General features: G+C 57.6%; 56 protein-coding genes and 3 pseudogenes (2 of these 59 running past the window's edge). 29 read left to right on the top strand and 30 right to left on the bottom strand.

Annotation, left to right across the window (positions count from 1 at the left end; translation table 11 throughout):
- On the top strand, positions 1-521 hold the 3' portion of the coding sequence (locus AB4N91_RS14870; RefSeq protein ID WP_077750378.1) for a TetR/AcrR family transcriptional regulator. It extends 154 nt beyond the left edge of the window; 521 of the gene's 675 nt are visible here — the last part of the coding sequence; its start codon lies beyond the left edge, outside the window; it ends in the stop codon at positions 519-521.
- Between the two features lie 661 nt (positions 522-1,182).
- Here the strand turns inward: AB4N91_RS14870 and AB4N91_RS14865 are convergent.
- Both AB4N91_RS14865 and AB4N91_RS14860 read right to left on the bottom strand, forming a co-directional pair.
- A complete protein-coding gene (locus AB4N91_RS14865; protein WP_010459214.1) occupies positions 1,183-1,875 on the bottom strand; it encodes an RES family NAD+ phosphorylase in 693 nt (230 codons plus the stop codon).
- Complete coding sequence (locus AB4N91_RS14860; RefSeq protein WP_077750379.1) at positions 1,869-2,273, bottom strand: antitoxin Xre-like helix-turn-helix domain-containing protein; 405 nt, start codon at positions 2,271-2,273, stop codon at positions 1,869-1,871. The genes AB4N91_RS14865 and AB4N91_RS14860 overlap by 7 nt, the downstream gene beginning before the upstream one ends.
- Positions 2,274-2,468: 195 nt before the next feature.
- Between AB4N91_RS14860 and AB4N91_RS14855 the strand changes: the two genes are divergently transcribed.
- Together AB4N91_RS14855 and AB4N91_RS14850 are read left to right on the top strand one after the other, a co-directional pair.
- A complete protein-coding gene (locus AB4N91_RS14855; RefSeq protein ID WP_145309503.1) occupies positions 2,469-2,939 on the top strand; it encodes an anti-virulence regulator CigR family protein in 471 nt (156 codons plus the stop codon).
- 171 nt (positions 2,940-3,110) lie between these two features.
- Complete coding sequence (locus AB4N91_RS14850) at positions 3,111-3,620, top strand: hypothetical protein (RefSeq protein WP_282410807.1); 510 nt, start codon at positions 3,111-3,113, stop codon at positions 3,618-3,620.
- A gap of 183 nt (positions 3,621-3,803) precedes the next feature.
- Here AB4N91_RS14850 and AB4N91_RS14845 read toward each other — a convergent pair whose 3' ends face one another.
- Positions 3,804-4,238, bottom strand: a complete 435-nt coding sequence (locus tag AB4N91_RS14845; RefSeq protein ID WP_169857298.1) for a GFA family protein — start codon at positions 4,236-4,238, stop codon at positions 3,804-3,806.
- A 46-nt stretch (positions 4,239-4,284) separates the two neighbouring features.
- On the bottom strand, positions 4,285-5,226 hold the full coding sequence (locus AB4N91_RS14840; protein ID WP_010459222.1) for a carbon-nitrogen hydrolase family protein: 942 nt from the start codon (positions 5,224-5,226) through the stop codon (positions 4,285-4,287).
- Positions 5,227-5,330: 104 nt separating this feature from the next.
- Here AB4N91_RS14840 and AB4N91_RS14835 point away from each other — a divergent pair, with 104 nt between their 5' ends.
- Entirely contained in the window at positions 5,331-6,020 is a 690-nt protein-coding gene (locus tag AB4N91_RS14835) for a winged helix-turn-helix transcriptional regulator (RefSeq protein WP_010459223.1), read from the top strand.
- Between the two features lie 109 nt (positions 6,021-6,129).
- Here the strand turns inward: AB4N91_RS14835 and AB4N91_RS14830 are convergent, their stop codons facing one another.
- From AB4N91_RS14830 to AB4N91_RS14805, 6 genes and pseudogenes are all read right to left on the bottom strand, one after another.
- Positions 6,130-6,417, bottom strand: a complete 288-nt coding sequence (locus AB4N91_RS14830; RefSeq protein WP_145309497.1) for a cyd operon YbgE family protein — start codon at positions 6,415-6,417, stop codon at positions 6,130-6,132.
- Entirely contained in the window at positions 6,414-6,536 is a 123-nt protein-coding gene (cydX, locus tag AB4N91_RS14825; RefSeq protein WP_010459227.1) for a cytochrome bd-I oxidase subunit CydX, read from the bottom strand. Before cydX ends, AB4N91_RS14830 begins: the two co-directional genes overlap by 4 nt.
- 22 nt (positions 6,537-6,558) lie before the next feature.
- Positions 6,559-7,695 carry a cytochrome d ubiquinol oxidase subunit II gene (gene cydB, locus AB4N91_RS14820; RefSeq protein ID WP_102594898.1) on the bottom strand — a complete coding sequence of 379 codons (1,137 nt, stop codon included), beginning with the start codon at positions 7,693-7,695 and terminating at the stop codon, positions 6,559-6,561.
- A pseudogene (locus AB4N91_RS14815) lies at positions 7,688-9,242 on the bottom strand (cytochrome ubiquinol oxidase subunit I). Before AB4N91_RS14815 ends, cydB begins: the two are co-directional and overlap by 8 nt.
- Before the next feature lie 14 nt (positions 9,243-9,256).
- Positions 9,257-9,433 (bottom strand): cytochrome oxidase putative small subunit CydP, encoded by a 177-nt coding sequence (cydP, locus tag AB4N91_RS14810; protein WP_191650592.1) that lies wholly within the window; start codon positions 9,431-9,433, stop codon positions 9,257-9,259.
- Positions 9,434-9,605: 172 nt separating this feature from the next.
- Complete coding sequence (locus AB4N91_RS14805) at positions 9,606-10,931, bottom strand: sigma-54 interaction domain-containing protein (RefSeq protein ID WP_042932153.1); 1,326 nt, start codon at positions 10,929-10,931, stop codon at positions 9,606-9,608.
- Positions 10,932-11,168: 237 nt separating this feature from the next.
- Between AB4N91_RS14805 and AB4N91_RS14800 the strand changes: the two genes are divergently transcribed.
- From AB4N91_RS14800 to AB4N91_RS14775, 6 genes are all read left to right on the top strand, one after another.
- Entirely contained in the window at positions 11,169-12,047 is an 879-nt protein-coding gene (locus AB4N91_RS14800; RefSeq protein WP_145309493.1) for an MBL fold metallo-hydrolase, read from the top strand.
- Positions 12,048-12,099: 52 nt separating this feature from the next.
- Positions 12,100-13,770 (top strand): bifunctional protein tyrosine phosphatase family protein/NAD(P)/FAD-dependent oxidoreductase, encoded by a 1,671-nt coding sequence (locus AB4N91_RS14795; RefSeq protein ID WP_460112618.1) that lies wholly within the window; start codon positions 12,100-12,102, stop codon positions 13,768-13,770.
- A gap of 28 nt (positions 13,771-13,798) precedes the next feature.
- Entirely contained in the window at positions 13,799-14,599 is an 801-nt protein-coding gene (locus AB4N91_RS14790) for a sulfite exporter TauE/SafE family protein (protein WP_077750455.1), read from the top strand.
- A gap of 112 nt (positions 14,600-14,711) precedes the next feature.
- Positions 14,712-15,152, top strand: a complete 441-nt coding sequence (locus tag AB4N91_RS14785) for a YeeE/YedE family protein (RefSeq protein WP_010459244.1) — start codon at positions 14,712-14,714, stop codon at positions 15,150-15,152.
- The gene (locus AB4N91_RS14780; RefSeq protein ID WP_010459246.1) at positions 15,149-15,568 is read left to right on the top strand and encodes a DUF6691 family protein; all 420 of its coding nucleotides are present in this window, start codon (positions 15,149-15,151) and stop codon (positions 15,566-15,568) included. The genes AB4N91_RS14785 and AB4N91_RS14780 overlap by 4 nt, the downstream gene beginning before the upstream one ends.
- Before the next feature lie 13 nt (positions 15,569-15,581).
- Positions 15,582-15,794 (top strand): YgaP family membrane protein, encoded by a 213-nt coding sequence (locus tag AB4N91_RS14775; protein WP_010459248.1) that lies wholly within the window; start codon positions 15,582-15,584, stop codon positions 15,792-15,794.
- 34 nt (positions 15,795-15,828) lie between these two features.
- Here AB4N91_RS14775 and AB4N91_RS14770 read toward each other — a convergent pair whose 3' ends face one another.
- Positions 15,829-16,497, bottom strand: a complete 669-nt coding sequence (locus AB4N91_RS14770) for an FMN-dependent NADH-azoreductase (protein ID WP_010459250.1) — start codon at positions 16,495-16,497, stop codon at positions 15,829-15,831.
- Positions 16,498-16,600: 103 nt separating this feature from the next.
- Between AB4N91_RS14770 and AB4N91_RS14765 the strand changes: the two genes are divergently transcribed.
- Together AB4N91_RS14765 and AB4N91_RS14760 are read left to right on the top strand one after the other, a co-directional pair.
- Positions 16,601-17,455 carry a LysR substrate-binding domain-containing protein gene (locus AB4N91_RS14765; protein WP_460112617.1) on the top strand — a complete coding sequence of 285 codons (855 nt, stop codon included), beginning with the start codon at positions 16,601-16,603 and terminating at the stop codon, positions 17,453-17,455.
- 160 nt (positions 17,456-17,615) lie between these two features.
- Entirely contained in the window at positions 17,616-17,945 is a 330-nt protein-coding gene (locus AB4N91_RS14760) for a DHCW motif cupin fold protein (protein ID WP_010459253.1), read from the top strand.
- Between the two features lie 177 nt (positions 17,946-18,122).
- Here AB4N91_RS14760 and AB4N91_RS14755 read toward each other — a convergent pair whose 3' ends face one another.
- Positions 18,123-18,602: a hypothetical protein gene (locus AB4N91_RS14755; protein WP_010459256.1), complete on the bottom strand. Its 480-nt coding sequence runs from the start codon at positions 18,600-18,602 to the stop codon at positions 18,123-18,125.
- Between the two features lie 492 nt (positions 18,603-19,094).
- Here AB4N91_RS14755 and AB4N91_RS14750 point away from each other — a divergent pair, with 492 nt between their 5' ends.
- Positions 19,095-19,988: a transporter substrate-binding domain-containing protein gene (locus tag AB4N91_RS14750; protein ID WP_169857290.1), complete on the top strand. Its 894-nt coding sequence runs from the start codon at positions 19,095-19,097 to the stop codon at positions 19,986-19,988.
- Positions 19,989-20,011: 23 nt separating this feature from the next.
- Here the strand turns inward: AB4N91_RS14750 and AB4N91_RS14745 are convergent, their stop codons facing one another.
- Positions 20,012-20,929 carry a LysR family transcriptional regulator gene (locus tag AB4N91_RS14745; protein ID WP_460112615.1) on the bottom strand — a complete coding sequence of 306 codons (918 nt, stop codon included), beginning with the start codon at positions 20,927-20,929 and terminating at the stop codon, positions 20,012-20,014.
- Positions 20,930-21,054: 125 nt separating this feature from the next.
- Between AB4N91_RS14745 and AB4N91_RS14740 the strand changes: the two genes are divergently transcribed.
- From AB4N91_RS14740 to AB4N91_RS14715, 6 genes are all read left to right on the top strand, one after another.
- The gene (locus AB4N91_RS14740) at positions 21,055-21,813 is read left to right on the top strand and encodes a 5-oxoprolinase subunit PxpA (protein WP_010459262.1); all 759 of its coding nucleotides are present in this window, start codon (positions 21,055-21,057) and stop codon (positions 21,811-21,813) included.
- Between the two features lie 92 nt (positions 21,814-21,905).
- Positions 21,906-22,151 (top strand): acetyl-CoA carboxylase, encoded by a 246-nt coding sequence (locus AB4N91_RS14735; RefSeq protein WP_077749837.1) that lies wholly within the window; start codon positions 21,906-21,908, stop codon positions 22,149-22,151.
- A gap of 10 nt (positions 22,152-22,161) precedes the next feature.
- Positions 22,162-23,535: an acetyl-CoA carboxylase biotin carboxylase subunit gene (locus AB4N91_RS14730; RefSeq protein WP_083377048.1), complete on the top strand. Its 1,374-nt coding sequence runs from the start codon at positions 22,162-22,164 to the stop codon at positions 23,533-23,535.
- Complete coding sequence (locus AB4N91_RS14725) at positions 23,532-24,404, top strand: 5-oxoprolinase subunit B family protein (protein ID WP_460112614.1); 873 nt, start codon at positions 23,532-23,534, stop codon at positions 24,402-24,404. Before AB4N91_RS14730 ends, AB4N91_RS14725 begins: the two co-directional genes overlap by 4 nt.
- A complete protein-coding gene (locus AB4N91_RS14720; protein ID WP_083377046.1) occupies positions 24,401-25,375 on the top strand; it encodes a 5-oxoprolinase subunit C family protein in 975 nt (324 codons plus the stop codon). The genes AB4N91_RS14725 and AB4N91_RS14720 overlap by 4 nt, the downstream gene beginning before the upstream one ends.
- 111 nt (positions 25,376-25,486) lie before the next feature.
- Positions 25,487-26,803, top strand: coding sequence for a purine-cytosine permease family protein (locus AB4N91_RS14715; RefSeq protein WP_077749840.1), 1,317 nt, complete (start codon positions 25,487-25,489; stop codon positions 26,801-26,803).
- 112 nt (positions 26,804-26,915) lie between these two features.
- Here the strand turns inward: AB4N91_RS14715 and AB4N91_RS14710 are convergent, their stop codons facing one another.
- Positions 26,916-27,401: a DUF6130 family protein gene (locus AB4N91_RS14710; RefSeq protein ID WP_083377044.1), complete on the bottom strand. Its 486-nt coding sequence runs from the start codon at positions 27,399-27,401 to the stop codon at positions 26,916-26,918.
- 331 nt (positions 27,402-27,732) lie between these two features.
- Here AB4N91_RS14710 and AB4N91_RS14705 point away from each other — a divergent pair, with 331 nt between their 5' ends.
- Entirely contained in the window at positions 27,733-28,008 is a 276-nt protein-coding gene (locus AB4N91_RS14705; RefSeq protein ID WP_221109186.1) for an META domain-containing protein, read from the top strand.
- 97 nt (positions 28,009-28,105) lie between these two features.
- Here the strand turns inward: AB4N91_RS14705 and AB4N91_RS14700 are convergent, their stop codons facing one another.
- From AB4N91_RS14700 to sseB, 10 genes are all read right to left on the bottom strand, one after another.
- Complete coding sequence (locus AB4N91_RS14700; RefSeq protein ID WP_460112613.1) at positions 28,106-28,432, bottom strand: hypothetical protein; 327 nt, start codon at positions 28,430-28,432, stop codon at positions 28,106-28,108.
- Positions 28,433-28,634: 202 nt separating this feature from the next.
- Positions 28,635-31,217 (bottom strand): bifunctional diguanylate cyclase/phosphodiesterase, encoded by a 2,583-nt coding sequence (locus tag AB4N91_RS14695; RefSeq protein ID WP_154911643.1) that lies wholly within the window; start codon positions 31,215-31,217, stop codon positions 28,635-28,637.
- A 280-nt stretch (positions 31,218-31,497) separates the two neighbouring features.
- Entirely contained in the window at positions 31,498-32,952 is a 1,455-nt protein-coding gene (locus tag AB4N91_RS14690) for a TrkH family potassium uptake protein (RefSeq protein WP_010459284.1), read from the bottom strand.
- A 262-nt stretch (positions 32,953-33,214) separates the two neighbouring features.
- Positions 33,215-33,349, bottom strand: a complete 135-nt coding sequence (locus AB4N91_RS14685; RefSeq protein ID WP_256578040.1) for a hypothetical protein — start codon at positions 33,347-33,349, stop codon at positions 33,215-33,217.
- A 49-nt stretch (positions 33,350-33,398) separates the two neighbouring features.
- Positions 33,399-34,121 (bottom strand): nuclease-related domain-containing protein, encoded by a 723-nt coding sequence (locus tag AB4N91_RS14680; protein WP_154911655.1) that lies wholly within the window; start codon positions 34,119-34,121, stop codon positions 33,399-33,401.
- A 171-nt stretch (positions 34,122-34,292) separates the two neighbouring features.
- A complete protein-coding gene (locus AB4N91_RS14675; protein ID WP_077749846.1) occupies positions 34,293-34,565 on the bottom strand; it encodes a hypothetical protein in 273 nt (90 codons plus the stop codon).
- A gap of 588 nt (positions 34,566-35,153) precedes the next feature.
- The gene (locus AB4N91_RS14670; protein ID WP_009048737.1) at positions 35,154-35,471 is read right to left on the bottom strand and encodes a DUF7677 family protein; all 318 of its coding nucleotides are present in this window, start codon (positions 35,469-35,471) and stop codon (positions 35,154-35,156) included.
- Between the two features lie 181 nt (positions 35,472-35,652).
- Positions 35,653-36,075 carry a hypothetical protein gene (locus AB4N91_RS14665; protein ID WP_154911644.1) on the bottom strand — a complete coding sequence of 141 codons (423 nt, stop codon included), beginning with the start codon at positions 36,073-36,075 and terminating at the stop codon, positions 35,653-35,655.
- A gap of 196 nt (positions 36,076-36,271) precedes the next feature.
- Entirely contained in the window at positions 36,272-36,820 is a 549-nt protein-coding gene (locus tag AB4N91_RS14660; RefSeq protein ID WP_458725422.1) for a hypothetical protein, read from the bottom strand.
- Between the two features lie 75 nt (positions 36,821-36,895).
- Positions 36,896-37,696 carry an enhanced serine sensitivity protein SseB gene (sseB, locus tag AB4N91_RS14655; RefSeq protein ID WP_154912508.1) on the bottom strand — a complete coding sequence of 267 codons (801 nt, stop codon included), beginning with the start codon at positions 37,694-37,696 and terminating at the stop codon, positions 36,896-36,898.
- Positions 37,697-38,038: 342 nt separating this feature from the next.
- Between sseB and AB4N91_RS14650 the strand changes: the two genes are divergently transcribed.
- The 3 genes from AB4N91_RS14650 (at position 38,039) to AB4N91_RS14640 (ending at position 40,075) form a co-directional block, all read left to right on the top strand.
- Complete coding sequence (locus AB4N91_RS14650) at positions 38,039-38,839, top strand: GNAT family N-acetyltransferase (RefSeq protein WP_154912509.1); 801 nt, start codon at positions 38,039-38,041, stop codon at positions 38,837-38,839.
- Positions 38,840-38,913: 74 nt separating this feature from the next.
- A complete protein-coding gene (locus AB4N91_RS14645) occupies positions 38,914-39,609 on the top strand; it encodes a DUF1963 domain-containing protein (protein ID WP_102595551.1) in 696 nt (231 codons plus the stop codon).
- 223 nt (positions 39,610-39,832) lie between these two features.
- Positions 39,833-40,075: a hypothetical protein gene (locus tag AB4N91_RS14640; protein WP_010459294.1), complete on the top strand. Its 243-nt coding sequence runs from the start codon at positions 39,833-39,835 to the stop codon at positions 40,073-40,075.
- A 309-nt stretch (positions 40,076-40,384) separates the two neighbouring features.
- On the opposite strand, the gene AB4N91_RS14635 is transcribed toward AB4N91_RS14640, so the two are convergent.
- On the bottom strand, positions 40,385-42,352 hold the full coding sequence (locus tag AB4N91_RS14635; protein WP_154912511.1) for an alkyl/aryl-sulfatase: 1,968 nt from the start codon (positions 42,350-42,352) through the stop codon (positions 40,385-40,387).
- 414 nt (positions 42,353-42,766) lie between these two features.
- On the opposite strand from AB4N91_RS14635, the gene AB4N91_RS14630 reads away from it, so the two are divergent.
- Complete coding sequence (locus AB4N91_RS14630) at positions 42,767-44,125, top strand: MATE family efflux transporter (protein WP_042932146.1); 1,359 nt, start codon at positions 42,767-42,769, stop codon at positions 44,123-44,125.
- A gap of 70 nt (positions 44,126-44,195) precedes the next feature.
- On the opposite strand, the gene AB4N91_RS14625 is transcribed toward AB4N91_RS14630, so the two are convergent.
- Positions 44,196-45,122 carry a universal stress protein gene (locus AB4N91_RS14625; RefSeq protein ID WP_077749851.1) on the bottom strand — a complete coding sequence of 309 codons (927 nt, stop codon included), beginning with the start codon at positions 45,120-45,122 and terminating at the stop codon, positions 44,196-44,198.
- A gap of 273 nt (positions 45,123-45,395) precedes the next feature.
- Here AB4N91_RS14625 and AB4N91_RS14620 point away from each other — a divergent pair, with 273 nt between their 5' ends.
- Positions 45,396-46,637 (top strand): MgtC/SapB family protein, encoded by a 1,242-nt coding sequence (locus AB4N91_RS14620; RefSeq protein ID WP_154912512.1) that lies wholly within the window; start codon positions 45,396-45,398, stop codon positions 46,635-46,637.
- Positions 46,638-46,652: 15 nt separating this feature from the next.
- Here the strand turns inward: AB4N91_RS14620 and AB4N91_RS14615 are convergent, their stop codons facing one another.
- Positions 46,653-47,552: a diguanylate cyclase domain-containing protein gene (locus AB4N91_RS14615; protein ID WP_460112612.1), complete on the bottom strand. Its 900-nt coding sequence runs from the start codon at positions 47,550-47,552 to the stop codon at positions 46,653-46,655.
- A 211-nt stretch (positions 47,553-47,763) separates the two neighbouring features.
- Between AB4N91_RS14615 and AB4N91_RS14610 the strand changes: the two genes are divergently transcribed.
- A complete protein-coding gene (locus AB4N91_RS14610) occupies positions 47,764-48,687 on the top strand; it encodes a universal stress protein (RefSeq protein ID WP_010459306.1) in 924 nt (307 codons plus the stop codon).
- Between the two features lie 53 nt (positions 48,688-48,740).
- Here AB4N91_RS14610 and AB4N91_RS14605 read toward each other — a convergent pair whose 3' ends face one another.
- Entirely contained in the window at positions 48,741-49,304 is a 564-nt protein-coding gene (locus AB4N91_RS14605) for a GNAT family N-acetyltransferase (protein WP_077749854.1), read from the bottom strand.
- 228 nt (positions 49,305-49,532) lie between these two features.
- On the opposite strand from AB4N91_RS14605, the pseudogene AB4N91_RS14600 reads away from it, so the two are divergent.
- A pseudogene (locus AB4N91_RS14600) lies at positions 49,533-50,438 on the top strand (universal stress protein); the annotation flags it as partial.
- Here the strand turns inward: AB4N91_RS14600 and AB4N91_RS14595 are convergent.
- Positions 50,438-51,418, bottom strand: a pseudogene (locus tag AB4N91_RS14595) (zinc-dependent alcohol dehydrogenase family protein); the annotation flags it as partial. The pseudogenes AB4N91_RS14600 and AB4N91_RS14595 sit on opposite strands and share 1 nt — an antisense overlap.
- A gap of 23 nt (positions 51,419-51,441) precedes the next feature.
- Positions 51,442-52,185 carry a fumarate/nitrate reduction transcriptional regulator Fnr gene (gene fnr, locus AB4N91_RS14590; RefSeq protein ID WP_083377033.1) on the bottom strand — a complete coding sequence of 248 codons (744 nt, stop codon included), beginning with the start codon at positions 52,183-52,185 and terminating at the stop codon, positions 51,442-51,444.
- A gap of 251 nt (positions 52,186-52,436) precedes the next feature.
- Between fnr and AB4N91_RS14585 the strand changes: the two genes are divergently transcribed.
- Together AB4N91_RS14585 and AB4N91_RS14580 are read left to right on the top strand one after the other, a co-directional pair.
- On the top strand, positions 52,437-54,809 hold the full coding sequence (locus tag AB4N91_RS14585; RefSeq protein ID WP_154912514.1) for a phosphoketolase family protein: 2,373 nt from the start codon (positions 52,437-52,439) through the stop codon (positions 54,807-54,809).
- 52 nt (positions 54,810-54,861) lie between these two features.
- A protein-coding gene (locus tag AB4N91_RS14580; RefSeq protein ID WP_200668294.1) for a universal stress protein crosses the window boundary here: on the top strand, positions 54,862-55,557 show its 5' portion. The gene runs 189 nt beyond the window's last position; only the first 696 of its 885 coding nucleotides appear in the window; it begins with the start codon at positions 54,862-54,864; its stop codon lies beyond the right edge, outside the window.

Here is a 55,557-nt window from a genome sequence, read left to right as displayed (position 1 = left end):
TGGTGTCGCGCGCCACGGCGTATCGCTACTTTCCCTCGACGGAGGCGTTGATCAGCGAGACGGCGGCAGACCGAGACATGACGCCGCTGGAGCAGATCTGGCGGCCGGGGGACGATCCGGTAAAGGGCATCGGTCTGGCGGCGAACGCGTTGAACAAACTGTTGATCGACGACGAGATTGGTCTGCACGTGATGGAACGTTCGTTCATGACGGTGTGGCTCGAAAACGAATCCCGTGAGGCACTGCGACCAGGCCGACGCATGAGCTACATCGAGCCGATTGTCGACTCGCTGAAGGACGTGCTCTCACCTCGGGCGCGAAAGCGATTGAAGCAGGCGCTGTCGATCGTCATGGGCACCGAGGCGTTGATCGCCGTGCGCGATATCAGCCGCGCGAGCGTCGCAGAATCACTCGACGCCGCCGCCTGGGCGGCTCGGGCGCTGGTGCGTCAGGCACTGGCGGAGGATGAAGAGGCACGACGAAAACGCAACGCTTCGAGCGCGCGGTCTTCGGCTCCTTGACACCGCATATCCCTAAACTGCCTGTGATCCGGGCTGATACCGATCAAGCGTAAAGACGGCGGCGTCTCGCTGGTCAATAGAAAACCGCAACCATAATTCGCCACAGCCTCCAAGGACGGTACTTTGAATCACATCAACACCTGCGCGTCTCAAACATCCACACATCGTGTCGCCCTTGGTTTGGTTTTCGGTATTGGCAAGCGTGCTCATCGCCGGCTGTTCCAGTCCGCCTCCACCGGTCACCCCGGTCTACCGCGATCTCTGCCTGGAGGCTGGCCCTGTCAACAGCGCGGTCTACGATACGTGTGTGCAAGATCGGGATCGACAAAGCCTTGGCATACAAAGCACTTTTCGAAGATATCGGGCCCTCTTTCCGACACAGACACCCGAAGCACCGATGCTTTCATCGCTCGGGCACACGCCGCCTTGGCACCGACCGGGCCATACCCTGTCGAGTTGAGCGCAGGCAAAGAACCCGCGTGGCACGCCGACGAGCTCACGGGAGATAACCTGCATCGGGAAATCCGGATCACGCCAAAACGGTGCGTGGAGTGATGTAAACTTGGGGGCAAATCGGTGGTAACGCCCGGCCAATACGACAATGGGCAGGCCCGTGCAACGCTGCTTCAGCGTAATTCGATCAGACGATCAGGCGATCGTTTCAAGCCTCGCTGATCTTGCTGACACTGGTGACCTGACCATTCCAGACCATCTCGTAATGCGCAGTTTGAATGATTGATAGAACCGGCTTGGGCGTCATCAGCGCCCAGCAATAACTGCCTTGCATCCGCACCGAGTGGTAACGAATCCCTGGACAGCGCGCCTCTTTGACGGACCTGCCCAAGCGCCGCGAGTGCGTGTAGTCGTCAGGGTCATAAACCGGATCAGTCAGCGCAATGGCAGCAGCGTCTTTCATTGCCACATCCACGAAGGCGCAGGACAACCCCCGGAACACAAACCGCTCATAATTGAGGCTCGGCACATTTGACCAATAAAGACTCTGGTGATGCCGAACCTCGGCCAATGCCGTGTCCATGGAGTCCGCCAGGTACAACACCCCAAAACGGCCATCGCTGAACCGCGAACCCGCCGGGTTGACGTGAGTAAATGGCGCCGTCGCATAAGAGCAGCCAGGGATGCCGAACGGAATCTGATCCCGCGCAATCAACTCAAGATGACCCACTTCATTTTTCAGCCGGGGATTGGTCAGCGCCTGAATCTGATACAGCACCTCAAACTCGTCCGCATCCGCCACGTCATCAAACATCGCAATCGGTGGAAACTTCGAATTGACCAGTCGATAAGCCTGCAGCTGTTCGCCAGCCAGTTCTGCCAGTTCGCTCACCGTCACCATTGCGCGCCACGCAGCACGTCAATGCGCTTGAAGGTTTCATACAAGGAAATCATGTCGCCCTGAGCCATGATCTCCAGCGGACTGCGCCCATTGAAAAACTCGTTGTGGTTGGCCATCGACGGGAAGCCGTAGACGTTGTCCGGGTTGTCGAAGACCAGGCGCAATGCGGCGTGGATGTTGAGCACGAAGCTGATGCGCTGCATCTGGTCCGAATCGAGCGTCACGGACCATGCGGGATCGCGCTGCCGGGCGCGGGTGTAGGTGCTGCGGGAAATGCGCAGGATGCGACAGGCCTGATCGCTGGAGGCGCTCCACTTTTCGAGGATGCCGACGGCAGCGCGCAGGCCTGTTACGCATTGGGCTTTGGTAAAGGCTTGTTCCTGGAGGGGGACTGCCATATTCAATAGCTCTTTCTGAATCTGTAGATTCGAAGATAGGTTTAATGAATCTATAGAGCAAGTCTGCTTCGACCAATGGACATTGAAGTCATTGTTATCGGTTAAATACTTTTGGCGACGGGAAGGGAACCAATCTCCTCAATAACGACTAAATTTTAACGAGGGATATTTCCCCCTTACTGAAGGAACGACCCAATGTTCACATCACGCTCATTGATTGCCGCTGTTACAAGTCTTGCACTGGTCTGCGGCTCGGCAACGGCACTGGCCGATCCGGGTAATGGAAAGGGCCAGGGGAACGGCAAGGGAAACCCGCAAAACGGCCAGGCCCATGGCAACCAGGGAGGCCAGGCCGGCCAAGGAAAAAACGCCGGGGGCGGCGAATGGGGTCATGGCCCGAGTATCAATCACAACAGTATTCTGGGGATTGTCGGCGGCTATCGGGACTACTGGAGCCCCGGCCCTGCGTTACCACCGGGTATCCAAAAGAACCTCGCGCGCGGTAAGCCGCTGCCTCCCGGCATTGCCAAAAAACTGGATGGCCGCCTGGTTGGCAGGCTGCCTCATTACGACGGATACGAATGGCAGCAAGCGGGGACCGATTTGATCTTGGTGGCGCTGGCCACCGGGCTCATTTATGAAGTGTTGAACGGTGCGTTTGATTAGCGCTTGAGTGGCGAATGCGATTGGAATCCACTCACAAAAGCCTCGTGATTCATTCCAGGCTCTGATGCTGATCAGAGCCCGCATCCATTGCAGTCCGTCCGTCGCAGGGCCAGGAACCGAAATGGGATTCTTGCGTCCTATGGCATGCGATATCAACCTACGGAAGCCACCATGCTTTTAAAGAACAAGAGTCTTTTTGCTGTCATGTCCTGCGCCCTGATGCTTGCGGCTGCGCCATTGCTCCCCGTTGACCTGTCCGTCATGAACTCCGCCTATGCGAAAGAGGGTGGTGGTGGTGGTGGTGGTGGTGGTGGTGGTGGCGGTGGCAATGGAGGAGGTGGCGGTAACGGCGGTGGCAATGGAGGTGGCCATGGCGGTGGCACGGGTGGTGGTCACAGCGGGTCCGGTCACGCCGGCAACGCTGACAGCAGTGGCCGTGGAAAGGGACTGTCCAGCGATCATGCCGGCAAGGCCGTTCGCGACCGTGGTGAAAGCGGAAACCACTATGGCAGTGAACGCAACGGTGATCGCAGTAAAGGCTCAACGACTTCAGGCATCGCCCAATCCAGAGATACGCGCGGCGTCACCAAAGCCGGTGCGATTTCGACCTCGACTCCAGGCGATCACAACGCGAAAGGGTTGAGTAACGCGGCTTCCTCGGGATCAAAAAACCCGTACTGACCCGCGAGGCTGAATCGGTCTGCTGCCTGGCCGGGCGTTGAAGCCGTATCGGTTGATGTAAGCGACTACACCGAAAAAAAACGGGCGCCTTTACGGTGCCCGTTTTCAGTTGTGCCGCTGCTTGAGCGCCGATCAAGCAGCAACCGGCATAAGCTGCAATCCCGGACTCTTCTTTTGCCAGCACTATTCCTCCACGATGATCCCCGATCCCCCTGACTCGCCGGGAACATCCTTCAGCTTCGGCAATCCATCCTTGAGCCGCAGCACCGTCTCCTGATAGTGCACGTGGACAGCCGGCGAGTACGCGAGATCCGGAATGACCGCGGCATACACGTCAATCAGCCCCATCTCGGGGTGGTCCGTAAAGAGGTGCCCGCCACACGTCTTGCACCATTTGCGGTAGCTGCGCGGTGTCTTGTTGTAGGTGCCGATGTTGTCGGCGCCCCGAGTCACTTGCACCGCGTCGGGTTTCCACAGCGTGAAGGCATTGACCGGTCCTGCTGACCAATGCCGACACGACTCGCAATGGCAATAGCCCATTGCGGCCGGTTCGCCGCTGACGGTGAACTCGACTGCACCGCAGAAACAACTGCCTTTGTACGACCGTTCAATGCTCATGGCATGACTCCTTTATCAATGGCCGATACAGCGCGGATGCCTGTCTTCACTCGTCGATGTAGTGAACCGGTATCGCTGGCGAGCGCCGCACGTGCAGTTCGAAAATGTCAGGGCGCGCGTAATGCCCGGTGACGTCGAGCGCCCGTCGCGCCGGCGCCACGAGTGCGACGTCAATGTCCGCATACAGAATGCCGGCCTCCCGATGCAAGGGGCCGGCCACAACCCGGCCTTGAGGACTGACCACCACCGAGTCGCCATCGTTGATCCATTCGTCCGGATCCGCAAACAGTTGCATACGCGCTGGAAAGTCCTCGGGAATGTCACTGCCGCGCAGCGCGGTGCCGCTGCCGAGCACCCAACAGCGGCCTTCAAGTGCAATGTGCCGCATCGTGCTGATCCAGCCTTCGCCGGTGTCGTAGGTGGGCGCGATATAGATCTCCACCCCTTGGGCATACAGGGAATAGCGCGCCAGCGGCATGTAGTTTTCCCAGCAGATCAGCGCACCGACGCGGCCGACCGGTGTATCGACCGCACGCAACCCGGATGCATCACCGAAGCCATGCACCATGCGCTCCGGATTGGTCGGCATCAGCTTGCGATGGCGGTTGAGCACTGCGCCGTCCGCACCGATAACGACTACGCTGTTATAGAGCGTGCCGCCTCCCGTAGATCGGTCGCATTCATTGATGCCGCACACAATCGTCACGGCGTGAACCCTGGCGGCTTCGCATAATTCGCCCAGATCACCGTTGGCGATATCGACCGCGTTGGCCAGCAGCCGCGTGTGCAACTGGCCCATGACAGCCCCGTCCTTGCCCGCCGCCAGTCGCCAGATCCACGACGGGTAACCGGGAATGAACGATTCGGGCAAAACGATCAGCGAGGCGCCTGCTGCCGCCGCCTCGGCGACCGATTGCACGGCCCGGGCGATCGTCGCGCTGCGATCGAGCAGCACCGGCGGGCGCTGAATGATGGCTACCTTGGTCATGGCGTTCTCCATTGGCTTTTGGCTTTCGAAGGCTTGAGCGTGCGCGTGGCGAAGGGGCCGGGCTAGTTCAAAAAGTGAAGCGTTGCAGTTGCGGAGTCCAGGCAATGGAAGAGAGCTACGGCCAGTTCTGCACAGTCGCCCGCGGTGCTGAAGCCCTGTGCGAGCGCTGGACACCGTTGGTGGTGCGCGAGCTGCTGTGCGGCAGCAAACGCTTTAACGAACTGCACCGTGGCGTCCCCCGAATGTCCACCAATCTGCTGGCACAACGGCTACGCCATCTGGAAGACATCGGCGTCGTACACCGCACGGCCACCGGCAAAGTCTGGGAGTACAGCCTGACCGCGGCGGGCGAGGAACTGCGCCCCATCATCATGGCGCTGGGGCACTGGGGAGCGCGCTGGATCGGCAGTCGCCTGCGCGATGACCAACTCGACGCCGGCCTGCTGATGTGGGATGTGCGGCGGTTCGTGCGCATTGAGACGTTTCCGTCGCGACCGGTGGTCATCCAGTTCACGTTCCGCGACGCGCGGCCCGGCGAGCAAGCGTGGTGGCTGGTGGTGGAGCAGGGCGTGGCGGATCTATGCCGCGATGACCCGGGCCGCGAGCTGACGCTGGTGGTGGACTCCAGCGTGCGCGCGTTGACCGAAGTGTGGGCGGGCGACCGCACACCGCGGGAGGTGCTTGAGTCGCAAGAGCTGCGTGTGGATGGCGCGGTCAAGGACGCGGAAAACCTGTGGCGCTGGCTGGGGACGAGTGCGTTTGCGGGGACCAGGAGGGCGGCAGTCACTCGTTAGGTTGGCGAAATAACCATCAGTGAGCGAGCGGCGCTGGCCGATCTGAGCATGATCTGACCGGCCTCAGTTCCTTATGTTGAAGACTCAGATCAAATCGTGTCGTCAGTCCTCACTGTAGAAACTTTACCCAGCCAGCAACGGCAAGTAACACGAAACAAGTCCAGCCTGAGAGAAGCCAGCGCCAGACGAGCATCCGCGGGACAAAACCCACACCTTTCACAAAGGCCACGCTCATGGCTGCGAATAATGCTGTAGCCAGCGCGTGGTCAGGCTTCCCGTCAGGAGCGGCCATCATGGGAGGATAGAGCGTACAAGCGAGCATGATTGCTAAAGCGATCACCAAACTCGGCAAATGAAGGTGTGAGGTTGGTTGAGTGTTAGCGACGCGCGGCATCATGACAGCGTCTCGTCGTTGTCGCTCAAGGCTCGGCCAACTTCGTTCTCGCCCCACATCGCGTTCAATATAGCCAGTAGCAATGCAAAACCGACCCCCAGCATCCAGGCGAAATACCACATGTTCATTACTCCTTTGCCGGCACTAATAGGCGGAATGTTCGTTGGCTTTGATCTGTGCAACGGTGATCTTGCCCCGCATGACGCGATACGCCCACGAGGTATAAAGCACAATCAGTGGCATGAAGATCAACGCGGCCCAGAACATGATGGCCAGGCTTAAGTGACTGGCGACGCTGTCCCACACGGTAAGACTTGCCTCAGGCATCGTTGATGACGGCATGACGAACGGAAACATCGATACGCCGGCCGTGCAGATAACACCGATGACTGAAAGCGATGACGCAATAAACGCTGAAAGTGTATGGCGCGCCATCAACAGCACGGCGGCACCTGCTGCGCCGATCAATCCCAGTGCGGGCAGCAGCCACAGCAAAGGATAATGGCCATAGTTGGCCATCCAGGCTCCCGCTTCGCGCACCACGGACTTGCTGAGAATGTCAGGCAGTCCTGCCGTATCAACTACCGATGTAATGCGATAGCCATCAATCCATTGCAGCCAGATGCCGGCAACGATAAATGAACACACGAGCACGATCGCTGCACCCACCCCGCCTTTGATTGCCCTCGCCTGGATAACCCCTTCAGTGCGATGTGCCAGATAAGCACCACCTTGCAGGGTGATCATTGCGCTGCTTACAACGCCGGTGAGTAACGCGAAGGGGTTGAGCAGTTGCCAGAAGCTGCCGGTGTAGGTCGAAACCAGCAGGTCGTTAAAGTGGAACGGCACACCTTGCAGCAGGTTGCCAAACGCAATCCCGAACACCAGAGGCGGCACTGCTCCACCCACAAAGAGTCCCCAATCCCAAGTACTGCGCCAGGTGGAGTTGTGGATCTTGCTGCGATAGTCAAAACCCACCGGGCGGAAGAACAGCGCCCAGAGGACCAGAATCATCGCCCAGTAGAATCCGCTGAATGCGGTGGCATACACCACAGGCCACGCCGCAAACAATGCGCCACCCGCAGTAATGAACCAGACCTGATTACCATCCCAATGCGGACCGACGGTATTGATAACGACGCGCCGCTCCATGTCATTGCGGCCGACAAAGGGCAGCAGCGTGCCGACCCCCATGTCGTGGCCATCCATGATGGCGAAGCCGATCAGCAATACACCGACCAGCACCCACCAGATAATTTTCAGGGTGAAGTAATCAAGCATGGTGGAGTTCCTTCAAATGGGCATCGTGTACATAACGGCCAGTACCGAGGCTGCCAGGACCTTGACGGGCAAACTTGACCATCAGGAACATTTCAACCACCAGCAGCACGGTGTAGAAAACGATGAATCCCGCCAGCGAGCCATAGAGGTTGTTGACGCTAAGCGTGGATACGCTCATGTGGGTCGGCAGCACGCCGTAAATGGTCCAGGGCTGGCGGCCGTATTCAGCGACGAACCAGCCCAGCTCGCAGGCAATCCATGGCGCAGGCAGCATGCAGAGTGCCCAACGCAGTAACCAGCGGCGTCGTGTGCAGGTCGACTTCAAGGTGCTCCAAAAAGGCAAGTCCGAAGAGCACAAGCATGGCAAAACCTAGCGCGACCATGATCCGGAACCCCCAGAACATAGGTGTCACGCGCGGTACGGTATCGTTTACGGCCTTTTCGATAATGGCCGGCGTGGCCTGGTTGACGTCCTCGACATACTTCTTGAGCAACAGGCCAAAGCCCAGATCGGTTTTGTATTCATCGAATGTCTTCAGAGCTGCCGAATCGGTGCGATTGGCTCTGACGGCTTCAAGGGCATTGACGGCGGTAATTCCTCGGAGAATACGAGCGCGGTTCTTTTCTTTGATCTCATGAATGCCTGGAATCTGCTTGCTGACTGATCGTGTGCCAATCAGGCCCATCAGCCACGGCACTTCAACTTCCCAGTTATTTTTGGACTCGGCTTCATTAATACTGGCCACCAATGTCAGGCCAGCCGGAGCAGGCTTCGTTTCCCACATGGCCTCCATGGCTGCCATCTTGGTTTGCTGCGCCTCACCCACCGTGTAACCCGACTCGTCACCCAACACGATCACGCTCAGCACTGATGCGAGACCAAAGGCCGCCGCCACCCGGAAACTGCGTTTGGCAAACTCGACATCACGATTCTTGAGCAAGTACCAACTGGAAATCGACAGCACAAACATCGAACCGGTGACATAACCGGCTGAGACGGTGTGCACAAACTTGGCCTGTGCTACCGGATTGAAAACCACTGCCCAAAAATCAACCATCTCCATGCGCATGGTGATGTAACTGAATTCTGAACCCACCGGGTTCTGCATCCAGCCATTGGCGATCAGAATCCACAAGGCTGAAAGGTTTGTACCAATCGCCATCAGCAGCGTGACCAGCAAGTGGTGCTCTTTCTTCAGACGATCCCAACCAAAAAAGAACAGGCCGATCATGGTCGATTCAAGAAAGAACGCCATCATGCCCTCGATCGCCAGTGGGGCTCCGAAGATGTCGCCGACGTAATGCGAGTAATACGCCCAGTTGGTACCGAACTGGAATTCCAGGGTGATGCCCGTAGTCACCCCCAGGGCGAAGTTGATGCCGAACAACTTGCCCCAGAAGCGCGTCATGTCTTTCCAGATAACATTACCGGTCATCACATAGACACTTTCCATGATGACCAGCAGCCAGACCATGCCAACCGTGAGCGGTACAAAAAGAAAGTGATAAAGCGCAGTGGCTGCAAACTGCAGCCGAGACAAATCCACCAGGTGTTCTGAAATCACTTGCTTGCCCCTTGAGTCGAGGTGGGTACACCGAATCTGTCGCCGATGGTGTTCGAGTCGACACTGACGTGCGAATCCCGGATGAACAGCCACCACAGCACTGTCAGCACCAGTAGCTTGATCACTACTGCTGTGAGCAGATGGCGTCGCAGTCGTTTGTCGGAAATGGTCATGACTATGCAGTTAGCACACGGCATGCCAAGGGGGAGAGGTAAGTTTTTATCGTTTTAAAACAGGCGGTTAGATACTAATCCAGCGATGCGCGGAATGTGTTGGCAGGTCAGTGAGCTGCCAATCTGCCAGGGTTGGCAGTCATTGGCAGTCTTACGGCGTGAGCACTCACTACTAGGCCAAACCTTGTTCTTTCAATCGTCTGTACAAAGTACGTTCGCTAATTCCAAGGTGCTTGGCCAGTTCAGCGCGGGTACCTTTGAAAGTAGCCAGTTCCTGTACCAGCGAGCTGCCATCGAAAGCAGTTGAAGTAGAGGCCTGAGCAGATGCCACCACGGATACCTGAGGCAAATGTATGGAGCGAATCACACCATCGTCAGCAAACAGACTGGCTCTTTCCAGAACATTGCGTAACTCACGGATATTGCCGGGCCATGAAAACCGCTGCAATTGCGTCAGCGCATCAGCGTCTATTGTCAGTCGGCGCTTGCCTGAACCGGCGCGTTGCAGAAATGAATTCACCAGCAACCCAATGTCTTCAATTCGGTCGCGCAAGGGAGGTAACTGAATGGGGAAGGCGCTGATGCGGTAGTACAGGTCCTGCCTGAACTCACCTTTCTCCATCATTTTTTCCAGTGGTTTGTGGGTCGCCGCTATTAACCTGAAGTTAGCGTGAAGGGTCTCGACACCCCCGACACGGCGATAGGTGCCCGACTCGATCAGGCGCAACAGTTTCACCTGCATCGCCAGCGGAACATCGCCAATCTCATCGAGAAACAACGTGCCGCCCTGGGCCGTTTCAACCAGGCCAGGCTTACGCATGGTGGCACCGGTGAATGCTCCTTTTTCATGGCCGAACAGCTCGCTCTCAAATAACGTTTCAGTCAAGCCAGAGCAATCAACGACGACAAAGGGTCCAGTGGCCCGCTCGCTGGTTTCATGTACGGCGCGGGCGAACAGTTCTTTGCCCGTACCGGACTCACCGAGCAGCAGCACCGGCAGCATTGAGGGTGCCACCCGCTGCAGCTCCGACAGGGCACGGTTAAAGGCGGGTGAACGGCCGACCAACCCTTCGTTGCTGGGCCGCGCTGATGCGCTGCGAACCAGTGTCAGACGCTCCACATAGGCAGTAATAACACCGTGCTCATCTAGAATCGGGCGCAATTCGACGTCGACATGCTCAGGACCGCGAGGCGTGTGGTGAATGTGCAAAACGCGATCCGGTCCGCGCATTTCCTGCGCCTTTTTCATCGGACAGTTCTCACCCGCCTGATCACAGGGGACATCGTAATGGTGTGAGATTTGATAACACTTATGGCCGATAAAGGGCTTGTCAGCACTGCCAAACTGCCGCTGATAGGCCGTGTTGGCAGCCAGAATGTTGTAGTCCGGATCGAGAACGATCATCGGCTGGGGTTCGTACTCAAGAAACGAAACAAGTGACTGCACTTGATCCGAGTGCGGGAGTGAGTGGGGTGGGGCGGGCAGGATAATCTTCATCGTGGCTCCTGAGAATCCATCCATCCTGTTGTGGCACTGCCACCTCTGTCAACAAGCACTGCCAATGGCAGTAAATCCAGGTGAATGTAGAAAAACTCAAACCATGCTGAAAAAAATAAACTTAATAAAATCAAATAGGTAAGAGCATATATTTGTGCGGGTAGGGCTTGGCAGACTTATTGCTATATCTGCCTCAGTGTGAGCGGCTTGGTAAAAGCCCCCTAAGGAGACAGGCCAATGAGTGTAAAACTTCACGTCGAAGGATTCTTCGATTCTGCTACCAATACCGTCAGCTATCTTGTGCTGGATGAGGCGACCCACCACTGCGCTTTGATCGACAGCGTACTTGATTACGACCCTAAGTCCGGCCACACCAGCACAACGTCTGCCGACAAGTTGATTGCGAGGGTGAAGGAACTCAATGCGAGGGTCGACTGGATTCTTGAGACTCACGTCCACGCAGACCACCTGACGGCCGCGCCCTACCTGAAGGAAAAGCTCGGTGGGAAAATAGGGATCGGCAGTCAGATTTCTACGGTGCAGGAGGTGTTCGGCACGCTGTTCAATACAGGTCGCGATATGGCCCGCGATGGAAGCCAGTTCGATCACCTGTTCGTCAATGACGAGCCGTTTGCCATTGGCACGCTGCAATGCCACGCGCTCCATACACCCGGCCATACACCCGCCTGTATGACGTATGTCATCAGCGATGGGATCGAAACGGCTGCCTTCGTTGGCGATACCTTGTTTATGCCCGACTACGGTACTGCACGCTGTGACTTTCCCGGCGGCAATGCGCGCACGTTGTTCCAGTCAATCAACAAGGTGCTGAGTCTGCCGGCCAATACCTTGCTGTACATGTGTCACGACTACCAGCCGGGTGGCCGCGAGGTGCAGTTCGTCAGCACCGTTGCAGACCAGCGCGCGCACAACGTTCATGTGCGTAATGGCATCAGCGAAGAGGAGTTTGTGGCGATGCGCACAAAGCGTGATGCATCGTTGGAAATGCCGACACTGATCCTGCCATCGGTTCAGGTCAACATGCGAGCAGGGCACTTGCCCGAGCCTGAAGCGAACGGAACGCGCTACCTGAAAATCCCGCTCAACGTCGCCTGACGTTGCCTTTCCCAGAAAACGCATAAGAAAAATACCCATAACGGAGATCCTTATGGACATTCGCCACCTTGCGCCCGGACTGTCGGTATCAGAACAGATTTTCCCCAACCAATTGGCTGAACTCAAAGAAGCCGGTTTTCGCACCGTCGTGTGTAACCGTCCCGATGGCGAAGGCAGTGATCAGCCCTTGTTTGCCGAAATCAAACGAGCCGCCGAAGCGGCCGGCATCGAGGCGCACTACCTCCCCGCAGAGTCAGGCAAAGTCACTGACGAGCAAGGTATTGCCTTCGGCAAGCTCCTTGAAACACTGCCAAAGCCGGTGTTGGCCTATTGCCGTTCCGGCATGCGCTCGACAACGATGTGGGCACTGTCACAAGCGGGCCAGCAATCCCTGCCACAGATCGTTGAGACGGCCAAAAAAGCCGGGTTCGATATGAAAGGCGTCATTCGCCGGATCGCGAATCAGGGGCGCACGCCGGTCGAAGTGGCCGAGGCGCAGCATACCGTGGTCATCATCGGGGGCGGTGCGGCAGGTATCGCGACCGCTTCCAGTTTGCTGGCACGAGAACCTGGACTCGACGTTGCCATCATCGACCCGGCCGATGTGCACTACTACCAGCCTGGCTGGACACTGGTCGGCTGTGGAGTCTTCGATGCGCCACAAACTGCCAGAACGATGGGCACGACCATCCCTCGCGGTGTGCATTGGATCAAGTCGGCGGTCGCTGCTTTCGAACCCGAGAGAAATGCCGTCATTCTTGATGGGTGCAGAGTCGTCAAATACGAGCAACTGATCGTGTGCCCTGGCCTCAAGCTCAATTGGCATGCAATCGAAGGCTTGTCGGACACCCTGGGCCGCAACGGCGTGACTTCAAACTACCTGTATCAGCTTGCCCCCTATACGTGGGAACTGGTGCAGCAACTGCGTGGTGGCCGAGCCATTTTCACGCAACCGCCCATGCCGATCAAATGTGCCGGGGCGCCGCAAAAAGCCATGTACTTATCTGCCGATCATTGGAAACGTACCGGTGTATTGGACAAGGTCGAGATCGAGTTTTGCAGCGCCGGCGCGTTGCTTTTCGGAGTTCCCGACTACGTGCCCGCACTGATGGAATACATCAAGGCCTATGGTATCGACCTGAATTTCGGCAACACACTCACCAGCGTGAATGGGCCTGCACGGACTGCAACGTTCAACTGCGTCAACCCGGATGGCAGCGCCCATCTTGTTACGCGCGACTTCGATCTACTTCATGTGGTGCCACCGCAGATTGCACCCGATTTCATTCGCGTCAGCCCTCTCGCTGACGCGGCGGGCTGGATTGATGTCGACCCAGCCACTCTGCGGCATAAAACCTGGGTCAATATTCACGCGCTGGGAGACGCCACCAACACCAGCAACGCCAAGACCGCGGCTGCAGCACGCAAGCAGGCGCCCGTCGTTGCCCATAATGTGTTGGCCGCAATGGGTAAAGCCAAAGGCAGTGCCCATTACGACGGTTACGGCTCCTGCCCGCTGACGGTTGAACGCGGCAAGATCGTATTGGCTGAGTTCACCTATGGCGGCAAGGTCGCCCCCAGCTTTCCATCCTGGCTGATTGACGGTACCCGGCCATCGAGGCTGGCATGGCTGCTCAAAGAGCGGATTCTTCCACCGCTGTATTGGAAGGGAATGCTCAAGGGCCATGAGTGGATGGCAAAACCTGAGTTGGCTGACGTATGAAATCAGACCTGAAAGCAAGGATACTGAGATGACCGTCGTCTTACTGCTCGGGCTTACTGTTGGCGTCATTCTGGCGCTGACCGGCGCCGGTGGAGGAATACTGGCTGTTCCATTACTGGTGTTTGGAGTGGGATTGAGCATGGCCGAGGCAGGGCCAATCGGTTTACTGGCTGTCGGTTTAGCCGCGACCCTGGGTGCCGTAATGGGACTCAAAAACGGCACCGTCCGCTATAAAGCGGCGCTTTTAGTTGCAGGCGCGGGCATCGTCTGTTCTCCACTTGGCCTTTGGCTGGCGCAGCACACGCCTAACCGTCCGTTGACGATCATGTTTGCCTTCGTGCTGATGTACGTTGCGTTCCGGGTCTATCAACGATCGCTCACTCCCTCCACGGAGTCGAAGACCCCCGTCACATCCAAACCACCGCCTTGTCTATTGGACGTGAACCGAGGAAAGATTAACTGGACGGGGCCGTGTGCATGGGCACTCACCGTTTCCGGCATTGTCGCGGGCGGGCTTTCCGGCTTGCTCGGCGTGGGCGGTGGCTTTGTGATGGTGCCGGCACTCCAGCGATACACCAATTTGACAGCGCAATCGGTGCTTGCAACGTCTCTTGCCGTTATTGCGCTGGTTTCCATTTCCGGCGTTGCTGCAAGCTCCGCAGCCGGGCATTTGCAGTGGGCGGTCGCCCTTCCGTTTTCCATTGGCGCATTGGTCGGAATGGTGTGCGGGCGTCTGATCGCTGCACGGCTGGCGGGTCCACACTTACAAAAAGGCTTCGCCGCAGTTTCCATGGTGGTGGCGGTGGCCTTGCTAGTGAAAGCTATTTAGTCATGTGCATACGTCGCCGTGACGCAAAGCAGGTGTTCGATCGCATCGGCAATCCCGCTGCATTGGCAGTCATCCACACCCTCTATCAACCATTTCGTGCCGGAGAATCTTCATGAATGTCGACTGGCTCAACTTCACCCCTTGGTCATCCCTTGCCGGTGGCGCACTGATTGGCTTGGCGGCCAGTCTATTCGTCGTCGCCAACGGGCGTATCGCAGGCATCAGCGGTCTGATCGGCAGTCTTTTACAGCGTGGGAGCGAGGGGGTGAGTGAGAAAGCACTTTTTCTCCTGGGCCTGCTCATCGCACCGATTCTATGGGGCTTGTTCGCCACGCTGCCGCAGATCGAATTCAAAACTGGCTGGTTCGGGCTGATCGTCGCCGGTGTATTGGTGGGCATCGGCACACGATACGGTTCAGGTTGCACCAGTGGCCATGGGGTGTGCGGCATATCGCGCCTTTCGCCGCGATCGATGGTTGCCACTGCGTGCTTCATGTTCAGTGGTTTCGCCACAGTGTTTGTCCTGCGTCATCTTCTGGGAGGTTGGACATGATCAAACTGAGTGCATTCATTGCGGGTCTGCTGTTCGGCTTGGGTCTGCTTCTGGCCGGCATGGCCAACCCGAGCAAAGTACTCGCTTTCCTGGATCTGACCGGTGCCTGGGACCCTTCCTTGGCGTTGGTCATGGTCGGCGCAATCGGCATAGCCATTGGCCCGCTGACCTGGGCACGCCGGCAATCCAGTTCGCTGCTGGGAAAGCCAATGCAGCTACCGATCAAACGTGAGTTGGACCCACGCCTGATTGGCGGGAGCCTGTTGTTTGGCATCGGCTGGGGAATAGCAGGCATTTGTCCTGGCCCCGCAGTGGCCATTCTGCTGACAGGACGCTGGCAAATAATCCTATTCATGTTGGCCATGCTGGCCGGCATGTTGTTGTTTACTGCGCTGGAGACCCGGCGCAACCATTGATCGGGAGATCGCCATGAAAGCGAATGTCGGAACCATTGATCGAACCCTGCGCATTGTCGCCGGTCTGCTTCTCATTGGCCTTAGTCTGTCCGGGGTGATCGGCGTATGGGGCTGGATAGGTTTAGTGCCGCTGGCCACTGGTATTTTCCGTTTCTGCCCTGTCTATACGTTGCTCGGCATCAAATCGTGCCAGTCGACCTGTTCGGACAGCAGAGAACGGCCATAAGAGGTTAGGTCTCGCAGGCCGTGCTTCAAAACCCTCAGATACCTGCTGCCATTATTGCGGGGGAGGGGATGAAGCGGTCTGCCAGACGCCTGGCCTGCTGAGTCGCAGCCTCACGCGCGCGCAGGTCAACGTCTTCCCCCAGGATGGTTTTCTCCACAATCACCGAATGCACATCCGTGACGCCGATAAATCTCAGCCAGGCTTCCACGTAGGGCTTCTGAAAGTCGAAGCGCTCCGCCGGTGTGATCGACTGCGCCGAAAAATCCAGGCCGCGGGCGTACATCACCACGGCGCGTTTGTTGTGCAGCATGCCTTCCAGACCGCGTTCCGGGTCAACGCTGAACAGGATGTCCTTCTGCGAAATCAGGTCGATGAAGTGCTTGAGTTTGTAAGGGATGCTGAAATTCCACAGCGGTACGGACATCACCAGTACATCGGCGCGGTGCAGGTGCGCAGCCAGTTCTTTCAACGTGTTCCAGGCCTCCTGTTGCGCTGTGGTCAACGGCGTGCCACTGAGCCCGGCGTATTTGGCCTCCATCGCCACATCATCAAATTCCGGCAGCGCCATGTTCCAGAGGTCGAGGGTGACGATTTCTGTGTCCGGGGTGTTTGCTTGATAACGCGCAATGAAACTGCGAGCGACTTCGAGGGAAGCCGAGCGCTGTTTGCGTGGAGAGCATTGAATATGCAGAAGGGTTGTCATGGCACACCTTGAATGATGAGGGCGGGGCAGGTGACGCATTGCAACATAGTTGTATTTGAAATATAAATCGTAAATTCCAACTAGATTAATCACGAATAAAACTATGTTCGACACGTTGCTGCTCAAGACATTTGTCACGGTCGTCGATGAAGACGGCTTCAGCCGTGCCGCCCAGAAGCTGCACCTGACTCAGTCGGCGGTCAGTGGTCATGTGCGGCGATTGGAAGAGCAGATTGGTAAGCCGCTGTTGACGCGTACCACCCGTTCCCAGCAACTGACGGCCGATGGCGAGCGCCTGGTCGCTTACGCACGCACGATCCTCACGCTGAACCGTGATGCCTGGACTGACCTGACAGGCACACCGTTTCACGGGCGGTTGCGGATCGGGTTGTCCGAAGATTTTGTCGAGTCTCGATTGCTGCGCACTGTTCAGGATTTCGCGGCGCAGTACCCCGGGATGGAAATCGAGGTGCAGGTGAACATCCCCGGTTCGTTGCTGACGCTGATGAAGCAAGGGCAACTGGACGTGGTCATCGGTTCGTTGTGCGAAACCAGCGAAGCGGGGTTGCTGCTGTGGCAGGAGCCGCTGGTGTGGGCGTGGTCGGCGCAACCCGTCACCCGGTTACCGACGCCGTTGCCGCTGGCCCTGTTCCCCGCGCCGTGCCCTTATCGCGAAGCCGCGTTGACGAGACTGGCGCAGGCGGGAATCGCCCAACGCACGGCAATGTTGTGCAGCAGCACCGCCGGGTTGCGGGCGGCGGCACTGGCAGGCTTCGCGATAGCGCCCATGCCTCTCAGTCAGTTGGGGCAGGGGCTGGCGGTTATCGGGGCTGAACAAGGATTGCCGGCATTGCCGGATGCGCAATGTCGGCTGTTCGCCTCACCTGAAGCGGATCAGGCGATGGTGGCAGGGGTCACTCAGCTCATTGTGGAGTATTGCTCCACGCGCAGAGCTTGATTGGCATGGGCGTAGCGGCATCCATTTGAGTCAGTGATTGCAAGCTGGCAATCTTGGTTGGATGGGCGCCTGTATCTCGTAAATGCGGGGCATCTGTATCTATCGAGAACCCCACTGGAGCGGTACGGTCCACAGATCCTCTGTCATTGATGAGCCACCCATGGATCTAACGGATGTTCCCTTTGGTACGACCGATTGGTCGACTGTCGAACCTGTCCAGTACGCCGGACAGACGGGCACTGCCTATTGGCGAACCTGTCAGTTTGGTTCGACGCGTGTGCGGATGGTTGAATACAGTCCTGGTTATCTGGCCGATCACTGGTGCTGGAGAGGGCATATCCTGTTGTGCCTGGAAGGCGAGTTGCACACGGAACTGGAGGATGGTCGCCAATTCACGCTTACAGCGGGGATGAGCTATCAGGTGGGCAACAACGCTGAGGGGCATCGATCTTTCAGCACCACAGGCGCGAAGTTGTTTATCGTGGATTGACTCTGGTACCAACCACGATCGTCCCATTGCAGAGTCAGGTGCTCATCGAAGGACGTTTGTGGCAGCACTGTGCGCCCGTTCTGCCTGTCCAGAGCTTGACTGAGTAAAAACAGAGCGTAAAAAAGCCCGGCATGTCAGGCCGGGCTTCTTGTTGGATGCCGCAGTAAAGCCATTCATTCAGGCAGCGCGGCTTTCGATCAGGCGGTCAGAACCACCCTCAGCGACGCGGTTTTCGATCAGACGGTCGGAACCACCTTCCGCGACGCGGTTTTCGATCAGACGGTCGGAACCACCTTCAGCGACGCGGTTTTCGATCAGACGGTCGGAACCACCTTCAGCGACGCGGTTTTCGATCAGGCGATCCGAACCACCTTCAGCAACGCGGTTTTCGATCAGACGGTCGGAACCACCTTCAGCGACGCGGTTTTCGATCAGGCGATCCGAACCACCTTCAGCGACGCGGTTTTCGATCAGACGATCGGAACCACCTTCAGCAACGCGGTTTTCGATCAGACGATCCGAACCACCCTCAGCCACACGACTTTCAATCAGACGATCCGAGCCGCCTTCAGCGACAACCGGGTGAGCAGAAGAAGCGGCGAAAGCGTTAACTGCAAAAACCGAGAAAGCGATGCTGAGAAGGATTTGGCGTTTCATGATGGTGTGCTCCGGGGTGTAGTTGTTTGGTATGGAGGCGATGTTACGCCCCGGAGTTTTTAAGAGAACTTCATTGAGTTGATGGTGACTATCGATGGCAGCAATGGATGCGCCTCACGCCCGTGCCGTCCGCGCAAGCCACCGGACTTATTGCCCGTTTTGCTGGGCAAGTCGGGCACCATCGGGCGGGATCTGGGCTGAGGGTTGGAGCGGCTGCGGGGCTGAGGTTGTTTGCTCATGATTCGGCTCCAGACGTGTCGGCATTTCGCGAAGTAATCCCCGATTAAAGCTGCCGCCTGAACATCGCGATGAAATTCGTGCGATTTCGCACATGCCTCGGTTTTCTGATCTGGCGCAAAGTATCTACCGTCCCTGAGCGTAGTGTTGGCAATAACGTTTCGTAGACACGCCGGAAATTGGTGCTCACATCCTTTACGTTTTTCAGTGTGTTTTGAGATGTCTTTGCCTTTTTCATACTTTCAAGGGTGTCCCATGAAAACCTCATATTTCGTAGCAACGACAATCCTCGCCGCAGGCTTGTCCGCCATTGCATCTCCCGCGAATTCGCAGACACTCGAAAAAGTTTCCGACAGTAACAAAATCACCGTGTCTTACCGGGAGGCGTCGGTACCTTTCAGCTACTTGATCAGTCCTGCCGAAGCCGTAGGTTTCTCAGTCGATTTAACCGATGCCATCGTTGATGATGTGCGCAGGAAGCTCAACAAGCCGAACCTGGAAGTGGCTCACATTCCGGTGTCTTCGCAAACCCGCATTCCGTTGCTGGTCAATGGCACATACGATCTGGAGTGCGGATCCACCACCAACAACGCTGCCCGTGGCAAGGATGTGGCTTTTGCAATTAGCCATTTCTACACAGGCACGCGCCTGTTGACCAAGAAGACCTCCGGCATAAAGAACTACGCCGATCTCGCAAAGAAGACTGTCGCCAGTACCGTTGGCAGCACGAACGAGAAGGTCCTTCGCCAATACAGTGCCGACAACAATCTAGACGTACAGGTCGTCTTGGGCAAAGACTATGACGACTCCATGGCGCTGGTTGAAAATGATCGTGCCGTGGCGTTTGCCATGGACGATATCCTGCTGTTTGGCCTCATGGCGAACTCGAAAAATCCTGATTCGCTCGAAGTCGTGGGTGATGCGCTGCAAGTCGAACCCTACGGCTGCATGCTTCGCAAAGATGATCCTGAATTCAAGCAATTGGTCGATGGCACCATAACCCGCCTGATGGAGTCGGGCGAATTCGAAAGGCTATACACCAAGTGGTTTCAATCACCGATTCCTCCAAAAGGAATGAACCTGAACATGCCGATGAGCGAACAGCTCAAAGCCAATCTCAAGGCGCGCAGTGACAAACCAGCGCTGTAAAGCTTGACGAACTTTGCTCGACTTCAGCGTCGCGCAGACAGTTGTTGCGGCGCCAAAAACGCATCGTGGAAGTAATTACGAAACGCCTGCATGGCCGGGCTGAATTCGCGCTCGCGATGCCACGCCAGACCAACGCTCATGGGCGTCACTCTATCGGTGACGGTGAGGGTCTCGATGCGTTTTCCTTCCAGTGACCAAGGGCGGTGCACCAGGTCCGAAAGGATCGCCACGCCGCTGCCATTGGCGACCATGCTGCGCACCGCTTCCACTGAACTGGTGCGCACCCGCACGTTCGGCTGTTGGTGCGCGTGTTCCCAGTAGCGCATGGCGCTTTGTTCGGCTTCGTCGACGGTCAGCAGGATGTAGGGTTCTTTCGCCACGTCGGCGAGGCTGACCGCTGAACGTTCGCACAGTGGATGGTGGCTGGGCAGCCAAAGCCGTCGTTCGGAGTTGAAGAGAATTTCCGAGACGATGTCCGGGTGAGTGAGGTTCGCGGTAAGCACCACGGCCATGTCGAATCGACCTTCCAGCAGGCCTTCTTCGATGGCCGTCCGTTCCTGTTCGTGGACTTCGATGGCCACGTCAGGATGCCAGTGTTCCAGGCGTTGCAGGTGGTGCGGCAGGAAGTAGCCGATCACCGTGTAACTCGCTGCCAGACGCAGCAGGCCACTGGCGCGAATGTCCGGCAACGGACTGTTCATCGCATCATCGACACTGCGCAAAATCACATACGCGCGATTCAGAAAGTGCCGCCCGGCATCGGTCAGGCTCATGCCCTGGGCCGAGCGCTGGAACAACAGCGCACCCAGCATACCCTCCAGTTCCTTGATCGCCGTGGTCACCGCCGACTGGGAAATATTCAAATGGATCGCGGCCTGGGAAATTTGCCCGATCTCGGCGGTGGCGACGAAATAGCGGACTTGGCGCAGGGTCAGTGACATGGGCACTCCGGATGACGAGGTATCTGTTTTTCAGAAGATACCCTATCTGTTAATAGATCTTCCCAAGGGGTAAGGAGGAATCTAACTTGGCCTGCATGAAGTCACAAGTGTCAGGAGCAAGCGTCATGCAAGCAGTAGATTTCAATTCGGACATGGGCGAAGGCTTCGGCCCATGGACCATTGGCGATGGCGTCGACAACGAACTGATGGGCTTTATCAGTTCAGCCAATATCGCCACCGGTTTTCATGCCGGCGACCCCGGCACCATGCGCCGCACCATCGAGCAGGCCAAGCGCCTGGGCGTGGCCATCGGCGCGCACCCGGGGTTCCGCGACCTGGTTGGATTTGGCCGCCGGCACATCAATGCACCGGCCCAGGAGCTGGTCGACGACATGCTCTACCAGTTGGGCGCCCTGCGTGAACTCGCCCGGGTTCAAGGCGTAGCCCTGCAACACATCAAGCCCCATGGCGCGCTCTACATGCACCTGGCCCGGGACGAACAGGCCGCCCGTCTGCTGGTGGAAAACCTCCAGCGCCTGGAGCCTGAGTTGCTGCTGTATTGCATGCCCGACTCGGTGATCTGGCGGGTCGCCAAGGAGCTTGGCCAACCGGTAATCCGCGAGTTCTACGCCGACCGCGAATACGACCTCACGGGCTCCATCGTCTTCACCCGCAACGTACGAGCCTACGATCCGGCGCAAGTGGCCGCGCGAGTACTGCGTGCCTGTCAGCAAGGCGTGGTGCGCACGGTCGAGGGTGAAGACCTGGCGATCGAATTCGATTCGATCTGTTTACACAGCGACACCCCTGGCGCCCTGGCGTTGGTCGAAGCCACGCGCAGTGCCCTCGACAGCGCCGGGATCGAGGTTCGTGCACCGCGCTAAATCAGGACGAGACACCTGGCACACAGATGCCAGGGCTTGCACACCGATTCATTTTTGCCTGCCTTTCTACAACTATTCCAAGAGGAACAGACATGGCCGAACACACTGTAATCACCCCGTTGCCCGGGACCTTCTACCGCAAAGCGACTCCTGAATCGGCGAACTTCGTCGAGGTGGGCGCGCAGGTCAGTGCCGACACGGTGATTGGCCTGATCGAGGTCATGAAGCAGTTTTCCGAACTGACCGCCGGAAAGGCCGGTCGCCTCAGCGCATTCCTGGTAGAAGACGGCGATCCGGTGGAACCGGGTCAGGTCGTCGCAACACTCGACGACGAGTGAGGGCGCGATCATGACTCAAGGTATTCGTAAATTATTGATTGCCAACCGTGGCGAGATCGCCGTGCGGATTATCCACGCCGCCAAAGCGTTGGGGATCCCCACCGTTGCGGCATGCAGCGAGGCAGACGTCGATTCCCAGGCCGCGCGCATGGCCGATGAAGTCCACGTCCTTGGCCCGGCCCGTGCGGATAAAAGTTACCTGAACGTCGAAGCGTTGCTCGGTGCCTTGAAAACCACCGGCGCCAATGCAGTACACCCCGGTTATGGTTTTCTCTCGGAGAACGCCGATTTTGCCGAAGCGGTCCTTGCCGCCGGCGCCATTTTCGTCGGCCCGAGCCCGGACACGATCCGGCGCATGGGCGACAAAGCCGAGGCCCGGCGCACTGCGCAAGCCGCCGGCGTACCGGTGGTGCCGGGTTCCCCCGGTGAATTGTTCGACGTCGAATCGGCGCTTAAGGCCGCCGAAGCCGTGGGCTTCCCTCTGTTGATCAAAGCCTCGGCCGGTGGGGGCGGGCGCGGCATTCGCCTGGCGGAAAACGCCCAGCAACTGACAGAAGAGTTTCCCCGCTCACAGCGTGAAGCCCAGGCCGCGTTTGGCAATGGCGCGGTTTACCTGGAGCGGTTTATCAGCAAGGCCCGGCACATTGAAGTGCAGGTCTTGGGCGACGGTCAGCACGCCGTGCATTTGTTTGAGCGGGAATGTTCCCTGCAACGTCGCAGGCAGAAAATCTTTGAAGAAGCGCCGTCACCGGCCCTCAGTCAGCAGCAACGGGAAACCCTCTGCGCCAGCGCCGTGCGCCTGACCGAATCCCTCGGCTACAAGGGCGCCGGGACGCTGGAGTATCTGTATGACGACGCCACCGGCGAGTTTTTCTTTATCGAGATGAATACGCGGATTCAGGTTGAGCACCCGGTCAGCGAATTAATCACCGGCATCGATCTGGTCCAGGCCATGTTGCGCATTGCCGGGGGTGAACCGCTGGGCTTCAAGCAGAGTGATATCCAGCTCAACGGCGCCGCCCTGCAAATGCGCCTGAACGCTGAAGACCCGGCGCGGGATTTCTTTCCCAGCCCGGGGCTGGTCGAGGAACTGATCTGGCCGCAGGGTGAGGGCATTCGCGTCGATACTCATCTGTATCAAGGCTACCGTGTGCCGCCGTACTATGACTCGCTGCTGGCCAAGCTGATCGTGCATGGCGCTGATCGCGCCGAAGCCCTGGCCCGTGCGCGGGTTGCGGTAAGGCGAACCACGCTCACTGGCATGGCCAGCACCTTGTCCCTGCACGGCGTACTGCTGGAGCAACCGTGGCTGCACAGCGCCGACTTTCACACCGGCACCCTGGAAACCTGGCTGGCCGAGCGCCGTTTCGGAGGTGAAGTATGAGCACTCCCATCCGCTACAGCTTTGGCGCCGATGAGCACCTGTTCGCCGAAGTCAGCGACAGCATGTCCCTGGACGCGTTCTTCAAGGGCCTGGCCGTCACTCGCGCGGTGGAACGGCTGGCACTGGATGGCGTGCTCGATATCTGCCTGGCCAACGCGTCATTCCAGATCCGTTTTGACCCGGATCGCATCGCCCCTCATACCTTGCTCGAAGCGGTAAAGATCGCCGAAGTCGGGGCCGTCGCCGAACGCACGTTGCAGACGCGGATCATCGAGATTCCGGTGCTGTACAACGACCCCTGGACCCACGAAACCCTGATGCGCTTTCGCGACCGGCATCAGGACCCGAGCGCCACGGACCTGGAATACGCCGCACGGATCAACGGCCTAGCGGACGTCGACGCGTTTATCGCCGCCCACAGTGGTGCGCCGTGGTTTGTCTCGATGGTCGGCTTCGTCGCCGGGCTGCCGTTCATGTTCCAGATGGTCGAGCGCGAGCGGCAGTTGCAGGTGCCCAAATACCTGCGCCCGCGTACCGACACGCCAAAACTGACCTTGGGTCATGGCGGTTGCTTTGGCTGCATCTACTCGGTGCGCGGTGCCGGTGGTTATCAGATGTTTGGCGTCACACCGGCACCGATCTACGACCCACAGCAGAACCTGGCGTACCTGAAAGAGCACATGGTGTTTTTCCGCCCCGGTGACATCGTGCAGTTCAAACCGATGGACCGTGAGTCGTATGACCACGCGGTGGCCGAAGTGGAAGCCGGTTGCTTCGATCTGCGGATCCGGCCGGTGGAGTTTTCGCTGGATGCGTTTCTGGCCGATCCCGTTGGCTATCCCAAGTCGCTGCAGGAGGTGTTGGCATGATCAAGGTACTCAAACCCGGTCTCGCCACGTCGGTACAGGACCTGGGACGCGAAGGGTATTACCACTTGGGCATTCCGCCCTCCGGCGCGCTTGATCAGTACGCCTTGAGTGCGGCCAATCAACTGGTCGGTAACCCGGCGGGGGCGGCAGCACTGGAATGCACGTTGCTGGGGCCGGAGCTGGAGTTTCAACAAGACGCGCTGGTGGCTGTGTCCGGCGCGCACATGACCCCACGGGTCGATGGCGTGGAAATGCACCACGACACGGCGTTTGCGGTGAAGGCCGGGCAAGTGCTGCGCTTTGACTTTCCCAAGGCTGGCGCCCGCGCTTACGTGGCGGTGGCCGGCGGCATCGATGTGCCGATCGTGCTCGGCAGTCGTTCCACTTATGCGCTGGGTGCGCTCGGTGGTTTTCAGGGGCGCAGGCTGGTGGCGGGTGATGAATTGCCCGTCGGTATCGCCAGCGGAAAGAGCCGCGCCGGGGCCAGTTTGCCCATGGCGTTGCGCCAGTCCTTGGGGGGCGAAATCACTCTGCGGGTGGTGCCGGGTCTTTACTACCACCGCTTGAGCGAATCCGCCGCGCATAGTTTCTTTGCCGAACCCTGGACGGTGGGCTCGGAAGCAGACCGCATCGGCTACCGCTTCAAGGGCGGCAGCGCGCTGAGCTTTGAGCCCCGCGAGCAGCCGTTCGGCGCCGGTTCTGATCCGTCGAACATCGTCGACAGTTGCTACCCCATTGGCTCGATCCAGGTCCCGGCCGGGCTCGAACCGATCGTGTTGCATCGCGACGCCGTGTCCGGCGGAGGCTACGCGATGATCGGCACGGTGATCAGCGCCGACCTCGACTTGATCGGCCAGATGCAACCGAACCAGAAGGCCCGCTTTGTCGCGGTGACCCTCGAAGAGGCGCTGGAAGCGCGACGTTCCTATAAGAAAAAACTCAGCTGCCTGAGCAAGCTGTTCCCTTCCTGATTCTGCCCGCCGCATTGCGCGGGTAATGCCAAACGGTAAGCCAACGCCGCACTTCGGTGCGGTGGCGGCTGCCCGCGCTTCAACCTTTGACTGGTTTTGGAGTTCACGCACATGGCTGCTTTATCGCAATCGAGTCAAACCGGGCAAGACCCGGCCAATCAACCCGTTCCAGCCGAAGCGCGCATGGGGCGATTGTCCCTGACCATGGCCTGGTGGGCGGTGTGCAGTGCGATGTTTTACATCGTGGTCGGCGCCTCACTGGCGTTGTCGTACGGAGCCCGCAACGCACTGATCGGCATGGTTCTGTCGGTGATCAGCTACGGGCTGGTCAATAGCGTGCTCAGCCGCTTTGCGATCCGCAGCGGCTTGTCGGTGGCGTTGTTTTCACGGTTGCTGTTCGGCAGTACCGGGGCGTGCCTGGCAACGTTGATCTTCTTTTCCACGGCGATCTACTACGCGGTATTCGAAGGCTCGGTAATCGCCGTGGCGCTCAATCACCTGTATCCGGAGCTGGTTTATCCGCTGGCCGCATTGGCGGTGGTGCTCTACAGCGTGCCAATGATTCTGGGCAGCGTGCAGCATTGGCTGGACAAGCTCAACGGCGTGTTGTTGCCGGTGTATCTGGGCGGTTTGCTGGTGGCGGTCGGGCTCTCGATCAGTCGATATGGCTACCAGCCGCAATGGCTGGATTTCGGCCCGGCAACACCCAGCGCCTTCGGCTGGTGGGACTGCTTTGTCGCTTACATGGGGGTCTGGGTGCTGATGCTGTTCACCTTCGACTACGCGCGTTTCGGCAAGCCTGAGGACGCCGAGTATCACGGGCGCTGGAACTTCGGCATGCCGTTCTACGCGGTGACCTTCCTGCTCAATGGCGCGGCGGGCATCTATCTGGTCAGCAGTATTCCCCACGAAGGTGCGCTGAACGAAGTCTCTGTGGTGATGGCGATTCTGCAATTGATGGGCTTGTGGGGCTTGTTGTTTGTCTGGGCCACGCAAACCCGGATCAACACCGCCAATTACTACCTGGCGACACTGAACATGCAGGCGTTCTTCGGGCGTTTTGGCCTGCGCGGTTCGTACTTGATGTGGGCATTGGTAGTGGGGGTGATCGTCTACGGCTTGATGCTCGCGGACGTGTTTGCCTACCTCCTCAAAGCGTTGGCCTATCAGGGGATCTTCGTGGTGGCCTGGGTCGGCGTGGCGTTGGCGCAGATACACTACGGGCGCAATGAAATGGCGGCACTCGAACGGGTGCCCGCGTTCAATTCCGTGGGTTTGACGGCGTGGTTTGGTGCCACCGCTTTGGGGCTTGCGTTGATGTTTGTTGGCGGTGGCCTGAGCAGTTTTTCCGCACCCTCTACGGTAATCGTTGCATTTGCGTTGCAGTCGGGCTTATCCCATCGGCACCGGTTAGTGTTGGCTGAGTAGGATTTTTCAGTCACTCGTTGTGCGCTTGCCTGCTCTAACACGTTAGAGCAGGCATCGGACGCTCATGACGAATCCGCTGATGAATGTTCCAGGGCTGCTGATGGCACAACCGTTATGGTTTCACTGCGTGGCGTTCTTCAACATGAGGAGCGTCCGCTGGGTTCTTCTGTGGAACGACAAAGTTCACCACCGTACTGGTCAAAATCTTATGACTCGGATCAGCCACTTCAAGTAGAACCTTGTGAGCGCCCGGCGTCAGCCCAACCAAAATAATCGGGTCTTCACTGGTGTGCGCCCAAGTACCTTTCCAGTCGTCGACGGTCACGTGAAGGTGGCCGAGCCGTGGTGATACTTCGACAGCCGTTTTGCCAAATACCGGCATGATCCGGGCGTGCTCGGTTCGATACTGAATAATGACAACCCCGCGGGCCAGCGGCGCGGCGAGCGGCGGGTAGGCAATGAGTTTTGGTCCTGCCTCAGACTCCAGTGGGAGTATGGCCGGTGGCTGATCGGTGTCTGCTACCCCTTGACCCCACGCGGCTACGCAAAGGAAGGCACCCAACGCAAAGGTAGATAGATTTCTGAGAGCAAGGGACATGGTGTTTTTCTCCCGCGTGATCTCATCCAAGGCTAGATCAAACCGGGCAGTTGTCTATGCCCAAGCTGCCTCTCTCTGCAAAACAGCCGAGTGGGGAAGGGCAGAAAACGGGTGTTGAATACGAGCCCTTTAATGACGGTGATCGGCTAAAAACAGCCAGTAAATGGAGCGACGCAAAATGACAGCTAAGCTTCCTTCTACTGTCGGGCTTATTAAGCAGACCGGGTTTTGCGGCCATGGCGTGTCGCCGCCTTCAGCGGTCACCACGTCGTTACAACAGCCAGCCCGATCTTGAGCGTCAGCCCTTCACAACAGCCTCGGAGGGGAGCCAATGAAACGTATCGTCATGCTTATCGCGATCTCTTTGCTGACCACTGCTTGTCAGAGCACAAATGATAATGGCGTCACCCGACTAGACAATTGTGTCTGCTATAAATCGACCGAGGCACAACATTTGCCAGCATCGCAAATGGCATGGACAGACCCCGAAACGTTGCAGGAGCAATTCTCACATTGCATTTGCCGGGCCTTGGTTGACCTGAAGAAGGTCGATGATCCCGGCAAATTTTTCGTACCCGGAACCGAAATAAGAACGGAACTGAAATAAAACATGATCGGGGTTGTGAGCCATCCGTACGCTTTGGTGTTTGCGATCACTCGCTCGGGGTGGTGCAGCGTGCGAAACAGACCAGAACCGTCTGGGCTCAACGTCCATATTCAACGTAAGGGCCCAAGTAGAAAGCTTGCGTATCCCAGTTGATTCGATAAATCACTTCTTTGCCTGGCTTGATCCTGGCCGCGACCGTTTTGATCGCGGCACCCGAACATAATCCAGACTCGGCGAGCCCGGCACCGAGATTCACGTCACCGGCAGGCAAAACGAAAGATGCCTTTTGACCGGGGCCTATCTTGGCTGCGCGCTGACCATCGATGTAGAACATGGCGTCACATCCCGCACCGACAAACCCGTCATCACGGACAATAGTCAGGCGTCCAGGCTCTTTCGTGCCCTGGCTTTTGAACGCGTACATCTTGTCGGCCGGCACTGGCCTGGCTTCAGAAACCGGCAGGGGTGAGGTTGCGCACCCGCCCAAAGCCAGCAAGAGCGCCCCCGTTGCGATACTCCTTCGCATCGTTTTTCCTCCCGAAAAGGGCGAATGCATCAGGCGCCATTCTGTCTTGCTTCATGACGTCATTCGCCAAAAACGCTTTAAATGGATTTGTTACCTTTTACTAAACCTTGCTCTTGGCGTCTGTGTTTTTTCGGGCCTTCACCAACAGGTTAAAGGCGTCAGTATCAAGTGGCCGACTTAGAAAGAAACCTTGGCCTTCATCGCACGACACTGCTTTGAGCAAATCCAACTGTTCGGCAGTTTCAATCCCTTCCGCCGTAACGGTGAGTGATAACGCGCGGCCCAAGCCCACAATCGCCTGGATGATGGACTCATCATCACTTTCGACCAGTTTGTTTAGAAAGCTCCGGTCTATCTTCAGGCCATCGAAGGGGAACGTGCGCAAATAACTCAGTGAAGAATACCCCGTGCCAAAGTCGTCCATGCATATGCGCACGCCCAGGCGCTTCAATGTACGCATCAGCTCTAGTGCGCCGGGGGCATCTTCGAGCATGACGTTTTCAGTAATCTCCAACTCTACCCGGGTAGGCGCGATTCCTGAGTCGTGAAGTGCTTTCTGCACACGCTCCACCAAATTGCCTCGCTTGAATTCGCTAGGTGAAAGGTTGACGGATACAAACAAGTGTTCCGGCCACCGTGCGGCGCAACGGCAGGCGGTGTCGATGACCCAGTCACTCAAGAAAAGAATCAGGCCGGATTCTTCAGCGATGGGGATGAACGTATCGGGAGGTATTAACCCGCGCTCAGGATGTTGCCACCGTATCAACGCTTCAGCGCCGACCATCTGCCCGTCTGAGATTCGGTAGCGCGGTTGGAAGTGGAGTCGAAGTTCTCCATTCTTTATTGCAAAGCGCAGATCACTTTCCAGACGACGCCGCTCAATAATCCTGGCGTTCATATCCCCCGCATAGAAACGCCAGGTATTACGACCTCCAGCCTTGGCTTCATACAACGCAATATCCGCATAACGTAGCAGCTCAGTCGCCTCGCTAGCGTCATTTGGCGCCATCGCGATACCAATACTGGCACTGACAAATACCTCTTGCTCATTGATTTGAATCGGCTGCTCGATGGACTCGATCAAACGGCGACAAAGCGCCTCGACTTCCTCCTGGGAACTGACATCGGTGAGTATCAGTACAAACTCGTCCCCCCCAATCCGAGCGACAAGATCACCGTGGCGAACACAGTCTGCCAAGCGGCTCGACACCTGGTTAAGCACCAGGTCACCTGCGGCATGTCCTAACAGATCATTCACTGGTTTGAATCGATCAAGGTCCAGACTGAGCATGACCAAGGGTTGTTCTAGTGTCGGCAACGCTTTGAGTTTGCCATCAAGAAACTCCTGTAGTCGTGTCCTGTTGGGAAGGCCGGTCAGGGCATCATGTTGTGAGAGGAATTCGATTCGTCGACGGGCTTCAACTTCCTCCGTGACGTCGGTTGCTGTCCCCCGGAATCCTCCTCCTGCCATGACTCGCGCCGAAAGACGGGTGATTCGCTCTTGGCCATTTGTATCCACGTAGCGGCACTGAACACTGATATCCGGACGACGGTTCGGAATACTGAGCCACTGAGATAAAGTGCCTAATTCAGTGCGCAGCAGATCATCCATCGCCGCACCAATCCATGCAGTCCTGGAAAAGCCCGTGATATCTTCAAAGCGCTCGGATAGATAGGTGAAGCGCCAACCGGCGTCCATTTCCCATACCCAATCCGAACTGGCCTCAACAACATCACGAAAGCGCGCCTCACTGGTGGCAAGGTCGGTCTGACTGCTTTGCAGCGATGCATAGCTGGCGTCAAGCGCCTGCGCAGCGGCCGTCGTACGACGCAAGATCACCCAAGTCATCAGGCACACCAGCAGCGCAGCGAGTCCCACCAAGGGCAACCCCAGCGCCAATAATTGCAGCCCTGGTTTGTGCGGACTCCATTGCAGGACGCCTGCTGTACCGGCCTCGCCCAGGGGATAGGCAGACACCAAGGGAATTTCGTCGGGAGCGGCCGTGTGCAGGCCATCTACCCCGAAATCCCGGCCTACTGTTGCGAGCTTGGCGCTGTCCAACATGTCAACGAATATCAACACCGACGCCGATCTATCATCCGCTATGACCGTTGGATCGGTTCCGGGCGTAATCGCAGCAGCAGCGACGAGGGCAGGTATCCCTCCAACATTGATGAACGTAGTCGTCGGCGTTTCGGTTTCCGCTCCCTCACGTGCTTGATCGAGAATCGCATCAACAGACTGTTCGAGCCATTGTTCGACTTCAACTGACACCCTCTGACCCTTGACCAAGGAATAAACGGTACGATTGACATCGTTGACTACAAACACTCCCCGAAACCCAAACTCTGTATAAAGTGTCGTCCCGAGATTTTGCCGTACGTACGCCCAGTCCACGTCTACCTGAGTATGCAAGTGCTTGTAAGCATCGCCCCAAAAGGCGTAATCCTTGACGGTCGAGCTCAGCGATTTTTCCAACGATTCCACGGCTTTCTTCGTGTAAAACGCACTGTCACGCTCCTCCGTCCGATCTAGATTTTGCGCAACATAAACAAGTGAATAGCAGGCAAATAAGAAAACCCCCGCCAAAAGACCCACAAACTTGAATAGCGAAGTTCGAGTCAGGGCCACGCTTGAGCGATTGGTTGAAGAACAAGAGATGGTGGGGAGAGCGTTAGGCATAAATGACCGGTACTCGTTGAAGCTAGTTATTTACATATCAGGTTGTCGGCAGTCGACGCTAAATAGTGAATGCCCGTCCGTCGCGCCAAGCAGGTCTGCCCAGTCTGCCGGAGACGGGATTTCACGAAGACGCGTTGCGCTACCGATGCAATAGGCTTGTTGCCAACGGCGAGAGGCAGTCATCTGCCGAAGCAGCAACTCAAACGACTACTGATCTTTATATGGCAGTACTCGCCGCCCCCCCCATGTACTTTTTAGACTCAGCCCTCGACAAGGTGGGTCAATATTTCCAGAAAACTGGAGTGACAAGTACCAGCACCGTCAGGATTTCCAGTCTTCCCAGAAGCATTCCAATGGTCAGTAGCCATTTGGCCGCATCAGGTAATGTTGAGAAATTACCGGCGGGCCCAATGATCGTGCCCAGCCCTGGCCCGACGTTACACACCGCAGTAGCGGCACCGCTCAACGCTGTAGTCCAATCAAGCCCAATGAGCGCCAGGCCCAAGGCGATGGCCGCAATAGTGATCGTGAAGAAGAACGAGAAGGTCAAAAGCGAGCGCACGATTTCCTCGTCGATCGGATGACCGTTGTACTTCTTCTGTATCACGGCTCGAGGATGGATCAACTGCTTCAAGCTACTGACCAGGAGAGCGGCTGCAACCTGGAAACGGAAGATTTTAAGGCCACCTGCCGTTGAGCCTGAACATCCACCGACGAAGGTCAGGTAGAAAAAGAGCAAGACCGCGAAGCTGCCCCACAAGGTGTAGTCGCCAACCGCAACTCCGGTGGTCGTGACAACCGAGGTCACGTTCACTGCCACGATACGAAACGCGTCCCACCATCCGTAATCGCTGTGAAAATACAGCCAGGTGCCCACGCAGAGTGATGTGACGAACAGGAACCCAATAAATCCGCGGACCTGGTGATCCTTGAGCAGCGCGCGCCGATTGCCCCGCAATGTCGCGACGTACAAAGTGAATGGCAGGCTGCCCAGAATCATGATGGCCACCGCTACCCAGTGAATCGCTGGTTGCGTCCAATGCCCAAGTGAGGAGTCCGAAGTCGAAAATCCCCCGGTGGAGATCAATGACATTGCGTGGTTGACCGCTTCAAATGGCGTCATTCCAGCGAGCCAGAGCGCCAGGGTTCCGATCCCAGTCAGCCCAAGGTAGAGCAAAAGAATGTACTTGGCTGCCATGTGGGAGCGAGGTGTCACTTTCTCCGACCAGTCTGAGGACTCTGTCTGGAACAGACGCATGCCGCCTACTCGCAACAGTGGGAGGATCGCCACCGCCATGCCGATGAAGCCGATGCCTCCTAACCAATGCAGCATGGAGCGCCATATCAACAAGCCGGGAGATGAGCTATCCAAACCGGTGAGTACAGTCGAACCAGTGGTTGTGATACCAGACATCGTTTCAAAGAATGCATCGGTGTAGCTGATATCGCTGATGAACACCATTGGCAACGCTGCGAAGGTGCATACAACTACCCAGCTTCCGGTCGTCAGCAGGTACATATCCCTGGGACGAAGCTGGCCAGTATCCGGGCGTCCCCTCACGATTAACAGGAGGCCACAGATAAAGGTAATCAAACTCGACCAGAGAAATGCTGACAGATCGTCGCTACGCTCATAGACCACCAGTGTGATCATGGGAATAGCCATGCTCACGGCCAGCGTGATTAGAAAAAGCCCTAGGATGAATCCGATAAGCCGAATGGCTGCGAGGGACATAACAATAACGTTCCAAATTTGCACCGCGCAGTATCGGATGCGCACCCCGTCAAACCCGTAAATTTTGCGTAAAATTTCTGCCAGCGACCCGTCGGGATAAGTGAGGCTAGCAAGAGCGCCCTGTTGCGATAATCCTTCGCATAATGCTTTCCTTGCTGAAAAAGGGCGAATGTATCAGCGCGTCATGTTGCTTTGCTTCATAAAGCCATTCGCCCAAAACGCTTTAAATAGAGCTGTCACCTTTCATGGTCACCTTTCATCTTCAAGGCTTCTTCGACGGGTAGTTACCGCGCAAGCCCCCGGACTTGTTGCCGGTTTTGCTGGGCAGGTCAGGTACGACCGGGCGGGACTTGGGCTGGGGGTTGGAGCGGCTACGGGGTTGAGGTTGCTTGCTCATTTGCGCCTCCTGAACTGCGGTAATTCGCGAAAGGGCCTACTCATTCAGCTTAGCTGCCTGGCGAAATGGGCTGCACCGTTCGGCACTTGGGAAAAGTGCTGCAGCCCCAAAACTGTTGACCGCTCCTCGGGCCACCGTTGTATGTCCGCACCACCAGCGCACTGCCGCAGCGCGGGCATTGGCGCGAGGCCGATGGATCGTCGCGTTGCTTCAGGCGTTGCACATGTTCACGCCGGGTAGCGAGCGTCGGCGCCAGGCGACCTGCTTGCAAGGTCTGCAACATGGCCGTCACCTGCGCCTCGCTGAACACCGTTTGCTGGAAAGACTTGATGTAATGGACCCAGCCACCGCCTCGGGTGACATTAGCCGGCATCCTGGTCTTGAAAGTGCTTGGGCCGACAAACACGATGACCGAATGCACAAAGTCCGGGCCGATGCCCAACGCCGCTTGCAGGGCCTTCAAGTGTTTGTAGTTCTGGCGGTTCGGGTTCTGGAAGGCGAAGCGCTTCTTGTAAATCAGCTGCGTCCACTGAGCCTGCTTCTCACCACCGAAGATCCAGCCTTTCATGTGCTTGGTCTCCAGCACAAAAATGCCGAAGGGCGACACAAACACATGGTCGATCTGCGTGGTGCCGTCCGGGGTGATCAGTGTCACGTCATGCAGGCGACGGTAAACCTGACGATCCAATCTAAAGTGTGCGCGCAAACGCACCAGACGCTCACCGAACCAGCCTTTGAACAGGCGCGTGCGCAGCAGCGTCCATACCAGCATCAGCGGTAGCAGCCAGACCAGGGTGTTGAGTAAGGGGTGCAGGATAACGGAGATGTTCACTTGGCAGTCCTTTGCAGTGAGGGGAGGGGTGTTGAGTTGTCCGATGCTACGTCCCAGTAAAGCATTCCGGACCGCAAACAAAACGGGCGCCCGATAGGCGCCCGTTTTCATTTACTCCGCCGCCTGCGCCCGCAAGCGTCGGCCGATCACATCCATCAAGTCACAGCCATCGCGCAATGGGATGGCCAGCAATTTGGAGAAGTCCGTCAACACCACCGTGTCACAACCGAGCTCGGCGCGGAAGGCGATGTTTTCCAGCACCTGCGTGACGGTGCGGATGCGGTAGTCGGCCATGGCTTGAAGGACGTCGAGTGGAGCTTGGGTATCGATGAGCAGGGAGGCCGGGATCAGGTCGATTCCGGTGAGAGGCATGTATCTATTCATTTGAAGATCTCTGTTTGATTGGCTCAAGGCCGACACTCAGTCGTCGCCAAACGATTGGGTGGCAGCTGTGCGCAGGTTGGCGAACCGGCACAGAGAAAACCGGCAGACCCGAAGGTCTCCCGCGCACAGCCGCCATAACAGCGGCTTTGCGGGTGCAATGACCCCTGCAATAAAGCGGACAGCCCTCGCATTCTCTATGATCAGGTCGCCAAACCTGAATCGCCATTTTGGGCGACGGGGCGGACTATAAACTTCATCGCAACGACGGGCAAGGTTAGGAATTCCGAAGTTTGTGTAGGAGATTAATGGCGGTCCTAGGACCGTTACATACCTTCTGTGAGCGACTGCTATCGGCCCAGAGTGTGTAAAAACGCTGCGCCAAAATTGAAGTGTGCGCGTCTACGTTAATTCTGAAATTTATCGGCACGTCAGCAGATGTGCATTTCGCATAGAAGCGCGATTTTCAGTCCGGTTTTGAGTAGCTGTCGCGCTCAAAAACGTTTTTACACACCCTCGGCCAAAAGCAGCCATTCGGCTGGATCTTTCGACCCTTTCCGGTCCCCCGTGTCTGCGAGCTAAAGCCATTTCTTAGCGTCCGAGTGAGGGCGGCCCATAGAGCTCGGTTTCCCAGTCTTCAAGAGGCGGCGTTACTTTGAAAGATGGGTCGCAGTATGACCTTAAGTAGTCAGTCGCTCTCCTTTGGGCGTAGGTGAAATTGAGCACGTTGCCTTCGCTGTCCATCTCTATTACGTTCGCGAATATCGCGAAGACCATCTCAATTGCACTCGGCTCAGATCCATAAATGTCGAGGTACTCTACGTTTTCAAGCATGTAGTGGCTTCCACTTGCCATGAAGTACGCAAATGTTCGGAGTGCTCCACTGAAATCATTACTTAGCTTCTTCATGTACATTTTCTTTTAGTAAATATTCTGGATTTAACTGCTTCATAATCAAGCATCTGCTTTTTTGCCGTTTTATTGTGGTCGAGACAGGCCCGAACCGATCCAAAGCGGCCCTTCGCGAAAAGCAGCTAATAGCCATTTCATCGAGATGTGCAGCAAATGCCCAGTAGTAGACAGAGTGCGCTTAGGTGGATTCGTCATTGTTTTTGGAGGTTCTGGCATCAGGACGGTGCAGCCCCGCTGTGTCCCGCCAGTACAATGTTTCTTCGAGCTGGAAGCTTATCAGGAAGAGGGATGAGCACGTCTGAGCGATGGATTGCGCTATTTTGTCCAGATCGTCCATAGCAGACTGCCCCTCCGGCTCGGGGCTTTTGATTCTGATGGTACAACGCATAGCAACACGGAAGTCGATGCCCTTCGTATCCTCGGAGTAAATTGTTGAGTCCGTGATTACGCCATCGGTACTCAACGTTAGTCCCGAGATAAAGGTAGCTTCCAAACTGTCGCCAACTACGTTGATTTCCCAGGCATCAGCATCGTTTAAGGCTTTCCTCAATGTCGGGGCTGTGAGTGCATTATCCGCTTCCAGGTACAGATCAAGACTCATTTGAAACCCTTCTTCCTGCGTGAACATTTGCTCAAAAGTTTTTGAGTACGATTGTCGCGGCAGTGTATTGGTCAGCGGTTCGAATGTCTGCTCCTGGCCGGTTTCTGCCTGTCGCGAAGGGCAGCAACCGACCCTAAGCGGCCATTACGCAACCACTACCTCTCACCAGGACCAACATCTGCGCAGACATGTGTAGTCAAGGTGCCGCTGGATAGAACTCGCCATCATCACCTTGAACTCTTGCGTTCAAGCTGCGAGCAATTTCTTCGAGCTTAGTGATGGCCTTGTCAGTCGGATTTTTTGTAAACAGCTCACCGAGATCTGAGCGATACCAGAGCGGAAATGACTCTCCAGGTATGGAAACCATGAAGTCCTGAGGGCTATTGGCAACATCCCTGACGACCTGTGGGTCGATTTTCAAATGTTCTTGCCATTCTTCGAAGGTAATTTCGGGGCCGAAGTCGTCAGCCCAGAAAACCTTGCGACTGATATGTAGATCGTAACCGGCGACCGCAAAGGTGCTTATGCCCATGAGAAGCACTGAAATAAAAGTACGCATGTGTTCGCCATTCAAAATATCTGTGGATTCATACTGATGTTTTAAGACTTTCCTTACAAGGATGAACCGGTTGCGAACGTCTGCTTCTGGCCGATTGTTGCCTGTCGCAAAGGGCTGCAACCGGCCAGTAATGGCCGTTGGCGGAAAGCTCACATGACTGAATGACAAAACGCTCAGGTTTGCCATCTCTCATGACGCCGTCAAACAGGCCAAGCACGATTTCGCAGGCCTGCTCGGCGGTTAGCACGACGTTGATCTTTGTCACGCTTTGCCAAAGCCGAACAATGAACGCAGCCAGCCTGCCGACTTCCGTTCATAGAAGGGTGCGGTTTGCTTGAGGAAGTAATCGCTAAGGCCTGATTCCCCTTCGTGAACGCGATAGAGGTCAACCGGTTCGCCATCCGGAGCGGTATCCCCGGCAACGTTACCGGCTTCGCGCATGACCAGTTCAATATCTCCGTCCGCTTCAATACCAATGATCAGATGAGGCTTTTGATCAGACGATGCGTCATGCATCAACGCCAGAAATGCACGCTTTACGTTGCGATGTTTGGCGAGTAATTGTGTGAGCGAGTTGACCATCTTCGACGGATATTGCGACGGCTGTCCGAGCAGCACTTTGGTGTCTTTTTCGACCTCGCGCTGCACCGGCTTTTGGCCGATCTCGTCGGAGAGCAGATGGCGCACTTCCTCCGGGAAAAACTCTTTCCCGTAAGGAGACTTTGGATTGAGGAAAAGAGGGGTGCCCAGTGTGATTTCAAACAGCGATCTGGCCGGGATCTCTACGTAGGACTCTTCGCTATCTATGGATCTTTGTAGTGTTTGCAACGAAGAAAAAAACGGGATGACAGCGGAGCCGTCAGGCTTTTGCCAATGCGCGATGCTGATGTTGCTACCAGCCTCGAGGTTGACTTGACCTTCGCCAGTGCCGGCAGTGCCAAGGACGTAGATAGTGGAATTCAACAGAGTCTTGAAAAAGTCAGGTCGATGGGCCGGTTCATCCGCCGCCAGCCTGAGTGATTTTTCGAGGGTGTTTTCTTGCTTGGTATCCATGATGTCCATCGGCAGTTCCATCAAAACAGACAAAAAGTGAGCGGCAAAGAGCGCGTAGTTTTTCACGCGAAGGTGAAAACAGGAAGAACAGCAGGCTAATAAATCTGGAGCATACGGAGAGTCACCCTGAACGGTTTTCCAAGGAAAGCTCCTCCATATCAGTGGTGGATGAAGAGCCAAATGCGGTTAGCCTCGAAGGGCTGCTTCTGGCCGATTGCAGCCCTTCGCGACAGGCAGTTATCGATCTCAAAGGGACACCGGAGCAGGTTATCTACCAGCAGTGTGTTTGGAGGTGTGTATTGTTGAATTTGCCGTTACCCTTCTGGGACATCACGCAATAAGGACTTGCACATGAATGTCGGAATGGCTCATGCGATTGAGGCCGCAGAAAGCGAGTATTTGTGTGCCCGCGTCGAGAGTTTGTCTCGGATAAGTGGAAACCCTTTTGGTGCTCGTGTGTTTTTCAACGAAGCTTTTCCATGCTTTCAGGTGAAGGCATCACCTAGCCCGATGCTCAATCGCATCTACGGCGATAGTACCGACAGACCCAAGTCACTATTGAGCTTGCTCAAGGAATCAGCAGAGTATTCGACAGTAACGCCTCTTATCGGAAAGGCCTCGCCTTTGGAACAGTACGCTTTGGTGGGTGAGAAGCGGCTGGAGCGTCTGAGGGGGTGGACGCATCTGCAACTCGCGTGCACCATCGAAAATGTGGTCTTGAATCACCACTCATTCGAAATCGAAGAAGCCACCTCACAAACGCTTCCTGAGTTCGCAGCCGTGCATGCGAGTGGATTTCATACCAAGCCAGAGCATCTTCAGTTGAGCCAGGCTTCGTTCGCAGGACTGATGTCAAATGAACGTCTGAAAATCTACGTCCTTAAAGCTGATGGAAAGGTCGTGTCAGGAGCGTTGATGTACCTGGCCTGCAATGGAGTTGCCTACCTTGGGACGGCTGCCACCCGAAAAAATGCACGAGGCCAAGGCTACCATGGAGCCCTGATATCTCATCGGATAGAGCAAGCCAAAAAACACGGCAGTCTTGTGATCGCCGCAACCGCGCTTCCCAGCTCGCAAAGTCGCCGAAATTTGCAGCGTACAGGGCTAGCGACATCCCACGCTCAAGCGCTATATCGCCTGGTAGATAGCTGAAGTCTGCTCTTGGCCGAAACCCTCTGTGAGGCCCGGTACAGAACGCCTGAGTCGCAAAGGAGCTTTATACCGCCATGGAAATTCAGCAAATAAAGCAGCTCTTGGCCCGTCCCGCTGTAAAGTTCAGCGCCGGTGGCTTCCGCCCTGCCGGTACTGACGAAGAAAGCTGGCTAGGTCGCATCTTTCTGTTTCGTCCTGATGAAGATGTACCGACCAATCAAGCCGGGCAACCTATGCTTCCCTATGCACAGTTCTATCTGCCCAGCCTGCCCTTTACCAGCCCGTTACTGACAGGAATCAGTGTACTGACGGTGTTTATTTCAAACCCGTTTCCCGAGCATTTTGAGCCGATGGGACAAAACTGGGTCATCCGTGAATATGGGCCAGATGACGTGTTGGTACGCAAGGCATTGCCCGTGGAAGGGTCGTTCCTCAAACCCTTCCCACTAAACGCAGAGTTGGTGGCGGAGGACTTTCCGCTGTGGGATGGCGGTGGTGTCCCGGCGGACCTTGAGCAAGAGATATTGAAGCTGGAAAGCACGGGCGCGATACAAAGCTATTACGACCTGATCACCCACACCTACGAACATAAAATCGGCGGCTACCCCTCGTTTTGCCAATCAGGGGTCGATCCCGGTGAAGGCTTCGAATTTGTGTTCCAGATTTCGTCGGATGCGAAGATCAACCTGAACGTAATCGACAGCGGCAGCCTGATGTTCTGGAAGCATGTCGAAACGGGGAAGTGGGCGCTTTATTATGATTTTTACTAAAGGCAGGTAAGCAGTTCGCTTAGGCGATGAGGTCAGTGATGGCCGCTATAGGTCGTATAGCGACGGTATCCCTCCCGCCGCCAGCATAGGCAGAAACCGGCCAGAAGCGGACGTCCAGCCCACCACTTTTCTTCAGGCAAAAGCTGCCGACAGGAAGGCAATCTTGAAAAGGATTTAAACTCGCCTGGCGATTTCCCAAACGTCAACATACGGAAATAGATTCGTGCAGATTCATATTATCTACACCCGAACAGTCATGTTGCTCTCCAAGCATCCTTACCAATCATGGAGAGAAATTCAAAATCAGTACCCTGACTACATGACTTCGCTCGGCCCTTGGGAAGAAGATACGGTCATCCAATACCTTGCAGATGAATACCCAGAGCTTTCCCCGCATCCGCAAGAGCAAGTCAATGCGTTCATAGCAGATACTCAAGAGGCAAGATTGCTTACTTTTGCCGCGTAAATCGTCTTATCGACCATTCTCAGAAGCTCGCCCTCGACGTCCGCTTTGGGTCGATGACTGCCCTTCGCGACGGGCAGAAATCGGCCAGGAGCGGACTGCCTGCCCTATTAATAAATCTGAGAATCATCTGGTCGGCCTCGTAAATCAGGATCCCGCCAGCCCAGGCGTTACTGCCCAATAGGGTCAAAACAAGGATCAATGGAGCAATATTCAGTCGGCAAGCGTGGCTGCTTCGATACATAGCGCACCCTCTGAGATTCATCAGGCAAACCAATCAAACCCATTGCCTGAGTGCCAAGCGCATAAGCGCTACGGTTCCGCGATGGTGAACCAGAAATCGAACTTGTCGAAATGGGTCAGCATGTCTTTAAACTTGTCCTTGTCGCCTTCGATTTTCACTTCGCCACTGTCCGATAAGTTGCCCAGTTTCAGTTTGCCCAAGGCGATGTCATCGAGGGTGGTCCGGTTAAGAGTGACCGTGCCGTCGGTCTTATCCAATGGCTTGCCTTTTTTGTAGTTCATGACGCCGTTTTTTACAGTCAACACGTACGTGCCGTTGGTGTCCGGGAAGTTGAGGTTGAACGTATAGGACTTCTCGCCGACTTTCGGGCCATTCAAGTGAATGGCAAGGAAGTCGAGAAACATTTCAGTGGTCATGCCGCGAATGATGTCAGGTGAACTGGTGTTGGGCGTGACCATTTTCTTGACGCCCCCACGCAGTTCTTGGGCGCCGGACAGATAGAAGTTTCGCGCAGGCCCCGATTCAGCCTGGTAACCCATCTGTTCCAGGGCGTCAGCCTCGACAGAACGAGCAGCCTGGTTCTTCGGATCGGCGAACACCACCTTGTTGGCGACAGTCGCCGCCCAGCGGTAGTCGCCTTGGGCATAGGCATCCTGAGCGGTTTTGACCATCTTGTCGGCACCCACCATTTCGACGTACTTCTTAGCCTCATCGGTTGGTGGTAATGGATCGAAGTTGGCCGGGTTACCGTCCCAGAAGCCCAGGTAGAGTTGATAGGTCGCGCGCACGTTATGTTTGAGATTGCCGTAGTAGCCGCGGTTATAGAACTCTTTCGCCAGGCTGTCAGGCAGGACGAACGCCTCGGCGATCTCGTTCATGGTCATGCCCTGGTTGGCCATGCGCAGCGTCTGATCGTTAATGTACTTGTAGAGGTCGCGCTGTTTCTCCAGATGCTGCACAACGCGATCATTACCCCACTGCGGCCAATGGTGGCTACCGAACGACACCACGGCATCCGCCCCCCACAGATCAATGGTTTGCCCCAGGGCACTCGCCCACTTTTGCGCGCTGCGAACTTTCGCACCACGCAGGGTCAGAATGTTGTGCAAGGTGTGGTTGCCATCCTCGGCCAAGTCAATGGCTTTGAATTGCGGGAAGTAGAACAGCATTTCAGCCGGAGCTTCTGTGCCGGGCGCCATTTGGAACACCACCTCGATCCCGTCGACGGTGAGTGTTTCTCCGGTTTTCTCGATCAGTTTGTTCGGTTCGAGCAGGGTGATGGTGCCTGCTGCTGTGGTTATACCCAAGCCACCACTGACCGTACCTTTGGGGTCTTTTGGCAACAGATTGCCGTACATGTAAGAAGCGCGACGGCTCATCGCGGTGCCGGCAAACACATTTTCACTGACCGCTTCTTCCATAAAGCCTTCAGGGGCGATCAGCGGCACTTTGCCGGACTTCACATCGGCGTCGTCGACCATCGCGCGCACGCCAGCGAAGTGGTCAACATGCGAGTGAGTAAATATCACGGCAGACACTGGTAGTTTTTCAACTTTGTCATTGACCAGCCCCAGCGCCGCTTTGGCTGTTTCCGCCGAAGTCAGTGGATCAATGACGATCCAGCCAGTCTTGCCACGGATGAAGGTGATGTTGGCCAGATCGATATTGCGTACCTGGTAGATGCCATCCACCACTTTGAACAACCCTCGAATCGTCAGCAACTGCGATTGCCGCCACAGACTCGGATTGACGGTGGCCGGTGTCGGGCCTTCTTGCTTGAGAAAGTCGTACTGAGACAAGTCGATAACGGCATTGCCCGCATCGCCCTTGATCACAGGACTGGGTAAATCGGCAACGAAGCCGTGGTTCGCATCGTCGAAGTCTTGTTTATTGGCAAAGGGCAAATAGCTGAGCAAAGCATCGTTGGCTTTTCGAGTTGCATCGGTGGCGTCGTTAGGTGCGGCCTGCACCGCGCCGATTACCACGCAACTCGATAACACCGCGAGTACTATTTGTCTGGGAAGCAGAGCTAGCATGTCGTGTCTCCTCATGTTTGCAAGCACACTCCCGAAACAGCTTCTGACGTCGGGAATAATTTCGTACAAAGCAATGAAAAACGCAGGTCATAACAGGGTGGCTGCATGGCGCATTGGGGGCAGTGTGACGGTGCTCTACTGACTCGATACTCTAGCTCCGCACCCTGGTCCGCATTTATTGTGTTTACCCTTGGAGTATTACGACGCCAAGGCCTGCAGAGTTGAGATAAATCAAGCAGTCAGTGATCGTGTATGCGGTTAGTGAGGATGGGAGAACGCCCGTGGAATTGACAGGCAGCTTCTGGCCGAAAGCACACATCACTCACGTTGTTCACATCCGCGAAATCGAAAGGGCAGTGCCCAGCCCCCTAGCGTAGAATTCCCAAACCGCGCCCACCCCGAGACGGACCCTCAATGCAAACCCCAGCCCCTCAACACCCCCTCTGGAAAACCTACCTCCTTTTCCTCGCCCCCATGGTCCTCTCCAATTTCCTCCAATCCATGTCGGGCACCATCAACAGCATCTACATCGGCCAAATGCTCGGCACCCAGGCCCTGGCCGCCGTGTCGGGCATGTTCCCCATCGTCTTCTTCTTCATCGCCCTGGTCATTGGCCTCGGCGCCGGTGCTGGCGTGCTCATCGGCCAAGCCTGGGGCGCGCGCGAGCCGCACTTGGTGAAAACCATCGCCGGCACCACGTTGCTCTTGGGCGCAATGATCGGACTGGTAGTGGCGATTTTGGGCAGCGTCTTCGCACGGCCCGCCCTGCAAGGCCTCGGCACACCGGCCGACGTGATTGACGATGCGGTGTCTTACGCCCACGTGATGATGTGGATCATGCCGTCGCTGCTGGTCTACGTGCTGTTCACTCAGCTGCTGCGCGGGGTCAGCGATACGGTGTCGCCGTTGATTGCGTTGGTGGTGTCGACGTGTATCGGGTTGGCGCTGACGCCGGCGTTGATTCGGGGGTGGTTCGGGTTGCCGATGATGGGGATTCAGAGTGCAGCGTATGCGGGGCTGGCGGGGAATTTGTCGGCGATGGGCTGGTTGGCGTGGCGCCTGATTCGCAAGGGGCATCCGTTGGCGCCGGATCGGGAGATGTTTGCGGCGATGCGCCTGGACCTGGTGATTCTCGGCAAGGTGTTGCGCATCGGTTTGCCGACCGGGTTGCAGATGGTGGTGTTGTCGGTGTCGGAGTTGGTGATTCTGGCGCTGGTGAATCGGCACGGTTCACAGGCGACGGCGGCGTATGGGGCGGTGACGCAGATCGTCAATTACGTGCAGTTTCCGGCGTTGTCGATTGCGATCACCGCGTCGATCCTTGGCGCTCAGGCGATCGGGGCAGGGCGGCTTGAGCGCATGGGGCCGATTTTGCGCACGGGGCTGTTGATCAATGTGTGCCTGACCGGTGGTCTGGTGGTATTGGGGTATTTGCTGTCGCACTGGTTGCTGGGGTTGTTTCTCACCGAGGATTCGACCCGGGCGATGGCGGAGCATCTGTTGCACATCATGCTCTGGAGCCTGTTGGTGTTTGGCTTCCAGGCGATTGTCGGCGGCATCATGCGCGCCAGCGGTTCGGTGCTGGTGCCAATGGCGATTTCGATTTTCTGCGTGGTCGGCGTGCAGTTGCCGGTGGCGTATGTGCTGGACGGGCAGTTTGGGTTGCAGGGCGTGTGGATGGCCTTTCCCGTAGCGTACCTGGGCATGCTGGTGTTGCAGACGGCGTATTACAAAAAGGTCTGGAAGCATCAGGCGATCGAGCGGTTGGTGTAGCGCCGCGCCATAAAAAATGGGCTGCCGTGCAAACGGCGGCCCATTTTTTTGGATGGCGCGCGGTCGTTGCTTATTCCTCGATGACTTCCGGCGACACCACCCACACGCTGCACGGCATTTTGTACAGCAGGTGTTCCACTGTGCTGCCGATCAGCCGCCCGATGCCGCGGTGGCCAACCCGGCCCATGACGATCACGTCGACGTTGTAGGCATCGGCATAACTGGACAGGACTTTGGCCGGGTTGCCCATCACCATGTGCCGCTGTTCCGGCGGAATGCCGTTGCGTTCGGCCAGCGCGTTGAAGGCTTCACCTTGGGCGTCGAACAGGGTTTTGGCCTTGGTCGAGGAGAAGAATTTGGTGGCGTCGCCGAACCCGAACTCATCGGCGCCGATGGACGACAGGTCATAGGCGTACACCACGTCGACCTGGGCGTTGCAGGCCGTGCCCAGCTTCACCGCCTCATGCAGGATGCGGTCATTGAAGCCTTCGTATTGGCCATCGCGATGGAACGGGTCGACGGCCGCGACGATCCGGCGCGGCAAGGCGTGTTGCACGTTGCTGACAAAATGCAGCGGCACCGGGCATTCGCGCAGCAGGTGGATGTCCAGCGGCGTGAACATCATCCGTGACAGCAGCGATTCGTGTTGCAGCGCCTTGATCACCAGGGTCATCGGCTGCTCTTTGAGGTGGATCAGGATTTCCTGCAACGGACGTTCGACCCAGACCACTTCCGTGGTGACGGTCACGCCGATCTTGCGCAAGGGCCGGGCCTGATCTTCCAGCCACTGGCGGTGGCGCTCGACGTACCCCAGGCGCATCTGCTCCAGAGCGTCCCGGTTGACCAGGCTGGCGGTGGCCAGGCCTTCCAGGAAATCGAACGCGACGATGTGCAGCGCCGCGTCTTGCGCCTTGGCCAGCGCGGCGGCCCGGTCGAACGCGGGGCTGTTTTCCATCAGGGGCGAGGCAATGAGCATGAAGCGTGCTTGTTCGGTCATGACAATTCTCCCTTGGGTCTTCACACAGACGCAGGCCTGAAGTGGCCGCGAGGGTTGGCTGGAGCGTTTACCTGAAGTCCATAGTGGCAATGGTGAGGATGGGCCGCTTGATCTTTGTCAAACCTGCGCGTGTCGGCGCGAGGGCGGCCGACGTTTGGTTGCCTGGGCCATACTGGAAGAGGTTGATCATGATCAACCTGGGCATGAAGGGTTTGGCGCACGCTGGCGTCAACTGAATGCAGATCCCCCCGGCCTGGCCGGATTGAGAGTCCAATGAATGAAACCCTCGGCGGCATGACCGGCGCGGCGGCTGCGCTGGGGATCGGCATGCTCATCGGCCTTGAACGCGAACGGCACAAGGGGCGAGGGGACAGCCGTGCCTGTGCCGGTTTGCGCACGTTCGCGATTACCGCGTTGCTGGGGTATGGCGCGATGCAAGTGGGCGGCGGCTTGCTGTTGGGGATCATGGCCACCTGTGTGGCGTTGCTGGTCACGGTGGCGTACTGGCGCAGCCTGAGCGATGACCCGGGCGTGACCAGCGAAGTGGCCTTGTTCACGGTGTTGGTGCTGGGCGGGTTGTGCGTTACCGCGCCGGCGCTGGCCACGGCCATCGGTGTGGTGATGGCGGGGTTGCTGGCGTATCGGCAGAAATTGCATCACTTTGCGCGCAGTCAATTGACCGAGGCGGAAATGCGCGACGCACTGGTGCTGCTGGTGGCGGTGCTGGTGGTATTGCCGTTGGCGCCGGACCGCTTCATCGGCCCCTATTCGGCGATCAACCTGCGAACCATTTGCGCCTTGACCGTGATGCTGATGGCGATAGGCGCAGTGGGCCATATTGCCGTGCGAACGCTCGGCAGCCGTTACGGTTATGCGCTCAGTGCCATCGCCTCCGGGTTTGCCTCCAGCACTGTGACCATCGCCACGATGGGGCATCGGGTCAGCGCGGAGCCCGGCAACATCAAGATCCTCGGCGCGGCGGCGATTTTCTCCAACCTGGCCACCTTCACCCAGGTCGGCCTGATCCTCGGGGCGGTTGAACCCGATCTGCTGCGTCACGTGTGGGGACCGCTGTTGTGCGGGACCATCGCCACCGCGCTCTATGGCCTGGGTCTGATGTTTCACAAGCCGGTGACCGGCCCCAGCCAGCCGATCAAGGTCGGTGGGGCCTTCAACCTCAAGCTGGCCGTGGTGGTCGCGCTGGCCATGACCGGTATTACCTTTCTGTCGTCGATGATGCTCAACTACTTCGGCGAGGTGGGGGTGATGCTGACGGCGGTCTTTACCGGGTTCGCCGATGCGCATGCCTCGACGGCCTCGATTGCGGCCCTGGCCAAGTCCGGGTTGTTACCGTTTGATGTCATTGCCGCGCCTGTGCTGCTCGCGGTCAGCAGCAATTCCCTGAGCAAATGCGTCGTGGCCTGGGTCAGCGGCGGGCGCCGGTTCGCCGTGTATGTGGTGCCCGGCCAGGTGTTGCTGACACTGGCGATGTGGGCGGGCCTCTGGTTGCTCTGAGGCCCTGTTTGCGATCTAGTCATCGGGCGACAGTCGTTTGAAGCGGCAGGCTTTGCCACCGGCTCGCTTGGCCAGGTACATGGCCCCGTCAGCCTGTTCGAGCAGGTCTTCGACACTCGCGCCATTGGCAGGAAACAGGCTGATCCCGACGCTGATGGCCGTGTTGACGCGGTGCGCATCGATCATGAACGGCTCACCGATCGCGGCGATCAGTTTGTTGGCCAGGGCTTCAAGCTGGTCGGCTTGTTCCATGCACGTGATCAGGATTGCGAACTCGTCGCCACTCAAGCGAGCGACCACGTCAGACCTGCGCACGGACTGGCCCAGGCGCTCGGCGACGGCCACCAGCAGCTTGTCGCCACAGGCGTGTCCCAACGTGTCGTTGACCGATTTGAAGTGGTCCAGGTCGATAAACATTAACGCCAGTGGCTGCTGGTGTTTGGTGGCGTGGTTGATCGCCTGATTGAGCAGGTTCAGAAACAGACTGCGGTTGGGCAATCCAGTCAGGGCGTCATGGAACGCCAGTTGCTGCATGTTGGCGCGTTCTTCATCCGTGACCTTGAAATTGTGCAGGATGGCGATGAAATGCGTCACCACGCCATGAGGGTCGAGCACGGGGGTGATGATCTGATTGACCGTGCAGCTGGCGCCGTCCTTGCGTCGCTCGACCATTTCGCCCTGCCAGGGCAGGCCCGCCAGAATCGTCAGCCACAGGTCACGGTAGAAGGTGGAACTTTGTCGACCCGAAGACAGCAGGTGCGGGGTTTTCCCCACCAGTTCCGGCTTGGAATAGCCGCTCAAGCGGCAGAACGCATTATTGATCCAGACGATGCACCCCGTGCGCTCGGTGATCAACACCGGGTTAGTCGCAGCGTCCCATGCTCTTGCCAACACCTGCTGGTCATATTCGATCATTGCCCCCTCCCATGTAGCCCTGGACGCATCAGGCCTTGATTCAGGCTAAGAGGAAGGGGCCGGGAATCTGTTGATCAAAATCAACTTTTACGGACGCAACGGGCATCAAAAACGCGCGTTATAGCTGATAAAGATCAAGTTGCCCGAAGCAGGAACGCTCACTCTGAATACCTGTTCATTCCATTGAAACGACCACGTGCCGAGGTGCCCCATGTCGCAGACTCAGCGTTTACTGTTAATCGCTCCCCAAAACATGACCCACACGCCGGCCTTCGACCGTGCCGCCGCGTTGTCGCTGGCCATGCAGATGCCCTTGCACATCGTCGCCTTCGATTATTTGCAGGCCCTGGCGGTGGCGGGGTTGTTCGCCCCCGAACAGATCAGCCTGGCCCGTGACGGGTATTTGCAAACCCATCGGGAATGGCTCGCCGAGCAAGCCGCGCTGATGAGAAAGCATGGCGTCGAGGTCACCAGCGAGGTGGTCTGGGTGCAGCATCCGTATGAGGAGATCCTGCATTTCGTCAACGAGATGTCCTTGGCGTTGATCATCAAGGATGCGCAGGAAGAGTCAGCCTTGAAGCGCGTGTTTTTCACGCCGCTGGACTGGCAGTTGTTGCGCGATTGCCCGGTGCCGGTGCACCTGGTGACCAACGCCGTCAACCCTAAGCCGCACAACGTGCTGGCCATCATCGATGTGTTGCGCAGCGAGGACCAGGACCACGTGTTCAACGACCAGATCATCGACGCCGCAGCGAAGCTGGCCTCCGTGTGTGGTGCAACCCTTGAGCTGGTGCATGTGTATGACTGGACGGCCGTGTATGCCCAGGACATTGGCTTTGGCGCGCTGCCATTGGCCGTCGGGATTTATGAAACCCTGGGAAGCGCCCAGCACGAAGCGTTTGCGGCGATTGCCGAACGCCACGGGGTAGCGCCGCAAAATCGCCATTTCATCGAGGGCGTGCCGCTGACGAGCATTTGTGATTTTGCTGCTGAGCACCGCACCGATGTCATCGTGATGGGTACGGTGCAGCACAAGGGGCTGAACAAGCTGTTGGGGACCACGGCCGAGCAACTGTTGCATCGGGCGCCTTGCAGCGTATTGGCCATCAAGCCGGGCCGGGTTTTACAATCCTGAAGGCTGGATCGTCCCGCGATGAACCGTTGGCCTGAACATCGCGGGACGATTTTTTACAGGGCTAGACGGTGAATGACCTGACGCGTGTCATCAGGATCGTTGTGTGTTTCGAAACCCAGCGCTTTGGCCAGGTCACGCATCGGCGTGTTGCTGGCGGCGTCCACCGAATACATCTGGCGGAAGCCGTTCTTGCGCGCGGCTTTGATCAGATGCTCCATCAACAAGGTGCCCAGGCCCAGGTGCATCCATTCATCGGCGACGGTCACGGCGCATTCACATTCATGTTCCCCCGTAGCGGCATAGCGGCTGACACCGATCTCGATCAGTTGGCCATTTTCGTGGACCAGCGCAATGAAAGCCGTGCGCTGTTTGTTATCGGTGTCCATCAGTTGGTCGAGCATCGCCGTGCCGGGTTCGTTGATTTGTGCGAGAAAGCGCATATGCCGGGACTCGGGCGACAGGCGCTTGATAAACGCGCGTTCACGTTCGCGGTCTTTTTCCGCCAGTGGCCGGATCAGCACATGACGCCCGTCCTTGAGCGCTTCGATCCAGTATTTGCCGGTGACGGCGGCATAGGCCGCAGCGGCTCGGTCATTGTGGTCTTTGACAGTCAGCATGGGGTGTTCCTCCATCCGGTTTGAAAGGTGGGCGGCACGATGACGAGCCGTTCGGTGACTTCCTTTCTACGCCGTTGGCGGCGCCTGAATCTGATCTGGATCAGAGAGTCGCGACGGCAGGCGTTGATTGGCTCATGTTTGATGTAAATCAAGCGGGAGGAGGGGGCGAGGAGCGCAGTCTTGGACACTTGCCGGCGTTTGATGACCGGTGTCGAGCCGAGGTGTGTGATGGGCCAATATCAACGTTTGTTGCTGATCGCCGACCAAACCCTGCATCAGTCCTCCGCCATGTTGCGGGCCGTCGCGCTGGCCAGGGCGAGCGGGGCCGAACTGGCGGTGCGGGCCTTTGTCGAGCCGGCGCCGGTGGTGCATGTGTGGGAAGACAAAATCGACGACGCACGCTATCAGGGCTATTTGCGCCGCTACCGTCGTTGGGCCGCCGATGAAGTCGAACGGCTCAACGAGATGGGGCTGGACGCAACGGTCGAGGTGGTGTTCACCACCCATCCGCTGCTGGATATTCTGCGAACGGTCGAAGATTTCAAGCCGGATCTGCTGATCAAGGATGTCACCTTCGAACCGTTGCTCAAACGGGTGTTCATCACACCGCTCGATTGTCACTTGCTGCGCGAGTGCCCGGTGCCCGTGCACTTGGTCAACCAGGCGCGTTACGGATTGCCGCACCGGGTCGTGGCGGCGGTGGACCCGTTCGACCCGTCGACGCAAATCAATGGCTTGAATGACACGATCATCCAGACCGCGAACACATTGGCCCTGCAATGCGACGCTCCGCTGCACCTGCTTTACGCCTACGACTTGTCACCGGCGTTCAACGGTGATGCGCCGTTGGCCAGCGGTGGCTGGGACGTGGATTTAATCGAGGAACTGCGCCAATCCTTGCACCAGGCCTTTGTCGCCCTGGCGGATCGCTACGGTGTACCGCCAGAGCGGCGGCATTTCGTGATGGGCCTGCCCGTGCCGGTGATCAGTGAATTCGTCGAGCACTACCTGGCGGATGTGGTGGTGATGGGCACGGAGCACAGAGTGGGGATCGACCGGTTGATCGGCAGTAACACCGAGCGGGCGCTGTACTCGGTGCCGGGCAGCATTCTGGCCGTCAGGTCGAACGTCAGGGGGGTGAGCACGATGGCACCCTTGAACTGCCCGGCCCGCAAACAGGCGAGCGCCTGGTTGGCGTCTTCCAGGGCAAAACGGGTGACGTCGCAATGCACAGGCGTGTGTTGCAGTTCTTCGAAAAACGCGGTGCCGTCTTCACGGGTCAGGTTGGCCACCGAACGCACGCTGCGTTCGCCCCACAGCAGCCGATAAGGGAACGCGGGGATGTCGCTCATGTGAATACCGGCGCAAATCACGCAGCCGCCCTTGGCAGTGACGGCCAGTGCCAGCGGCACCAGCGCACCGACGGGGGCGAAAATCAGGCTGGCATCGAGCAGGTGCGGCGGAGGCTGGTCCGATGGACCGGCCCACTCGGCGCCCAGTGACCGGGCATAGGCCTGGCCTTCGCTGTCCTCAGGTCGAGTGAAGGCCGATACCCGTTGACCCCGGCCCCGCGCCACCTGAATCGCCAGATGCGCGGCGGCCCCGAAGCCATAAAGGCCCAGGTGCCGAGCGCCCTTGGCCATTTGCAACGCGCGAAAGCCGATCAGCCCGGCACACAGCAATGGCGCGGCCTGGAGGTCCGAGAGCACCTCGGGAATGGGGAAACAGAAGCGCTGGTCGGCCACGGTGTACTCGGCATAACCGCCGTCCAGGTGACAACCGGTGAACTGCGCGTGGTCGCAAAGGTTTTCCCGGCCCGAAGTACAGAACGCGCATTCACCGCAGGTCCAGCCCAGCCACGGAACGCCGACCCGCCGGCCGATCCAGTCGGGCGCGACCTCGCTGCCCACCGCCGTGACTTCGCCGACGATTTCATGGCCGGGTACCCGTGGCAGCACGGCTTGCGGCAATTCACCGTCCACCAGGTGCAGGTCGGTGCGGCATACGCCGCAGGCGAGCACTTTAAGCAGCAATTGATGTGGGCCAGGTATCGGGATGGGACGTTCTTGCAATTGCAACGGTTGGCCGGGGACAGACAGAACCATGGCGCGCATGACAAAGCTCCAGGCGGGCGAAATCAGCGAGGTTGGCGATGACAGCCGGCGATCATTTGCTTGAGCCCTTCCATGTCCAGGATCTTGACGTCGCGGCCGGCGATTTCCACCAGCCCCTGGTCCCGCAGGTGCGCAATGCCCCGGCAAATGGTTTCCAGGCGTAGCCCAAGATAGGAGCCGATTTCTTCGCGACGCATTTTCAGCACGAACTCCTTGGATGAATAGCCACGGATGCTGAACCGTTGGGACAGGTTCAGCAAAAAAGCCGCCAGGCGCTCATCAGAGTTCATGTTGCCCATCAACATCAGCATGCTGTGATCGCGCACGATTTCGCGGCTCAGCAGCCGGTTGAGGTTGTGCTGCAACGACGGCAGGGTTTGCGCCAGTTTTTCCAGCTGCGCAAAGTGAATGGGGCAGACTTCGCTGTCCTCCAGGGCAAACGCCGTGCAAGCGTGCGCATCGGCACTGATGGCATCCAGACCGAGCATTTCGCCGGGTATGTGAAACCCGGTGACTTGTTCACGGCCATCGACGGACACCACACAGGTCTTGAATGAACCGATACGCACTGCGTAAAGCGAACGCAGAGGGTCACCGGTGCGGTACAGCGCGGCGCCCTTTTTGACCTTGAAGCGTTGCACGATCAGCGTATCGAGCCGTTCGACCTCCTCTCCGGTCATGCCAATGGGAAGACACAACTCCAACACACTGCAGCTGGAACACGCAGACTTGAGGTGATGAACTTGCAGTGGACGAATTTCAGGCATGAGAGGAACGCCGTCTGGGAGTCGTTTAAGCATAGTTGGTGAGCCATCGGGGGGAGGGTTCATTCGAATGTTTGACGGGGTAATCGACGAACGGGGAAAACCGTCCCTTACGGTTTGATTTTCATGGCATTTCAACGCCCTTCAACTTGAGCGCCGACGGCAATACTTGATGTAAATCAAGTCTTGAGCGTTCCAGACTCCCAGAATTGGTCAAGGATTGCCGGCCGGTCGGATCTTTTAAGGAGAACTTCATGAGCGATTTCCTCAGTGATGAGCAACTGGAGGGGCTGGACGCCTATTGGCGGGCATCCAATTACCTGGCCGTCGGGCAGATCTACCTCAAGGACAACCCGCTGCTGCACCAGCCTTTGACCCTGGCGCACATCAAGCCGCGTTTGCTCGGTCACTGGGGCACAACGCCGGGGCTGAACCTGATCTATACGCACCTCAACCGGCTGATCAAACAGTACGACTTGAACATGCTGTTCGTCGCAGGCCCTGGTCACGGCGGCCCCGCCGTGGTGGCTCAGACCTATCTGGAAGGCACCTATACCGAGTGTTATCCCTCGGTGGAGCGCGACACCAACGGCCTGGTTCGTCTTTTCCGGCAGTTTTCCTGGCCTTACGGAATCTCCAGCCATGTGTCGGCGCAGATTCCGGGCTCGATCCATGAAGGCGGCGAACTCGGTTACAGCCTGGCCCACGCCTATGGCGCGGCGTTCGATAATCCCGATTTGATCGTCGCCTGCGTGATTGGCGACGGTGAAGCCGAAACCGGCACGCTGGCGGCGAGCTGGCACTCCAACAAGTTTCTCAACCCGGCGCGTGACGGGGCGGTATTGCCGATCCTGCACCTCAATGGTTACAAAATCGCGAACCCCACGGTGCTGGCCAGAATCAGCGAGGATGAGCTGTCGGCCCTGATGTATGGCTATGGCTACGACCCGTATTTCGTTGAAGGTGATGAGCCGGCGCAGGTGCATCAGGCCCTGGCCCAAACGCTGGACACGATGGTGCTGAAAATCCGCGAGATTCAGCGCGAAGCACGCCAGCCTCGGTCATCGGAGGCGCCAGAGCGGCCGCTTTGGCCGATGTTGGTGTTGCGCACCCCCAAAGGCTGGACCGGGCCGAAATTCGTCGATGGCCATCGTGTCGAAGGCACCTGCCGTGCGCATCAGGTGCCCTTGGCCGATTTCCAGCAACCGATCCATCTGCGGCAACTGGAGGAATGGCTCCACAGTTACCGTCCCGATGAGCTATTTGATGCCAATGGCGCGTTGTTGCCCGACATCGCGGCGCTGGCACCGACGGGGCATCGGCGCATGAGTGCCAATCCCCATGGCAACGGCGGCGCGTTGTTGCGACCGCTGGACCTGCCGCGATTTGCCGACTACGCGGTGAAACTCGAGGCTCCCGGCAGCCTGCGCGCCGAGGCCACGCGCGTCTTGGGCACGTTTTTGCGCGACGTGATGAAAAACAGCCTGGCCTCGAACAACTTTCGCCTGTTCGGCCCGGATGAAACCGCCTCGAACCGGCTGGACGCGGTCTATGAGGTCAGCGCCAAGACATGGATGGCGCCATTGGAGGCGGACGACAACCATTTGGCCGCCGATGGCCGGGTCATGGAAATCCTCAGCGAACAGGTGTGCGAGGGCTGGCTCGAAGGCTATCTGCTGACCGGGCGACATGGTCTGCTGTCCTGTTACGAGGCGTTCATCCATATCGTCGATTCGATGGTCAATCAGCACGCCAAATGGTTGAAAACCGCCAGTGAAGTGCCGTGGCGCAAACCGATTGCTTCGCTCAATTATTTGCTGACCTCCCATGTCTGGCGTCAGGACCATAACGGCTTCTCTCATCAGGACCCCGGGTTCATCGATCTGGTGGCGAACAAAAAATCGGACGTGGTGCGCATCTACCTGCCGCCCGACGCCAATTGCCTGTTGTCGGTGGCTGACCATTGCCTCAAGAGCTGCAATTACATCAACGTCATCGTCGCCGGCAAACAACCGGAATGGCAGTGGCTGGACATCGATGCCGCCATTTGCCATTGCCAGGCCGGCATTGGTCGCTGGGGGTGGGCCAGCCAGAACGATGACGACCCCGACGTGGTCATGGCCTGCGCCGGCGATGTGCCGACCCTCGAAACCCTGGCCGCCGTGACGCTGTTGCGCGAGTACGTGCCGGACTTGCGGGTGAGGGTGGTCAATGTGGTCGACTTGATGGTGTTGCAGCCGTCCTATCAGCATCCCCACGGGATGTCGGACTCGGCGTTTGATGAGCTGTTCACCGTCGACAAACCGGTGATTTTCGCCTTCCACGGTTATCCCGCGCTGATCCACCGCCTGCTCTACAAACGCACCAATCATGACAATTTCCACGTCCGGGGCTTCAAGGAGGAGGGCGCGACCACCACCCCGTTCGACATGGCGGTAATCAACAATCTGGATCGGTATCAACTGGCGCTGGACGTCGTCGAGCGGGTGCCGCGGCTGCGCGATCAACTGCAAACCGAGCGGTCGCGCTACTGGTCGACGATGGAGCGGCACAAGCTCTACCTCATCGAGCACGGGCAAGACATGCCCGAGGTGCTGAACTGGCAATGGACGCCGGCAAATCCCTGAGTCTTGCCGCGCCGCGGTGCGTGTCGAATGTTCACCTGACGGGAGTCACATCATGAGCCAGTATCAACGCTTATTACTCATCATCAACCCGGCCCTGCGCCATTCCCCGGCGATCAAACACGCGGCGGCATTGGCCAGGGCCAGCGGCGCGAGCCTGCATATCGCCGCTTTCATTCCTTCGTTCAAATTGTTGTCGCTGCTGGAGGAAGGTGATCGGGAACAGGCCCGTCAGCGCTACCTGCAAGACCATCGTGATTGGCTCCAGGTGCAGGCCGAGACGCTGCGTTGCGAGGGCATCGATGCGACCACGGAGGTGGCCTGGGCCGAGGATATGGAGCAAGACATCCTCGATCATGTCACGGAAATGCAGCCCGACCTGTTGATCAAGCAGGTGCAGCACGAGTCTGCGCTCAAGCGCGCCTTTTTCACTCCGCTGGATTGGTACTTGCTGCGCCACTGTCCGATGCCGGTGTATCTGGTGGGCGGGCGCGGCGACGGCTGGCCGCGCAAGATCGTGGCCGCGGTGGAAGTGTCCGACACCGAACTCCCCGACAATACGCTGAACGACCGCATCATCAGGCAGGCCAACAGCCTGGCCATCCAGTGCGATGCCGAATTGCATTTGCTGTACGCCTGTGACATTTCGGCGGCCTTTCTGGCGGACATGGATGGATTGACCCTGGCGGACCTGACCAAAGCACTGCGCAAGGACCTGCAGCAAGCCTTCGTGAAACTCGCCGGCCAATAC

The sequence above is a fragment of the Pseudomonas sp. H3_D04 genome, from assembly GCF_054669175.1.
This window is presented reverse-complemented; position numbering and strand designations above follow the sequence as displayed.

Coding starts and splice junctions, on each gene's coding strand:
- AB4N91_RS14865 (WP_010459214.1), bottom strand. CDS start 1,875: ATGGTGACGGTGAGCGAACTGGCAGAACTGGCTGGCGAACAGCTGCAG.
- AB4N91_RS14860 (WP_077750379.1), bottom strand. CDS start 2,273: ATGGCAGTCCCCCTCCAGGAACAAGCCTTTACCAAAGCCCAATGCGTA.
- AB4N91_RS14855 (WP_145309503.1), top strand. CDS start 2,469: ATGTTCACATCACGCTCATTGATTGCCGCTGTTACAAGTCTTGCACTG.
- AB4N91_RS14850 (WP_282410807.1), top strand. CDS start 3,111: ATGCTTTTAAAGAACAAGAGTCTTTTTGCTGTCATGTCCTGCGCCCTG.
- AB4N91_RS14845 (WP_169857298.1), bottom strand. CDS start 4,238: ATGAGCATTGAACGGTCGTACAAAGGCAGTTGTTTCTGCGGTGCAGTC.
- AB4N91_RS14840 (WP_010459222.1), bottom strand. CDS start 5,226: ATGACCAAGGTAGCCATCATTCAGCGCCCGCCGGTGCTGCTCGATCGC.
- AB4N91_RS14835 (WP_010459223.1), top strand. CDS start 5,331: ATGGAAGAGAGCTACGGCCAGTTCTGCACAGTCGCCCGCGGTGCTGAA.
- AB4N91_RS14830 (WP_145309497.1), bottom strand. CDS start 6,417: ATGATGCCGCGCGTCGCTAACACTCAACCAACCTCACACCTTCATTTG.
- cydX (WP_010459227.1), bottom strand. CDS start 6,536: ATGTGGTATTTCGCCTGGATGCTGGGGGTCGGTTTTGCATTGCTACTG.
- cydB (WP_102594898.1), bottom strand. CDS start 7,695: ATGCTTGATTACTTCACCCTGAAAATTATCTGGTGGGTGCTGGTCGGT.
- cydP (WP_191650592.1), bottom strand. CDS start 9,433: ATGACCATTTCCGACAAACGACTGCGACGCCATCTGCTCACAGCAGTA.
- AB4N91_RS14805 (WP_042932153.1), bottom strand. CDS start 10,931: ATGAAGATTATCCTGCCCGCCCCACCCCACTCACTCCCGCACTCGGAT.
- AB4N91_RS14800 (WP_145309493.1), top strand. CDS start 11,169: ATGAGTGTAAAACTTCACGTCGAAGGATTCTTCGATTCTGCTACCAAT.
- AB4N91_RS14795 (WP_460112618.1), top strand. CDS start 12,100: ATGGACATTCGCCACCTTGCGCCCGGACTGTCGGTATCAGAACAGATT.
- AB4N91_RS14790 (WP_077750455.1), top strand. CDS start 13,799: ATGACCGTCGTCTTACTGCTCGGGCTTACTGTTGGCGTCATTCTGGCG.
- AB4N91_RS14785 (WP_010459244.1), top strand. CDS start 14,712: ATGAATGTCGACTGGCTCAACTTCACCCCTTGGTCATCCCTTGCCGGT.
- AB4N91_RS14780 (WP_010459246.1), top strand. CDS start 15,149: ATGATCAAACTGAGTGCATTCATTGCGGGTCTGCTGTTCGGCTTGGGT.
- AB4N91_RS14775 (WP_010459248.1), top strand. CDS start 15,582: ATGAAAGCGAATGTCGGAACCATTGATCGAACCCTGCGCATTGTCGCC.
- AB4N91_RS14770 (WP_010459250.1), bottom strand. CDS start 16,497: ATGACAACCCTTCTGCATATTCAATGCTCTCCACGCAAACAGCGCTCG.
- AB4N91_RS14765 (WP_460112617.1), top strand. CDS start 16,601: ATGTTCGACACGTTGCTGCTCAAGACATTTGTCACGGTCGTCGATGAA.
- AB4N91_RS14760 (WP_010459253.1), top strand. CDS start 17,616: ATGGATCTAACGGATGTTCCCTTTGGTACGACCGATTGGTCGACTGTC.
- AB4N91_RS14755 (WP_010459256.1), bottom strand. CDS start 18,602: ATGAAACGCCAAATCCTTCTCAGCATCGCTTTCTCGGTTTTTGCAGTT.
- AB4N91_RS14750 (WP_169857290.1), top strand. CDS start 19,095: ATGAAAACCTCATATTTCGTAGCAACGACAATCCTCGCCGCAGGCTTG.
- AB4N91_RS14745 (WP_460112615.1), bottom strand. CDS start 20,929: ATGTCACTGACCCTGCGCCAAGTCCGCTATTTCGTCGCCACCGCCGAG.
- AB4N91_RS14740 (WP_010459262.1), top strand. CDS start 21,055: ATGCAAGCAGTAGATTTCAATTCGGACATGGGCGAAGGCTTCGGCCCA.
- AB4N91_RS14735 (WP_077749837.1), top strand. CDS start 21,906: ATGGCCGAACACACTGTAATCACCCCGTTGCCCGGGACCTTCTACCGC.
- AB4N91_RS14730 (WP_083377048.1), top strand. CDS start 22,162: ATGACTCAAGGTATTCGTAAATTATTGATTGCCAACCGTGGCGAGATC.
- AB4N91_RS14725 (WP_460112614.1), top strand. CDS start 23,532: ATGAGCACTCCCATCCGCTACAGCTTTGGCGCCGATGAGCACCTGTTC.
- AB4N91_RS14720 (WP_083377046.1), top strand. CDS start 24,401: ATGATCAAGGTACTCAAACCCGGTCTCGCCACGTCGGTACAGGACCTG.
- AB4N91_RS14715 (WP_077749840.1), top strand. CDS start 25,487: ATGGCTGCTTTATCGCAATCGAGTCAAACCGGGCAAGACCCGGCCAAT.
- AB4N91_RS14710 (WP_083377044.1), bottom strand. CDS start 27,401: ATGTCCCTTGCTCTCAGAAATCTATCTACCTTTGCGTTGGGTGCCTTC.
- AB4N91_RS14705 (WP_221109186.1), top strand. CDS start 27,733: ATGAAACGTATCGTCATGCTTATCGCGATCTCTTTGCTGACCACTGCT.
- AB4N91_RS14700 (WP_460112613.1), bottom strand. CDS start 28,432: ATGTACGCGTTCAAAAGCCAGGGCACGAAAGAGCCTGGACGCCTGACT.
- AB4N91_RS14695 (WP_154911643.1), bottom strand. CDS start 31,217: ATGCCTAACGCTCTCCCCACCATCTCTTGTTCTTCAACCAATCGCTCA.
- AB4N91_RS14690 (WP_010459284.1), bottom strand. CDS start 32,952: ATGTCCCTCGCAGCCATTCGGCTTATCGGATTCATCCTAGGGCTTTTT.
- AB4N91_RS14685 (WP_256578040.1), bottom strand. CDS start 33,349: ATGAGCAAGCAACCTCAACCCCGTAGCCGCTCCAACCCCCAGCCCAAG.
- AB4N91_RS14680 (WP_154911655.1), bottom strand. CDS start 34,121: ATGCTGGTATGGACGCTGCTGCGCACGCGCCTGTTCAAAGGCTGGTTC.
- AB4N91_RS14675 (WP_077749846.1), bottom strand. CDS start 34,565: ATGAATAGATACATGCCTCTCACCGGAATCGACCTGATCCCGGCCTCC.
- AB4N91_RS14670 (WP_009048737.1), bottom strand. CDS start 35,471: ATGAAGAAGCTAAGTAATGATTTCAGTGGAGCACTCCGAACATTTGCG.
- AB4N91_RS14665 (WP_154911644.1), bottom strand. CDS start 36,075: ATGAGTCTTGATCTGTACCTGGAAGCGGATAATGCACTCACAGCCCCG.
- AB4N91_RS14660 (WP_458725422.1), bottom strand. CDS start 36,820: ATGGCAAACCTGAGCGTTTTGTCATTCAGTCATGTGAGCTTTCCGCCA.
- sseB (WP_154912508.1), bottom strand. CDS start 37,696: ATGGACATCATGGATACCAAGCAAGAAAACACCCTCGAAAAATCACTC.
- AB4N91_RS14650 (WP_154912509.1), top strand. CDS start 38,039: ATGAATGTCGGAATGGCTCATGCGATTGAGGCCGCAGAAAGCGAGTAT.
- AB4N91_RS14645 (WP_102595551.1), top strand. CDS start 38,914: ATGGAAATTCAGCAAATAAAGCAGCTCTTGGCCCGTCCCGCTGTAAAG.
- AB4N91_RS14635 (WP_154912511.1), bottom strand. CDS start 42,352: ATGCTAGCTCTGCTTCCCAGACAAATAGTACTCGCGGTGTTATCGAGT.
- AB4N91_RS14630 (WP_042932146.1), top strand. CDS start 42,767: ATGCAAACCCCAGCCCCTCAACACCCCCTCTGGAAAACCTACCTCCTT.
- AB4N91_RS14625 (WP_077749851.1), bottom strand. CDS start 45,122: ATGACCGAACAAGCACGCTTCATGCTCATTGCCTCGCCCCTGATGGAA.
- AB4N91_RS14620 (WP_154912512.1), top strand. CDS start 45,396: ATGAATGAAACCCTCGGCGGCATGACCGGCGCGGCGGCTGCGCTGGGG.
- AB4N91_RS14615 (WP_460112612.1), bottom strand. CDS start 47,552: ATGATCGAATATGACCAGCAGGTGTTGGCAAGAGCATGGGACGCTGCG.
- AB4N91_RS14610 (WP_010459306.1), top strand. CDS start 47,764: ATGTCGCAGACTCAGCGTTTACTGTTAATCGCTCCCCAAAACATGACC.
- AB4N91_RS14605 (WP_077749854.1), bottom strand. CDS start 49,304: ATGCTGACTGTCAAAGACCACAATGACCGAGCCGCTGCGGCCTATGCC.
- fnr (WP_083377033.1), bottom strand. CDS start 52,185: ATGCCTGAAATTCGTCCACTGCAAGTTCATCACCTCAAGTCTGCGTGT.
- AB4N91_RS14585 (WP_154912514.1), top strand. CDS start 52,437: ATGAGCGATTTCCTCAGTGATGAGCAACTGGAGGGGCTGGACGCCTAT.